This is a genomic window from Pseudomonas extremaustralis (assembly GCF_900102035.1).
Classification (GTDB): Bacteria; Pseudomonadota; Gammaproteobacteria; order Pseudomonadales; family Pseudomonadaceae; genus Aquipseudomonas; species Aquipseudomonas extremaustralis.
Window position 1 is genome coordinate 5,286,145 of the sequence record NZ_LT629689.1, and the last position, 53,761, is coordinate 5,339,905.

The following is a 53,761-nucleotide window of genomic DNA, read 5'->3' on the forward strand; positions in this document are numbered from 1 at the left end:
TGAAACTGTCGATCGCCGCTTAAAACTGTGGGAGGGGGCTTGCTCCCGATAGCTGAGTATCAGTCGACATCAAGGTGACTGAACTACCGCCATCGGGAGCAAGCCCCCTCCCACATTTGTTTGTGTTGTGTCAGTCGGCCCAAGGCGCCTTGCGCGAATTGTTCAACTCCACCAGATAGCCATTCCCACCCAACTGGCTCATCTGCTGGCGAATCCACGCCGCCCGCCGCGCCACATACGCCGTCGGATGGCTGGCGCTCCACACCCGAGGGTTGGGCAACACCGCTGCCAGGTAGCTGGCCTGCTGCAGGGACAGGCCCTTGGCACTCACGCCAAAGTGATGCTGCGCCGCCGCTTGGGCCCCAAACACACCTTCGTCCCATTCCACGCTGTTGAGGTACACCTCAAGAATCCGTTGTTTGGGCCACAGCACTTCGATCAGCCCGGTGAACCAGGCTTCCAGGCCCTTGCGCAGATAGCTGCGACCGGACCACAGGAACAGGTTTTTCGATACCTGCTGGCTCAGCGTACTGGCACCGCGGATCGAACCACCGCGCTCGTTGTGCGCCAGCGCCGCCTGGATCGCGCCGAAATCGAAGCCCCAATGCTGCGGGAAGCGCTGGTCTTCGCCGGCCATCACCGCCACTTTGAGGTCATCGGAGATCTGATCCCACGGCACCCAGGTGCGCTGCAGGTCAATGGGCTCGCCGTCGAACCAGGATTCGATCTTGCGCTCCACCATCAGCGCGGTGAACGGTGGCGGGACGACACGCAACAGCAGCACCAGCAGCACACTGCCGATGGCAAACCATTTCACGACATTGAGAAAGCGTTTGAAGAGGACACGCAGCATAGAGATGGCTTGGCCGAACCCGTTGAGCGGGCCATTATACAGACCCTGCCCAATGAGTCTGACTGGAGTTCCTCATGCTGCGTAGCTTTCTGATGCTGGCTGCCTTTTTCGGCTTCACCGGTGTCGCCCTCGGTGCGTTCGCCGCCCATGGCCTGAAAAGCCGCCTGAGCGCCGAGTACCTGACGATCTTCCACACCGGCGTGACCTACCAGTTGGTGCACACCCTCGCGCTGTTCGGCGTGGCGTTGCTGGCCGCCCATATCCCTGGCCGACTGGTCACGTGGGCCGGCATCTCCTTCAGCATCGGTATCCTGTTGTTCTCCGGCAGCCTGTATGTGCTGACCATGACCGGCATCAGCAAGCTGGGCATCATCACGCCGTTTGGCGGGCTGGCGTTCCTGTCGGGCTGGTTTTTCCTTGGTCTGGCGGCGTGGCGCCTGCAGGCTGCCTGACCGGAGGACTTGGGTCATCCCCGTTGATCGGGCTAGAATGCTGGCCCCTAAAAACGATGGCGGCCCGTGGCATGCGCATTCAGTTGAACGGCGAATCCTTTGAACTGCCCGACGGTGAAACCGTTGCGGCCCTGCTGACCCGCCTGGACCTGACCGGGCGTCGCGTCGCAGTGGAACTCAACCAGGATATCGTCCCGCGTAGCCAGCACGCCGAGACCGCGCTCGCCGAGGGCGACCAGGTCGAAGTGGTCCACGCCATCGGCGGCGGCTAGTCGTCCGGCGTCCAGGCGCGCCAATCCGGATTCTGCAGAACCTCACCCCATTCCGAGGATTTCCCATGAGCATCGTTCGTAGCGACAAGCCCTTCGTCCTGGCCGGCCGTACCTACCAGTCCCGTCTGCTGGTCGGTACCGGCAAGTACCGCGACATGGAAGAAACCCGCCTGGCCATCGAAGCCTCGGGCGCCGAGATCGTCACGTTCGCCGTGCGCCGCACCAACCTGGGCCAGATCGAAGGCGAGCCGAACCTGCTCGAAGTCCTGTCGCCTGATCGCTACACCTTCCTGCCGAACACCGCCGGTTGCTATGACGCCATCGAAGCCGTGCGCACCTGCCGCCTGGCCCGCGAGCTGCTCGACGGCCACAAGCTGGTGAAGCTGGAAGTGCTGGCCGACCAGAAAACCCTGTTCCCCAACGTGATCGAAACCCTCAAGGCCGCCGAGACGCTGGTCAAGGAAGGCTTCGACGTGATGGTCTACACCAGCGACGACCCGATCATCGCCCGCCAATTGGCTGAAATCGGCTGCATCGCCGTGATGCCGCTGGCCGGTCTGATCGGCTCCGGCCTGGGCATCTGCAATCCGTACAACCTGCAGATCATCCTCGAAGAAGCCAAGATCCCGGTGCTGGTGGATGCCGGCGTGGGCACGGCGTCCGACGCCACCATCGCGATGGAACTGGGCTGCGAAGCGGTGCTGATGAACTCCGCCATCGCCCATGCCCAGCAACCGATCCTGATGGCTGAAGCCATGAAACACGCAATCGTCGCGGGCCGCCTGGCCTACCTCGCCGGTCGCATGCCGAAAAAACTCTACGCCAGCGCCTCTTCGCCGCTGGATGGTCTGATCAAGTAAGAGCCATTGATGACTGAATCAAACGAAACGCCGAACACCGTGGAACAGGGCGACGAGTCCAAGCACCGCCGCATCAAGAGTTTTGTGATGCGCGCCGGTCGCATGACCGAAGGCCAGCAAAAGGGCCTGGAACAAGGCACGCCACTGTTCGTCCTGCCCCTGGCCGATGCGCCGGTGGACTACGACCAGGTGTTCGGCCGTTCGGCCCCGCGCTCCCTGGAAATCGGCTTCGGCATGGGGCACTCCCTGCTGGAAATGGCCGCCGCCGCGCCGGAACAGGATTTCATCGGTGTGGAAGTGCACCGCCCGGGTGTCGGTGCGCTGCTCAACGGCGTGCTGACCCAAGGCCTGACCAACCTGCGGGTCTATGACTGCGACGCGATCGAAGTGCTCAACCGCTGCATCGCCGACAACAGCCTCGACCGTCTGATGCTGTTTTTCCCCGACCCGTGGCACAAAAGCCGTCACCACAAGCGCCGCATCGTCCAGGCTTCCTTCGCGGAACTGGTGCGCAGCAAGCTCAAGGTCGGCGGCGTCCTGCACATGGCTACCGACTGGGAACCCTATGCGGAATACATGCTGGAAGTGATGAACGTCGCCCCCGGCTACCGCAACCTGGCCGAAGATGGCAAATGCGTGCCACGTCCGGCCGAGCGCCCGGTCACCAAGTTCGAGCGTCGTGGCGAGCGGTTGGGGCATGGGGTGTGGGATCTGAAGTTCGAGAAAGTCGACTAACAAGTCATTGGCTTGGAATGCGGTAAGAAATGTGGGAGGGGGTCAGCCCCCTCCCACATTTTTTTTGTGTTGGGTTTGAGATCAGCGGCGGTCGGCGACGACGCCAATCAACACCAGCACCACCACCAGCACCGGCGCCAGGCTGTAGTTATTGAACTGGCTCAGCCCCCGCACAATCCACGGCGTGGCGTAGATCAACGCCGCGCCGCTGCCGATCATGCACAGCAATGCCATCAACGGGACGCGCAACGCGCCGGCGATGCTGCCCAGGCGTGCTTCCACCCAGCCCTTGATGTCGGCGCCGAACAGCACCAGCAAACAGCCGACGAGAGCCAGGGAGATTTCCGACAGGTTGCTGCGGCTCCAGCGGGATACGGTGGCGAGCAGGTCGAGTACCAGATCCATTCGATTTCCTTAAGAGCGATCAGCTCAAAAACTTCTGCAACAGGTCATTGAGAAAGAGTTGCCCGCGGTCGGTGGCCGCCAGACGTGACGGTTCGACCTGCATTAAGCCACTTTGTTCTGCCTCGCGGCGTGCCGCGTCCAGGCTCGCCAGGTCGAGGCCGGTACGTTCGCTGTAGAGTCTGGCTTCGACCCCTTCGGTCAGGCGCAGGGCGTTCATCAGGAACTCGAACGGCAGTTCTTCGTTGCTCAGCTCGTTCGCGCCGGCCAGGAAGCTTTTGGCCGGGTTGAGGTAGTCCTTGGGCGCGCGGGTCTTCCAGGTGCGCACGATGCGCCCGTCCGGATGGCTGAGCTTGCCGTGGGCGCCGGCGCCAATGCCGATAAAGTCGCCAAAGCTCCAGTAGTTGAGGTTATGCCGCGCCGCACGGCCCGGTTGGGCGTAGGCCGAGACTTCATATTGTGCGTAACCGTGTTCGGCAAGCAGCGCCTGGCCGGCTTCCTGGATGTCCCACAGGGTGTCGTCTTCCGGCAGCGTCGGCGGCTGGTTCCAGAACACGGTGTTGGGTTCCAGGGTCAGTTGGTACCAGGACAAATGCGTGGGCTTTAGCGCGATCGCCTGGCGCAGGTCGCTCAGGGCGTCGTCCAGGGACTGATCGGGCAGCCCGTGCATCAGGTCCAGGTTGAAGTTGTCGAACCCGGCCTGGCGCGCCATGCCGGCGGCGCGCACGGCTTCGTCTCCGTTGTGGATGCGGCCCAGGGCCTCGAGCTTTGCCTGCTGGAAGCTCTGGATGCCGATGGACAGCCGGTTGATCCCCAGCTTGCGGTACGCCACGAACTTCTCTTGCTCGAAGGTGCCGGGGTTGGCTTCCAGGGTGATCTCAATGTCGTCGGCAAACGGGATGCGCGCTTCCACGCCTTTGAGCAAACGGCCCAACGCCACCGCGCTGAACAGGCTGGGCGTGCCGCCGCCAAAGAAGATCGAACTCAGCGTTCTGCCATGAACAGCGTGCAGGTCCTGGTCGAGGTCGGCCAGCAGCGCGTCGACGTATTCTTCTTCCGGCAATACGGGGCTGGCGGTATGGGAGTTGAAGTCGCAATACGGGCATTTGCGCACGCACCACGGGATATGGATATACAGCGCCAGGGGCGGCAGATGGGGCAGGGGCGCCCGGGGTGTTTGCGCACCGCCGTGGATCAGCGGCTGCGCAGAGGTGTTCCGGGTCATTTCAAACCCAGGCGCTGGCGCAGCAACGCCATGGCGCGGGCGCGGTGGCTGATCTGGTTCTTGTCGGCCGGGCTCAGTTCGGCGCTGGAGACATTGCGCTCCGGTACCCAGAACAGCGGGTCGTAGCCAAACCCATGCTCACCGCTGGCCGCCTGCAGGATGCGCCCGTGCCACAACCCTTCGCACAGGATCGGCAGCGGGTCATCGGCATGCCGCACCAGGGCCAGCACGCAGACGAACTGCGCGCCGCGCTCGGCGTCCGGTACACCCTTGAGTGCGTCCAGCAGTTTGGCGTTGTTGGCCGCGTCGCCCTTGCCATCGGCATAACGCGCCGAGTAGATGCCAGGGGCGCCGCCAAGGAAGTCCACGGCCAGGCCCGAATCGTCCGCCAGCGCCGGCAGGCCGGAGATGCGTGCGGCGTTGCGGGCCTTGAGGATGGCGTTCTCGACGAACGACAGGCCGGTCTCTTCCGGCTCGACCTGGCTGAATTCGCCGATCGAGCGCAGTTGCACGGATTCGCCGAGCATGGCCTGCAGTTCTTTGAGTTTGCCGGCGTTATGGCTGGCCAGTACCAGTTGAGTAAGCTTCATCATTCCGCCGGAAACAGTTCCTGGTTGAAACTGAAACCGTGGGCCTTGCCGCCGGTTTCAACGTTGATGGTGAAAATTCGCACTTCCTGTTGAGGCACGGAGTAGGGGGCGAGGTAATAGATCGCACCTTTCTCGGTAATTTGCTTGAACGTCAGTATTTCGCTCTTGCCGCTCAAATCCTTGACCGTACCGGTCACCTGCGCCGACACGGGCGTGACGCCCTTGATCACGGTCACGTTGATCAAGCCTTTGTTCTTGCTGCGCACCACACCCACCGCCTGGGCCGTTTCCGGTTGCAGGAAGCTGGAGGTGAAGGTGTTGTAGTGCACGGTGATATCGCCAAATTCCTTTTGACGCTTGCTGTCGATGATGTCGGCGGCCATGGCGCTGGCGCCCAGGCACGCGGTAAGTAGAAAAACAGCCAGGCGATTCATGTTCGTCCTCCTCGAAAATAGTTAGACGGCAATCTTGTGGTCCGTCAGGCCAGGGCTGCTGACCCGATAAATACCGATTTCACCCAACAGGTTAGGCCATAGTTTGCTCGCCCAGCCATGGCGATGCTGTTGATCGACGGCCAGGCGGTTGATCACCTTGGCTTCACGCTCGCTGCACAGGGCTTCGAAGTCTTCGAAGGTGCAGAAGTGGATGTTCGGCGTGTTGTACCAGGTATAGGGCAGGAAGTCCGAGACCGGCATGCGGCCCTTGGTGGCCAGGTACCAGCGGCAGCGCCAGTGGCCGAAGTTGGGGAAGGTGATGATGCACTGGCGGCCCACGCGCAGCATTTCGTCGAGGATGCGGTCCGGGTAGTGCACCGCTTGCAGGGCCTGGGTCATCACCACGACGTCGAAGCTGTTGCTGGCAAAGTTGCCCAGGCCCTTGTCCAGGTCCTGCTCGATCACGTTGATGCCCTTGGCCACGCACTGGGCGATGTTGTCCGGGTCGTTTTCCAGGCCGTAGCCGGTGACTTGCTTGTTGTCGCGCAGCCAGCTCAGCAGTTCGCCATCGCCGCAGCCAAGGTCGAGCACGCGGCTGCCGGCGGGTATCCAGTCTTGGATGATGTCCAGGTCGGCTCTCATGGCGTTCTCACAGTGCGATTCGGTTCATGTAGTTGCTGAAGGCCTGCAGATAGCGCGGGATCGGAATCAGGAAGGCGTCGTGGCCTTGCGGTGCATCGATCTCCAGGTAGCACACGTCTTTGCGGGCCGCCATCAGCGCATCCACCAGCTCACGGGAGCGGGCCGGCGAGAAGCGCCAGTCGGTGGTGAACGACATCACGCAGAACTTGGCCTTGGCGCCCTCGAAGGTTTTCGCCAGGTCGTCGTTATAACTCGCTGCCGGGTCGAAGTAGTCCAGTGCCTTGGTCATCAGCAGGTAGGTGTTGGCGTCGAAACGCCCGGAGAACTCCTCGCCCTGATAGCGCAGGTAGCTTTCCACCTGGAACTCGACGCTGTGGAAGTCGTAGTTGAGTTTCTCGCTCTTGAGGCCACGGCCGAATTTCTCGCCCATGGAGTCATCGGACAGATAAGTGATGTGCCCGACCATCCGCGCCAGCATCAGGCCGCGCTTGGGGATCACGCCTGCTTCCAGGAACGAACCGCCGTGGAAGTCCGGATCGGTCAGGATTGCCTGGCGCGCCACTTCGTTGAAGGCGATGTTCTGCGCCGACAGCTTGGGTGCCGAGGCGATGGCCAGGCAGTGACGCACGCGATCGGGATAGGTGATGGTCCACTGCAACGCCTGCATGCCGCCCAGGCTGCCGCCGATCACGGCGGCCCATTGCGCGATGCCCAGGCGGTCGGCCAGGCGCGCCTGGCTGTGCACCCAGTCTTCCACGGTCAGCACCGGGAAGTCGGCACCGAAGGGCTTGCCGGTTTCCGGATTGAGGCTGCTGGGGCCGGTGGAGCCATTGCAACCGCCGAGGTTGTTCAGGCTGACCACGAAGAACTTGTTGGTATCGATGGGTTTGCCGGGGCCGATGCAACTGTCCCACCAGCCGGGCTTGCGCTCGTCAACGCTGTGAAAGCCCGCCGCGTGATGATGGCCGGACAGGGCGTGGCAGATCAGCACGGCATTGCTCGCCGTGGCGTTCAGTTGACCGTAGGTTTCATAGATCAGGTCGTAGGCGGGCAGCGAACGGCCGCAGGCCAGGGCCAGCGGTTCGCTGAAGTGCGCCACTTGGGGCACGACCAGTCCGACAGAATCGGGGGGAAAGGCAGATGGCATCGACCCTGCTCTCGTTTAAATGAGGCGTAAGTCTAAAGAGCGGGGACCCCAGCGGCAAGCGAAGGCCTACCCGCGCACAGATACAAAATGTGGGAGCAAGCCCCCTCCCACATTTTTTTAGCGTATTTCAGATCAGGCCAAACAGTTCCTTGGGCATGAAGGCATAGAACGCCAGGCGCGGGATCACCCAGCTTTGCACCAGTTGGATCGCGATGAACGCGAAGATCGGCGAGATATCCAGGCCGCCCAGGTTGGGGATCAGACGACGGAACGGCGCCAGCACCGGCTCGGTGATCTGGTAGACCAGTTCTGCGCCGGGGCTGCGGCTGCCGGGTGCGACCCAGGAGAGGATCACGCTGATGATCATCGACCAGAAGATGATCTTCAAAAACAGCGAGAAGATGCCGATCAGCGCCCAAGGCAACAGCAGCAAGGTGAAGGCCTGGTAGCCGTTGAGCATCAGGATCACCACGAATAGCAGGATCTGCAGCAGCAGCGCCAGCACCAGCGACGACATGTCCAGGCCGAACAGGCTCGGGATCACCCGGCGCAGCGGCTTGAGCAGCGGTTGGGTGGCCTTGACCACGAACTGGCACAGCGGGTTATAGAAGTTCGCCCGCACCAGTTGCAGGATAAAACGCATCAGCACGATCAGCAGGTACAGGCTGCCCAGGGTCTGGATGATGAAGATGGCGGCGTCATTGATTCCGAGCATGTTTGGTTCCTATCTAGTCCAGTGCGTCTAGTCCAGTTGCGTCGAGTCCCGTTGCAGTCGGGAACGACTATTTGCCCAGCTGTTCGGCCATCTCGGCAGAACGATGGGCTGCGGCCCCCAGTGCTTTTTCCACCAGGGCTTCGAAGCCCCCGGCCTGGAACGATTCGATAGCCGCCTGGGTGGTGCCGCCAGGGGAAGTCACACGGCGGCGCAATTCGGCGGCGTCCACGTCGCTTGCGACGGCCATTTTCGCCGCGCCCAGTGCGGTCTGCTCGGCCAGTTGCTCGGCGATATCGCGGCTCAGGCCCAGTTTCACGCCGGCGGCGGTCATGGCTTCGATCAGCAGGAAGAAATACGCCGGGCCGCTGCCGGATACGGCGGTGACCGCGTCCAGCTGCTGCTCCTGCTCCAGCCACAGGGCAATGCCCACGGCGGATAGCAGTTGCTGGGCCTGGTCACGCTGTTCGGCGCTCACTTCGGCGGTGGCATACAGGCCACTCACGCCCTGACGCAGCAGCGCCGGGGTGTTGGGCATGCAACGCACGATCGGTTGCGCGCCGAGCCAGTTCTTCATGCTGGCGCAGGTGATGCCGGCGGCGATGGACACCACCAGTTGGTGCGGTTGCAGGCTCGGGCACAGGCTTTCGCACACGGCCTTCATGGCTTGGGGCTTCACCGCCAGCACGATCACGTCGACGCCCTGGATGGCCTCGGCGTTATCGGCGAAGGTTTCGATGCCGTGTTCGGCACTGACGCGGGCACGGGTGTCGGCGCCCGGGTCGCTGGCGCGGATCTGCGTGGCGTCCAGGCCCTTGGCCCGCAGGCCGCCGATCAGGCTGGCCGCCATGTTACCGGCGCCGATAAAGGCAATACGCGTGTTGCTCATGACAGGTCCTTATTCAGTGGGAAGTCAGCCATTTCACGGCTGGCCGTAGTCGCGGGCGCCAAACAACGCGGTACCGATCCGCACCCAGGTGGCACCCTGGGCGATGGCGGATTCGAGGTCGTGGCTCATGCCCATGGAAAGTGTGTCGAGCGGCAGGTTCAAGCTGGCTTGCAGGTCGCGCACGGCGGCGAACGCTGCGTCTTGTTCGGTCCGATCTTCGGTCGGCTCGGGAATCGCCATCAGGCCGCGCAGCTTCAGGCGCGGCAGGGCGCTGATGGCACGGGCCAGGGCCGGCAGGTCGGCGGGTGTGCAACCGGACTTGCTGGCTTCGCCACTGACATTGACCTGGATGCAGATGTTCAGCGGCGGCAGGTCGGCCGGGCGTTGTTCGGACAGGCGTTGTGCAATTTTCAGACGATCCACGGAATGCACCCAAGCGAAGTTCTCGGCGATCGCGCGAGTCTTGTTCGATTGAATGGGGCCGATGAAGTGCCAACTCAAGGGCAGGTCGGCTAATTCGGCCTGTTTGCCCAGGGCTTCTTGCAGGTAGTTCTCGCCAAAGTCACGCAGACCGGCGGCATAGGCTTCGCGCAGGGCTTGTGCGGGTTTGGTCTTGCTCACGGCCAGCAGGTGGATGCTGTTTGCGTCACGTTGCACGGCGTCGGCTGCGGCGCGGATGCGCTGGCTAACCTGACCGATGTTGTCTGCTATCGTCGACATTCAAGATGCGCCCGTGGATATGGAGTCCGCGGCATTCTACTGGAAATGGAAAGCCCTATGGATATCACTGAATTGCTCATGGCCAGCGTGCGCCGTGGCGCCTCCGACCTGCACGTGTCAGCCGGTGTGGCGCCGATGCTGCGGGTGGATGGCGAGGTCTGGCCGCTGGATGGGCCGGTACTTTCACCCCCGCAAGTGGCGGATTTATTGAGCCCTTTGCTCAACAGGCACCAACAAAAGGATTTCGAAACATCTCTCGAAACGGATTTTTCCTTCGAGCTGCCCGGCGTGGCGCGCTTCCGGGCGAATGTGTTTCAGCAGGATCGCGGCATGGGAGCGGTGTTTCGCACCATACCGACGCAGATACAGAGCCTGGAAGACCTCGGTCTGGGCGACGTGTTCCAGCGTATCGCCCGTTTACCCCGTGGCCTGGTGCTGGTGACCGGGCCGACCGGCTCCGGCAAGTCCACGACCCTGGCGGCGATGATCGACGACCTCAACCGGCACCGACGCCAGCACATCCTCACGCTGGAAGACCCCATCGAATTTATCCACACGCCGAAAACCGCGCTGATCAACCAGCGCCAGGTGCACCGCGACACCCATAGTTTTTCCACCGCCCTGCGCTCGGCGCTGCGGGAAGACCCGGATGTGATCCTGGTGGGCGAGTTGCGCGACCTGGAGACCATCCGCCTGGCGCTGACGGCCGCTGAGACCGGTCATCTGGTATTTGGCACTCTGCACACCACATCGGCGGCAAAGACCGTAGACCGGCTGGTAGACGTGTTCCCGGCTGCGGAAAAGGCCATGGTCCGCACGATGCTGTCGGAGTCGCTGCAGGCGGTGGTGTCACAGGTGCTGGTCAAGAAGGTCGGCGGCGGGCGGGTGGCGGCTCACGAAATCATGCTGGGCACGCCGGCCATTCGCAATCTGATCCGCGAAGACAAGGTGGCGCAGATCGTTTCGGCAATCCAGACCGGTGGGGCGCTGGGGATGAAGACGTTGGATATGAGCTTGAAGGCGTTGGTCGGCGCGGGGCTGATCAGCCGGGAGGATGCAATGGAGAAGGCGAGGGTGCCTGGGGATATATGAGGTCTGGCGGGGGATGAACATCAAATGTGGGAGGGGGGAGCCCCCTGCCCACATTTTGTAGCGTGCGTCAGCGCTGGATCAGCGCTGAACGATCCGCAGGTTGTTGTGGTCTTTGGGCAGGACCCGCTTGGCGATCACGTAGTTCTTGTCCCAGAACGGCTTTTTCAGCGTATCAATGCTGACGGCCTTGCCACGACGCGGTGCGTGGATAAAGCGGTCGTTGCCCAGGTAGATGGCTACGTGGTTGACCTGGTGGCTCTTGAGCTTGAAGAACAGCAGGTCGCCCGGTTTCAGGTCCTTGCGCGCAACCTTCTGCCCGTGGCCGGCGGCCATGGCATTGGATGTACGCGGCAAATCCACGGCCGATACGTTGTTAAACGCGTATTTCACCAAGCCGCTGCAATCGAACCCTTTACTTGGGCTGCTGCCGCCCCAACGATAAGGAGTGCCGAGCACGTTGACGGCGCGGCTAAGGACGGTGCTGCTTTGTTTGGTGTTGGCTGCCATCAAGCCTGGGGTGGCTTTACCGTGGGCCTTGCTCAGGTGAGTCGGGCGGCTGACGGTCGGCTTTGCCGTTTTGGCGGTGCTTGGCGTGCTGTGGACTTTAGGGGTGAAACCGTTGACGCTCGGAAGTCGTTGCTCACGATTGGTGGCGTGGGCGGCCAGTGGCATTAGTAGGCAAATGGTTAGCCATGTCTTGAAAAATGGTCGCATTAGGCGTGGCTCTTATGGGTTTGCGCGCAACTTTATAACAGCTTTTTGTGTCGTTCTCAGGCCGTTTGTCGACTGAACCTTGGGGTCAAACTCAGGAAATACGCGACGAATCGCCGCAATTGTCCTGCACAAGTCAGGTGGCATAAGGCTTTCAGGGGAGGGAAGATACCATTTGCCGTACGTCGGGCGCTCGTAAAAAAGTCACAAAGAAAATGAAAAAATTTATCTATCGAGGCAAAAGAGGTACGCGATGAACACCTATCAGCAGACTGGTTCGCAGCAAGACACCCACAGCAAGGTGATCGGTTACCTGCTGTGGATTTTCGGTTTTACCGGCGCCCATCGCTTCTATTACGGCAAACCCGTGACCGGCACGATCTGGTTTTTCACCTTCGGCCTGCTGGGTATCGGCTGGCTGATCGACCTGTTCCTCATCCCGGTCATGGACCGTGAAGCGGACCTGCGTTTTACCGCCGGCCCCATCGAATACAACGTGGCGTGGATCCTGCTGGCGTTCCTGGGGGTGTTCGGCGTGCACCGCATGTACCAGGGCAAATGGATCACCGGCCTGATCTACCTGCTGACCGGCGGTTTGTTCCTGGTGGGGGTGCTGTATGACTTCTGGACGTTGAATACGCAGATTTCGATCCGCAATGCCGAGCTAAGAGGCGGGCGCTGAATCTCTCAGCCATACAGACAAGCAAATGTGGGAGGGGGCTTGCCCCCGATGGCGGTGGACCAGTCGGCTTATCTGTAGCTGACCCACTGCTATCGGGGGCAAGCCCCCTCCCACATTGACTGTGCTCACTCCCGACTTGTATCAGGCCTGGTAGCTGATGCGTCCGTCCACCAGGGTGTAGCGCACGCTCGCCGGCAGGCTATGGCCGATGAACGGGCAGTTTTCGCCCTTGGACAGCCAGGTTTCACCGGCAACGGTGGTGCCGGCCGGGTCGAACAGCACCAGGTCCGCTGCCGCCCCCACCGCCAACTTACCCGCCGGCAAGCGCAAGGCTTCGGCCGGGCCGGCGCTCAGGCGCGCCAGCAGTGTCGGCAGGTCCAGCAAGCCATCCTCCACCAAGGTCATCGCCAGCGGCAGCAACAGCTCGACGCTGCTGATGCCCGGCTCGGTCGCGCCAAACGGGGCCAGCTTGGCATCACGCTCGTGGGGTTGGTGGTGGCTGGAAATCGCCGCGACCACGCCGGATTTCACCGCTGCACGCAAACCGTCGCGGTCGGCACGGGTCCGCAGCGGCGGTTGGACGTGATACAGGCTGGAGAAGTCGATCAGCGCCTCGTCGGTCAGCAGCAACTGATACAACGCCACGTCGGCCGTCACCGGCAAACCCCGGGCCTGGGCCTGGGCGATCAGGGCAACGCCACGGGCGCTGGTCAGTTGGCTGAAGTGCGCGCGCACGCCGCTTTGTTCCACCAGCAGCAGGTCGCGGGCCAGGGCCACGGTTTCGGCGGTCTCCGGGATGCCCGGCAGGCCGAGGAAGCTGGCAACGGCGCCTTCATGGGCCAGGCCGCCGTCGGCCAGGTCGCGGTCCTGGGAGTGGAAGATCACCGTCAAATCGAAGGTGGCGGCGTATTCCAGCGCGCGGCACAGGGTGCGGGTGCTGCGGAAACCCTCCAGGCCGTTGCCGAAGGCCACGCAGCCGGCATCGCGCAGGGCGATCAGCTCGGCCAGTTGTTCGCCGTCCAGGCCTTTGCTCAGGGCGCCGATAGGGAACACTTTGCAATTGCCGGCTTCGCGGGCGCGGTCGAGGATCAGCTCGGCCACGGCCGAGGTGTCCAGCACCGGCTTGGTATGGGGCGGGCAGCACAGGCTGGTGACGCCACCGGCGGCGGCGGCGCGGGTTTCGCTGGTGATGTTGCCTTTGCGGCTGTAACCCGGCTCGCGCAGGGCGACGTTCAGGTCCACCAGGCCAGGCGCGGCCACCAGGCCTTTGGCGTCGATGGTTTCGCTGGCGTTGAAGCCTGCGGGGGCGGCGCCGATGGCGATGATCTTGCCGGCTTCCAGATGCAGATCGGTGACTTGATCCAGGCCACTGGCCGGATCGATGACGCGGGCGCCGAGAATGCTGAGCTTCACTGGGCCTTCTCCTGCTCGAATTGACGTTGCGCGGTTTGCCCGCTCATGGCCATGGACAATACGGCCATGCGCACGGCGATGCCGTAGGTCACCTGGTTGAGAATCACCGATTGGCTGCCGTCGGCCACCGCCGACTCGATCTCCACCCCTCGGTTGATCGGCCCTGGGTGCATCACGATGGCATCCGGCTTGGCGCCGGCCAGGCGCGTGGTGGTCAGGCCGAACAGGCGATAGAACTCGCCTTCGCTCGGCAACAGGCCGCCGGACATCCGTTCGCGTTGCAGGCGCAGCATGATCACCACGTCCACATCCTTGAGGCCTTCGGTCATGTCGGTGTAGACCTTCACGCCGTACTGCTCGATGCCGATGGGCAGCAGGGTTTTCGGCGCGATCACGCGAATGTCCGGGCAACCCAGGGTTTTCAGGGCCAGCATGTTCGAGCGCGCCACCCGCGAATGCAGGATGTCGCCGACGATGGCCACCGAGAGTTTTTCAAAGCTGCCCTTGTGCCGACGGATGGTGAGCATGTCGAGCATGCCCTGGGTCGGGTGGGCGTGACGGCCGTCGCCACCGTTGATGATCGCCACTTGCGGGCACACGTGCTCGGCGATGAAGTGCGCGGCGCCGGAGTCGCCGTGGCGCACCACGAACATGTCGGCGGCCATCGCTTCAAGGTTGCGCAGGGTGTCGAGCAGGGTTTCGCCCTTGCTCGCCGACGAAGTGGACACGTTCAGCGTGATCACGTCGGCTGACAACCGCTGGGCCGCCAGTTCGAAGGTGGTGCGGGTGCGCGTGGAGTTCTCGAAGAATACATTGCAGATGGTCTTGCCGCGCAGCAGCGGGACTTTCTTCACGGCGCGGCCACCGACTTCGAGGAACGAGTCGGCAGTGTCGAGGATTTCGGTGAGCAGTTCGCGGGGCAAACCGTCGAGGGACAAGAAGTGTTGCAGTTGGCCCTGAGCATTGAGCTGCAGCGGGCGCTTGGCATCTAGAGGCGTCATCGCGGGGACTCTTCTTTACAAGGCGGTTTAAAGGGCAAGGTCTTGCAGTTCGAGTACGAGCGGCGTGGGACCGGACAATTTTACCCGCTGGTGGGCTGAAAGCGACAGGGTCGCGCCGACCACATCCGGGCTGATCGGCAGCTCGCCGGCGTCCAGGTCCAGCAGGCAGACCAGGGTCACGCTGGCGGGGCGGCCATAGTCGAACAGCTCGTTGAGGGCCGCGCGGATGGTGCGGCCGCTCATCAGCACGTCGTCAATCAGCACCAGGTGCTGGCCTTCGATCTCGAACGGCAGGGCCGAGGGGCGCACTTGCGGATGCAGACCGTTCTGGCTGAAGTCGTCGCGGTAGAAGGACACATCCAGCGTACCCAGGGGCGAGTCGCTGCCCAGCTCCTGCAGCAGCGCCTGGGCCACCCACACGCCACCGGTACGAATGCCGATGAAGCGCGGTTCGCTGATGGCGCGGTGTTTCAGATGGGCCTTGAGGCGAATCGCCATCTGGCTGATCAGTTCGGCGGGATTGGGCAGGCTCATGGTGGCTCCTTCAAGGCCTTGCGCAGCAGGGGTTGCGGGCAAGGTTCGGGCTCAAACGTAAAAAGACGCGGCAAGCCGCGTCAGTCAGGATTCAAATAAAGCGGTGTTTTCATCCAGCCAACCCTGCAACAGCAAGGCGGCGGCGATGGCGTCCACGGGATTGTCGCGGTAGCTGCCTTTCTGCCCGCCACGGTCGCGGCGCTCGCCCTTGGCTTCGAAGGTGGTCAGGCGCTCGTCGTGGGTATAGAAGGGCAGGTTGTAGCGGCCGTTGAGGCGGCGCGCGAACTTTTCGGCGCGCAGGCACATGTCGCTGGGGGTGCCGTCCATGTTCAGGGGCAGGCCGACCACCACTGCATCGGGCTTCCACTCTTTGATCAGGGCTTCGACCTGGTTCCAGTCCGGTATGCCGTTCTGGGCTTTCAAGGTGCACAGTTCGCGGGCCTGGCCGGTGATGACCTGGCCGACAGCGACGCCGATCTGTTTGGTGCCGTAGTCAAAACCGAGGATCAGACGCAAGGCCATCAGGCGTGCCCCGCCTGGCTGGTCAGCAGGCTGAGGTTGACCCGCAGCTTGGCCGCGGCCGCTTCCAGGCGCAGTTCGCTGGCGGTGTTGAACAAAATATCGGCATCGTAGGGGCAGGTCAGCCAGGCGTTATTGGCCAGTTCGGCCTCCAACTGCCCGGCTTCCCAACCGGCGTAGCCAAGGGTGATCACGCTGTGTTCGGGGCCGACACCGTCGGCGATGGCGAACAGCACATCCTGGGATGTGGACAGCGACACGCCGTCGAGGTCCACCGTGGCCTGGAATTTCGGCCCGGTCGGGTGCAGTACGAAACCGCGATCGGTCTGCACCGGCCCGCCGATGTAGATCGGCACGCCCTGGCACCGGGCCGGCGGGGCGATTTCCGGGCGCAATTGCTCAAGGATATCGGCCAGGTTCAGCTCCTGCGGACGGTTCACCACCAGCCCCATGGCACCATTGGCCGTGTGCTCGACGATGTAGGTCAAGGTCTGCGCAAAGTTCGGGTCGGCCATGTGGGGCATGGCGATCAGGAATTGGTGCTTGAGGTAGGTCGGGCTGACATTTTTCATGTCCGCTAGTGTGGCGTTGGAGGGGCGAACTGACAAGCTGGGAGTGACCCGAATACAGCGCTGTCGGCTTTTCTGTAGGAGCGAGCTTGCTCGCGAAAAACCTGAGAGTGACGCGGGTCTACCTGGAGCGCTTCATTATCCTTGACGATTTTCGCGAGCAAGCTCGCTGCTACAGGGGGGGCGCTTTCAGTTGCTGGACAGGCGATCGCCCTTGGCAAACCGCCAGGTGCGGATGATTTCCAGGCGGTCCACGTCGTTCAGGTCGCCGCTGAACGGCGCAAAGGGCGCGGCCAGGCGCACGATGCGCTGGGCGGCCTGGTCCAGCAGTGGTTGGCCGGAAGACTCCAGCACCTGCACTTCATAGAGCGTTCCGTCACGGTTGATCGACACCAACAAGCGCAAATTGCCATAAATCTGTTGGCGGCGGGCTTCGTCCGGGTAGTTGAGGTTGCCGATGCGCTCGACCTTCTTGCGCCACTCGTCCTTATACCAGGCGCCTTTGTCGCGCATGGTGGAGGCAGCATTCAGGCGATAGATGCGTGGCCGCTTGGCGTACAGCTGTTGTTCGTTGGCCAGTTCCGCTTCAAGGCTGGATATCTGGTCGGAGAGCTGCGAGCTGTCGAAGGTCGGCGCCGGCTTGACCGGCTCGGGTTGTGGCTCGGTCTTGGTTTTCTCGCGCTGGGCCGGGGCTTTCTGCGGTTTGGGCGCGACCGTGGTCACGGCAGCCTTGGGCGTGGCCTGCTTGACCTCGGGCTTGGGCGTCGGCGGCGGGGAGACCTTATTGACCTTGTTGTCCTGGAACGGCGCCACTTCGGTGGTCTTGGGCACGGCTTTCTTGTCGAGAGTGCCGCTGCCCTGCTGGTTTTCCTGGGCGAGAAAGTCGGCCTTCTCGGGCTTCTTTTCGCTCTTGAACGTGGCGAGGGTGATTTCCAGGGTCTTGGTGATCTGCTTGGGCTCCACCATGGTGAAACCCACGCCGAGCAGCAGTGCCAGGTGGATCAGCGCCGCGAGAAACAGGGTAAATCCGAGTCGATCAGCCGGGCGCACGCCGCTTGGGGACAATTCGGGAGGCAGATCGGACGGGAGCGTCATGACAAGAAAACCAACATCGCGCGTTTCACAGGTGGCGCATGATAACGCAATGTTGGTGCGTGTCCGGCTGTTCTATATCACTTGGCTTGCAGCTTGCGCTCAATCGCCGCCATCAGCATTTCGCCAATGTTGGTGCCAAAGGCATTGTCGATCTCACGAATGCAGGTCGGGCTGGTGACGTTGATTTCGGTGAGGTGCTCACCAATCACGTCCAATCCTACAAACAGCAGGCCTTTTTCGCGCAGGGTCGGGCCGACTTGCGAGGCGATCCAGCGATCCTTGTCCGACAACGGCCGTGCCTCGCCACGACCACCGGCCGCCAGGTTGCCACGGGTCTCGCCGGCCGCCGGGATACGCGCCAGGCAGTAATCCACCGGCTCGCCGTCGATCATCAGGATGCGCTTGTCGCCGTCCTTGATTGCCGGCAGATAGGCCTGGCCCATGATCTGCTGGGTGCCCAGGTCGGTCAGGGTCTCTAGGATCACCGACAGGTTCGGGTGACCGGCGCTGTGGCGGAAGATCGACGTGCCGCCCATGCCATCCAGCGGTTTGAAGATCACATCGCCGTGCTTGGCGGCGAATTCACGCAGCACATCGGCGCGACGACTGACCACGGTGGGCGGGGTGCACTGCGGGAACAGCGTGGCGAAGAGTTTTTCGTTGCAGTCGCGCAGGCTCTGCGGCTTGTTGACGATCAACACGCCAGCGCGCTCGGCCTGCTCCAACAGGTAGGTGGAGTAGACGAATTCCATGTTGAACGGCGGGTCCTTGCGCATCAGGATCACGTCCAGATCGCTCAGGGGGCTGTCGATTTCGTCATGCAATTCGAACCACTTCTCAGGGTTGGCAAACACCTGCAGCGGACGCATGCGTGCGCGGGCTTCGCCGTCGCCCTGATACAGATCGCTCTGCTCCATGTAGAACAGGCTCCAGCCGCGGGCCTGGGCGGCCAGGAGCATGGCCAGCGAACTGTCCTTTTTATAGGAAATGCTGGCAATAGGGTCCATGACAATGCCGACGCGAACGCTCATGGGGGATTTCCTCTAGCAAATTAGGGCGCATAAAAGTGGCGTCAGAGTGGCGCTGCGGTTGTTGTGGGTCAAGGAAAAACCACCTGGCAGGCTGCTCGATAGATTGCGCCCGGAGACTGTGCTAAAAAGACTGCCACGGCGCAGCAGCCCTTGAATTCCGAGGCTTGCGGCGCCCATCCTGGGCAGCATCAGGCAGTACACACCGAAAACCGATTCGCTGTGGCGATGGTAGAGCAGATATGGAACAGCATTCCAACGCCTTGAGAGTGATGGTGATCGATGATTCGAAAACGATCCGCCGCACCGCCGAGACCTTGTTGAAGAACGTGGGCTGCGATGTCATCACGGCCATCGACGGTTTCGATGCCCTGGCCAGGATTGTGGATCATCACCCGCACATTATTTTTGTCGACATCATGATGCCGCGCCTGGATGGCTATCAGACTTGCGCCCTGGTGAAGAACAACCCGGCGTTCAAGTCGATCCCGGTGATCATGCTGTCCTCCAAGGACGGGCTGTTCGACAAGGCCAAGGGACGTATCGTTGGTGTCGATCAGTTTTTGACCAAGCCTTTCAGCAAGGAAGAGCTGCTGGGCGCGATCAAGGCCTACGTGCCTGGGTTCGCGGCAGTAGAACAAGCACACTGACGCCGCCTCACAAGGGCTGGCGCCGACCAATGTACTGGGGAAAACCATGGCACGCGTTCTGATCGTCGACGATTCGCCGACCGAAATGTACAAATTGACCGGCATGCTGGAAAAGCACGGTCATCAGGTTCTCAAGGCCGAAAACGGTGCCGACGGTGTGGCCCTGGCTCGTCAGGAAAAGCCCGATGCGGTGCTGATGGACATCGTGATGCCGGGCCTCAATGGCTTCCAGGCCACGCGCCAGTTGTCCAAGGAGCCGGAAACCAATCGGATTCCGATCATCATCATCACCACCAAGGATCAGGAGACCGACAAGATCTGGGGCGCGCGCCAGGGAGCCAAGGATTACCTGACCAAGCCGGTGGACGAAGAGACCCTGATCGCCACCCTGAACAAGGTGCTGGCCGGCTGACGACACGCCATCATGACCGAGTCGCAAACCGCTTTCGAGCTGCTGCTGGACATCGACCATCGCTGCCGTCTGCTGGCGGCCGACCTGCCGTCCCAGGAAACCCGCCTGCAGCGTTGGAGCGGGATTGGTTTTCGCCTGGGGCAGCATTGGTACGTGGCGCCCATGGGCGAAGTCGCCGAAGTCCTGCATGAACCGCGCTGCACCCTGATGCCGGGGGTCAAGCCGTGGGTCAAGGGCGTGGCCAATCTGCGCGGGCGTTTGCTGCCGGTGATGGACCTTGGCGGGTTTCTCGGCCTTGAACTGTCCAGGCCGCGCCCGCAACGGCGGGTGCTGGTGGTGGAATACAACGATCTGTTCGTGGGACTGCTGGTGGACGAGGTGGTGGGAATGCAGCATTTCGCACAAGACGCGCTGCTGGCGAGCGCCAGCCCCGGCGCGCCGTTCATCCATGGCCAGTTCGACGGCGACCCGCTGTGGCAGGTCTTCAGCCCCTTCGCCCTGGCCCAGTCCCCGGGCTTCATGGATGTTGCCGCATGACTACCGCCACCACGCCCAAACTCCAGGCCGGTTCGCGCAGCCGTTCGCAGATCATCGTGCTGTTTATCGCGTTGATCGTGTTCATCATGCTGCTGTTCGCCAACTTTGCGTACCTCAACACCCAATCCACCTACGACAAGCAGTACATCGGCCACGCCGGTGAATTGCGCGTGCTGTCCCAGCGCATCGCCAAGAACGCCACCGAGGCCGCCGCCGGCAAGGCCGCCGCGTTCAAGCTGCTGGCCGAGGCGCGCAACGATTTTGCCCAGCGCTGGGGCTACCTGAAAAAAGGCGACCCGGACACCGGCCTGCCCGCGGCACCTAACGCGGTTCGCGCGGAAATGCGTGCGGTACAGACCGACTGGGAAGCGCTGCTGAAAAACACCGACGCGATCCTCGCCAGCGAGCAGACGGTATTGTCCCTGCACCAAGTGGCCGCGACCCTGGCCGAAACCGTGCCGCAGTTGCAGATTGAATCGGAAAAGGTCGTCGACATCCTGTTGCAACGCGGTGCTCCGGCCAGCCAGGTGGCCGTGGCCCAGCGCCAGTCGCTGCTGGCCGAACGTATTCTGGGAGCGGTCAACACCGTACTCGCCGGCGACGAAACCGCCGTGCAGGCCGCCGATGCCTTTGGCCGCGATGCCAACCGTTTCGGCCAGGTACTCAACGGCATGCTTCGAGGCAACCCAGGCCTGCGCATCACCGAGGTCGAAGACCCTGACGCCCGCGCGCGGCTGGCGGAAATCTCGGAGCTGTTCGAGTTTGTCTCCGGTTCCGTGGATGAAATCCTCGAAACCTCGCCGCAGCTGTTCCAGGTGCGGGCCTCGGCGAACAATATTTTCAACCTGTCGCAAACCCTGCTCGATGAAGCCTCGCACTTGGCCACCGGCTTTGAAAACCTCGCCGGCGGGCGCAGCTTCGATACCATCGGCGGCTATGTACTGGGCCTGTTGGCACTGGCCTCGATCATCCTGATCGGCCTCGTGATGGTGCGCGCCACCAACCAGCAACTGCGGGAAACCGCCGAGAAGAACGAACGCAACCAGAACGCAATCATGCGCCTGCTCGATGAAATCGAAGACCTGGCCGACGGCGACCTCACGGTGACGGCCTCGGTGACCGAAGACTTCACCGGTACCATCGCCGATTCCATCAACTATTCCGTGGACCAACTGCGCGACCTGGTCGCCACCATCAACCTCACCGCCGGCCAGGTAGCCGGCGCCGTGCAGGACACCCAGGCCACCGCCATGCACCTGGCCCAAGCCTCGGAGCACCAGGCCCAGCAGATCGCCGAAGCCTCCACCGCGATCAAGCAGATGGCCCAATCCATCGACCAGGTCTCGGCCAACGCAGCCGAATCCTCGGCGGTGGCCGAGCGCTCGGTAGAGATCGCCAACAAAGGCAACGAGGTGGTGCACAACACCATCCACGGCATGGACAACATCCGCGAACAGATCCAGGACACCGCCAAGCGTATCAAGCGCCTGGGCGAGTCTTCCCAGGAGATTGGCGACATTGTCAGCCTGATCGACGACATCGCTGACCAGACCAATATCCTGGCCCTCAACGCGGCGATCCAGGCGAGCATGGCCGGGGATGCCGGGCGCGGCTTCGCGGTGGTGGCCGATGAAGTCCAGCGTCTGGCCGAGCGCTCGTCGGCGGCCACGCGGCAGATCGAAACCCTGGTGCGGGCGATCCAGGCCGACACCAACGAAGCGGTGATCTCCATGGAGCAGACCACCACCGAAGTGGTGCGCGGCGCGCGACTGGCCCAGGACGCCGGGGTGGCACTGGAAGAGATCGAAGGCGTGTCGAAAACCCTGGCGGCGCTGATCCAGAGCATCTCCAACGCGGCGCAGCAACAGACTTCGTCGGCGGGGCAGATCTCCCTGACCATGAACGTGATCCAGCAGATCACTACGCAGACCTCCTCGGGCTCCACCGCTACCGCCGAAAGCATCGGCAACCTGGCGAAGATGGCCAGCCAGTTGCGGCGCTCGGTGTCGGGGTTCACCCTGCCGCCGCCCAAACAGGCGAATGATTAAAGTGCGCTCCCACCGTTGAGCAGCATTGGTTTCACGAACACCGGCAACTCATGAATTCTAAGCGGAGCAGTTATGGTTGATCGGCACGACTACGTGGCCCTCGAATGGGTCAAGGGCGACATTGCCGAAACCCTGAAACAGGCCCGTTCGGCGCTCGACACCTATGTCGACACCCACGACGGCGATGCGATCGGCGCGTGCCTGGCCGGTATCCACCAGGTGCATGGCGCGTTGCAGATGGTCGAATTCTACGGCGCGGCACTGCTGGCCGAAGAGATCGAAGAGCTGGCCCTGGCCCTGCAAGCCGGCAATGTCGCCCAGCGCGATGAAAGCCTGCGCCTGCTGCAACAGGCCCTCGGCCAATTGCCGCTGTACCTGGACCGTGTCCACAGTGCCCGCCGCGACCTGCCGCTGTTGGTGCTGCCGCTGCTCAACGACCTGCGCAGTGCCCACGGCGAAAGCCTGTTGTCGGAGACCAGCCTGTTCAGCCCGCAACTGCTGTCGATTGCCCCCTTGCCCGATGACGCCCTGGCCCAACGCGCGCTGCCGGACCTGGCGACGCAACTGCGCCAGTGGCACCAACTGCTGCAACAGGCCCTGTCCGGGCTGCTGCGTGAAGACCACGGCCCGAGCAACCTGGAAGACATGGCGCGGGTGTTCGCGCGTCTCGAAGCGCTGTGTCAGGGCGCGCCGTTGTTGCCGTTGTGGCAAGTCACCTCGGCGCTGGTCGAAGGCATGCTCACCGGCGTGATCGCCAACAGCCCGGCGCTGCGCAGCCTGCTCAAGGCCTGCGACAAGGAGCTCAAGCGCCTGCTGGCCCAGGGCATCGGCGGGATCAACCGCGCCGCGCCGGACGAATTGCTCAAGAGCCTGCTGTTTTACGTCGCCAAAGTCACCCGGCCGACGCCGCGCATGCAAAGCCTCAAGGAACGCTACGGCCTCGACGAAGCCTTGCCCGACAGCGCCGTGGTCGATGCCGAACGCGCCCGCATGGCCGGGCCGGATCGCAATGCCATGGGCTCGGTGCTGGGCGCGCTGTGCGAGGAGTTGGTACGGGTCAAGGAACGCCTGGACCTGTTCGTGCGCAGCGACCGCCAACACACCGCCGACCTCGACGCGCTGCTCGCGCCCTTGCGCCAGATCGCCGACACCCTGGCCGTATTGGGTTTCGGCCAGCCGCGCAAAGTGATCATCGACCAACTGGCCGTGGTGCTGAGCCTGGCCCAGGGGCAGCGCGAGCCGAATGACGCCGTGTTGATGGACGTCGCCGGGGCTTTGCTTTACGTCGAAGCGACGTTGGCGGGCATGGCCGGCACCGTCGAGCCGGAGAACCGCGAAGAGAGCCGCCTGCCCACCACCGACCTGACCCAGATCCACCAACTGGTGATCCGCGAATCCTGCCAATGCCTGCGGCAAGCCAAGGAACTGGTGATCGACTGCCTCGAAGCCGATTGGGATCGTCAGCGCCTGGACTCCCTGCCCGAGCTGCTGAGCCAGGTGCGCGGCGCCCTGGCGATGATCCCGCTGCCACGGGCGGCGAGCCTGATGCGCGGGTGCACCGATTTCGTCGACGAACAGTTGATGACCCACGACTCGCCGCCTTCCGAGACGCAGCTGGCGCATTTCGCCGATGTCATCAGCGGTTTGGAGTATTACCTGGAACGCATGCTGCAGGACCCCGACGCCGCCGGCGAACGGGTGCTGGAATTGGCCACCCAGGGCCTGGCCGCGCTGGGTTACCTGCCGGCGGAAAAACCCTGGCGCCAGGCGCTGGTCGCCCCGGACGGCGCGCTCTCCACCGAGACCGCCTCCAGCCAATCCCAGTTCGACGCCCTGGCCAGCCCCACCTCGCGCCTCAACCCGCCCGCGCTGCAACGCCCCGGCAGCCTGCTGCCGCCGCCGGCCGATGAAGCCCCCATCGACGACGAACTGCGCGAAGTCTTCCTGGAAGAAACCGACGAAGTCCTCGAGGTGCTGCACCGCGACCTGCCCAACAGTGCCGATAAAGTCGCCCAGGGCGAAATGCGCCGCGCCTTCCACACCCTCAAAGGCAGCGGCCGCATGGTGCGCGCCCTGGTCCTGGCCGAGCTGGCCTGGGCCGTGGAGAACCTGTTGAACCGCGTGCTGGAGCACAGCGTGGCCCTCAGCCCGGCGGTGCAACAGGTGCTGGACGACGCAGTGACCCTGCTGCCGGAATTGATCGCCGACTTTGCCACCGACGACCAGCATCAACGCGATGAAGTCGACGCCCTGGCCGCCCGCGCCCACGCCCTGGCCAGCGGCGCGCAAGCACCCGAGGCCGAACCCCACGACCCGATGCTGCTGGAGATCTTCCGCAACGAAGCCCAAAGCCATCTGGACAGCCTCAACCACTTCCTGCAACTGGCCGCCGAGCACGTGCCGCTGCAAGTCAGCGATGAACTGCAACGCGCCCTGCATACCCTCAAGGGCAGCGCCCACATGGCCGGCGTGTTGCCCATCGCCGAGCTGGCGCGCCCCCTCGATCACCTGACCCGCGAGTACAAGGCCCATCGCTTGCCGCTGGACCTGGACGAAGTGGAGTTGCTGCTGGAGGCCGAGGGCCTGTTCCAGCGCGGGCTGCGCCAACTGGACCGCAATCCCCTGGCGCCGATCCGCGGGGCCGAGGACCTGATCCAGCGCACCCAGAAGCTGCTCGACCAGCAGCTCGCCGCCCTGCTCGATGCGCCCAACACCGGCCTGCGCATCAAGCGCGATCCGCAACTGATCGCCAACTTCCTGGCCCAGGGCATGGACATCCTGCTCGACGCCGAAAGCCTGCTGCGGCGCTGGCAACAACACCCCGGCGAACGCCAGGAACTCACCGCGCTGCTGGACGAGTTGACCACCCTCGGGGAAGGCGCCCACGACGCCGACCTGCACGCCATCGACGCACTGTGCGAGGCCTTGCTCGACCTGTATGGCGCCGTGGAAGAAAGCAGCCTGGCGGTCAGCGAACGGTTTTTCCATGAGGCCGAACAGGCCCATGAAGCGCTGATCAGCATGCTCGACCAACTGGCGGCCGGGCAGGAAATCAGCCCGGCGCCGGCCCGGGTGCACGCCCTGCGCGAACTGTTGGACGAGGCCCTCGACCCGTCCGCCACCGGCCTGATCAAAAGCGACGGCAACCGCGCCCAGACCATCGCCGAATTGGGCGCCGCCACGCAGCAACTGAGCCACGCCAGCACGATGGACGATGAGATCGTCGAGATTTTTCTGGAGGAGGCCGTCGACATCCTCGACAGCGCCGGGCAAGCCCTCAAACGTTGGTTGCTGGAGCCCGATAACGCGGCACCGCTGTCGTCCCTGCAGCGCGACCTGCACACCCTCAAGGGCGGCGCACGCATGGCGGAGGTCGCCCCGGTGGGCGAGCTGGCCCACGAACTCGAAGGCCTTTACGAAGGCTTGGTGGATCGACGCTACAGCTACTCCCCAGAGCTGTCGGTGCTATTGATGGCCTGTCATGAACGGCTGGCCCAGCACCTGGAAGAACTGCAACACCAGCAACCCCTGAGCGACGCCAGCGAGTTGATCGCCCAGTTGCACGCGTTACGCCACAGCAGCCCGCCGACGACGCCGCCCGCCGCTGCGCCAGCCTCCAGCGCCGACCCGGAATTGCTGGATATCTTCCTCGAAGAAGCTGGCGACATTCTCGACAGCTCCGGCAGCGCCTTGCTGCGCTGGCAAGCCGAGCCGAACAACCGCCAGGAAGTCGAAACCCTGCTGCGCGACCTGCACACCCTCAAGGGCGGCGCGCGCATGGTCGAGATCGGGCCGATCGGCGACCTGGCCCATGAGCTGGAATTTCTCTACGAAGGCTTATCGGCAGGCTTGCTCGCGCCGTCCGACGAACTGTTCATGTTGCTGCAAGGCTGTCATGACCGTTTGGCGCAGATGATCGATGCGGTGGCCGAAGGTGTGCCGGTGGGCTCGGTGGACAAGCTGATCGAGCGCATCAAAAGCCTGGTGCATCCGGGCATAGAGCCGGTGCTGCCGGTGGCGTTGCCGGCGGGCAAGGGCGAAGCGGCGGCGGACCCGGCGGCGGACATGGTGAAGATCTCCGCCGAGTTGCTCGACGACCTGGTCAACCTGGCCGGCGAAACCTCGATCTTCCGCGGCCGTATCGAGCAGCAAGTCAACGACGCGCGCATCGCCCTCACGGAAGTGGAAACCACCATCGAGCGCATGCGCGACCAACTGCGCCGCCTCGACAGCGAAACCCAGAGCCGCCTGCTCAGCCGCCAGCAGGCCGAGGCCGAGCGCCTGGGGTATGAAGAATTCGACCCGCTGGAAATGGACCGCCATTCGCAGTTGCAGCAACTGTCCCGCGCACTCTCCGAATCGGCCTCCGACCTGCTGGACCTCAAGGACACCCTCGAGCGTCGCAACCAGGACGCCCACGACCTGTTGCAGCAACAGGCGCGGATCAACACCGAGTTGCAGGAAGGCCTGATGCGCACGCGCATGGTGCCGTTCGAACGCATGCTGCCGCGGCTCAAACGCATCGTGCGCCAGGTGGCGGGCGAGCTGGGCAAGGACGTGGAATTCATCGTCGGCAACGCCGAAGGCGAGATGGACCGCAACGTGCTGGAACGCATGGCGGCGCCGCTGGAACATATGCTGCGCAATGCCGTCGACCACGGCCTGGAGTCCCGCGATGCGCGGCTGCTGGCCGGCAAGCCGGAGAAGGGCCGCATCACCCTGGACCTGACCCACGAAGGCGGCGACATCGTCTTCGACATGCGCGACGACGGCGCCGGCGTGCCCCTGGACGCGGTGCGGCGCAAGGCAATCAAGCGCGGCCTGCTCGCCCCCCATCAAGAGATGAGCGACCGCGAGGTGTTGCAGTTCATCCTGCAGCCGGGGTTCTCCACCGCAGAAAAAATCACCCAGATTTCCGGGCGTGGCGTGGGCATGGACGTGGTGCACGAAGAAGTGCGCCAGCTTGGCGGCTCGATGGTCATCGACTCGACGCCGGGCCAGGGTGTGCACTTTCGCATTCGCCTGCCGTTCACCGTGTCGGTCAACCGCGCGTTGATGGTGCAGTGCGCGGACGACCAGTACGCGATCCCGCTCAACACCATCGAAGGCCTGGTGCGTGTGCTGCCCCATGAGCTGGCCGGGCACTATCAGCAAGACCCGCCGCACTATGAGTACGCCGGCCAGCGCTACGAACTGTTCTACCTCGGCGACCTGCTGCACACCGTGGCGCGCCCGAAACTGCTCGGCCAGTACCAACCGGTGCCGTTGCTGCTGGTGCACTGCAATGACCGGAATGTGGCGGTGCATGTGGACGCCATGGGCGGTAGCCGGGAGATCGTGGTCAAGGGCCTGGGGCCGCAGTTCGCCGGGGTGCAGGGCTTGTCCGGGGCGACCATTCTGGGGGACGGTCGCGTGGTGCTGATCATCGACCTGCTGGCGCATATCCGCGCACGGCAACCGGCCTTGCCGGCCCAGGTGGTCGATGCGCCGCTGATCCTCAACGAACCGGTGAAAAAACGCCCGCTGCTGGTGCTGGTGGTGGACGATTCGGTCACCGTGCGCAAAGTCACCACCCGCCTGCTGGAGCGCAACGGCATGAACGTACTCACCGCCAAAGACGGGATCGACGCCCTCTCCGTGCTCGAAGAACACACCCCGGACCTGATGCTGCTCGACATCGAAATGCCGCGCATGGACGGCTTCGAAGTGGCGATGCATGTGCGCGACGACCCACGGCTGATGCGCCTGCCGATCATCATGATCACCTCCCGCACCGGCCAGAAACACCGCGACCGCGCCATGGCCATCGGCGTCAACGAGTACCTGGGCAAGCCGTACCAGGAGTCGGTGCTGCTGGACAGCATCGCCTATTGGAGCAAGTCCCATGCTTGACCACCGCACCAGCCAACTCACCGGCCTGCTCCTGCCCCTGGCCGACCGCCACCTGGTGCTGCCCAACGTCGCCATCGCCGAGCTGATCGACTACCAGCGCGGCGAACCGGCCAGCGACGCGCCGCCGTGGTATCTGCGGCAAGTCACCTGGCGCGACCGGCAACTGCCGTTGATCAGCTTTGAAGCGGCCTGCGGCGAGGCCAGCGTGACCGGCGAACGCTCGCGGATCGTGGTGCTGAACACCCTGGGCGGGCGGCCGACCTTGAAGTTCATCGCGATGGTGATCCAGGGGATTCCCCGCTCGTACAAACTCGACAGCCAGTTGAGCTACGTGGACGTACCGCTGTGCTCGCTGGAACTGGCGGCGGTGCAGGTGGGAGAGCATGTGGCGAAGGTGCCGGATTTGATGGGGCTGGAGGCACTGCTGGTTGAGTCCGGTCTGGCCTGATCCTGAGCCTTATGAAAATCCAATGTGGGAGGGGGCTTGCCCCCGATCGCGGTCTATCAGCCACCGCATCTGGTGGCTGACCCACTGCTATCGGGAGCAAGCCCCCTCCCACAGGCTGTAGACCTCAATCAATCCGCGCAAACCGCTCAATCAGCGGTTGCTCCCGATGCTCGGCTTGCCACAAATCGTAGGCACTTTGCATCGACAACCAAAGCTGCGCGGTACTCACGCCGGCCCGTTCCAACCTGACAGCCAGATCCGGGCTGACGGGCTTGTCGGTGGCTAGCAAGCCCGGTCTTCGGATTTTTCCCGCACGATTTTGGGCCGGGCATGAACTTGTCGTGTGCACCCCGTAGGCCTAGTCTTCGTCCCGTCACCGCAAAAAACGGTGACACGGACGTGCAAGTCCGGTTACATGTCGGCGCACCAACGCCCATAGCCATTCAACGGGCGTTTTTTATGTCTGCTGTACTCGTTATGGCGGCTGTGCGTGGGAGATCTTTCGGGATCTGCCGGGGTCCGATATGCCCGGTCTTGCACACCTGCGCACAGCTGCCACCTTATTCGCGTGCAAGCGGAAGAGGGCAGTCTCCATCACATATCGGAGCTGTAAATCATGGTCAAACCCACCCCCAATCCGCCCCTCTTCACCGTAAACCCCCACCAGAACACCGAAGCCCTGCTGGTCAACGCCAGCGAAACCCTGTCTTCCCTCAATGCCCTCACCTGCAACCTGGCCTTCGACCTGGACACATCCCAGCGCGCAATCATGCTCGGGATCCAGCAAATGGCAGAACTCGGGCAGTTACTGGTGGATCGAGCCCTGGAGCAAGTTTCGCCTTCTCCAATGGCTTAAAACTTGATCGTTCCCAAAAAGGGACCTATCGTTCCCTTTTTGGGACTCCTTGGTCGCCACCATGCACACCCTGCCGCTCAGCACCGCACTCTTCACCCTCACTCAGCAAAAAGTGCTGGGCCTGCTGTTCGGCAAGCCGGACCAAAGCTTCTTCACCAATGAAATCGCGCGCTGGGCCCAGGTCGGTAAGGGCAGCCTCACCCGCGAGCTGGAGCGGCTGCAGTTGGCGGGCATCTTGAGCATGACGCGCCAAGGCAATCAGACCCACTACCAAGCCAACCCCCAATGCCCGATCTACTCGGAGCTGTTGGCCATCGTGCGCAAAACCCTCAGCCTGGACGAGCCCTTGCGCAATGCACTGGCTCCGTTTGCCGAGCAGATAACCTGGGCTTTTATCTACGGCTCCATCGCCAAGGGCGAGGCGCACTCATCCAGTGACATAGATCTCATGTTGATCGGCGAAAGCCTTGACTACAGTGAAGTCATGGAACAGCTCATGCCGCTGGAAGGGCAACTGGGCCGCACCATCAACCCGACGCTTTACACCCCTGAAGACTGGATCGGCAAATGGAAGGCCGGGAACAGTTTCGTGCAGCGGGTCGTGCAGCAAGACAAGATCAATCTGATGGGGGGCAACCCCCTGGGGTTCATGGATGGCAACACTGCTGAGTAAAGTGGAAGACTTTCTGGCTAACCATCAGTGGCGATGACGCGATTCATTCCCACAGCGCTGAACCACTGTGGGAGGGGGCTTGCGCCCGATAAGGGACGTTCAGCAACGCTTACAGGTTTTGATGCCCAGCAGTGCATACAGCGGGCAGAAGCGGAAAATGCCCGTGGCGAGTGGCACGATACCGATCCAGCCCCATAGGCCGATCACGCCCGACAGACTCAGGCCAATCAAGATCAGGCCGACGACGATACGCAGGCTGCGATCAATGGTTCCAATGTTTGCGTTCATGGCGATCTCCCGATCAGTTGCCAACGGCCTATCAAGCGACTTGCCATCGCGAGCAATTCCCGCGTCCTGCCTGAACAGCAGGCTGACAATGCATGCAGTCAGTCTGTCCCTGTTCACCCCCCGAAAAGATGACATAAGGCAAACCCACCGAAGAAATCGCTGAACATGACGCCTGCCGCGCGTAACCCGAACCCTGACTGCCAACCACTGCCGTCATAACCCATTGGCAGAACAACTGACTGCCAACGCCTCTGCCATGGTCGTGCTCGAATAACTAACTGTTTGTTATCCCTCAATAAAAAACACATGCCCGTGCTTGGCATGGCGCGTGCTAACTGCCTGGTAATGGTCCGTTCCGATGAGCGACGGCGGTGTGATCTGCCACTGGCAGTGCGGTGTGACGCGTGCACTGGTCGGCCGGATAAAGTTCCAACATTGAGTGCTGATGAAATGACTGAACGAGTGAGTACCGAGCCTAAGAGCAACACCAGTATTTATCTGCAGTTAGGCGGCGAGGCTGCGGTGCATAGGCTGGTCGACCGCTTTTACGAATTGATGGAGGGGCTGTCCGAGGCGCGGACAGTGCGTCAGATGCACCCGCCGAGTCTCGTCGGCAGTGCCGACAGCCTATTCAAGTTCCTCAGTGGCTGGTTTGGCGGCCCGCCGCTGTTTCATCAGGAGCGTGGTCACCCGCGTTTGCGCATGCGGCATGCGCCGTTTGCCGTCAGTGTGGTCGAGCGCGACGAATGGATGCTGTGCATGCATCAGGCAATCAATGAGCAGGTGGATGACCCAAGCCTGAATGCGAAGCTGCAACGTATGTTTTCCGAAATGGCCGACCACATGATCAATACCGATGGGTGCCGCGCAAGTGCGGCGACGACCGCTTGAATTCGCCATATTGACCTCGCGGCCAGTAGCACCGTGGGCGGCTTTGGGGGGCAGGGCGCTCCCCATTCGGCTTATCCCCATGTCGCCGCCGATTCATTACTCCAGCCGTAACGATCCGGCGCCCAGCTTGATTGATGCCCCCCCGATTCACTCCTAAGGTACAGCCCACGACAGCAAACCCGTGGAGCGACCATGACAACAATAATTACCCCCGACTCGCGCTGGACGCGGCGGCGCGACGAGAAGCAGCGGCGGCTCGGGCTGGTCAAGCAGTATGCCGACGGCGCCGTGTTGCCCAGCGATAGAATCGTCGAGGCCCTTGAAGCCCTGATCCTCCCCGGCGACCGCGTGGTGCTGGAGGGCAACAACCAGAAGCAGGCGGATTTCCTCTCGCGTTCCCTGGCCAAAGCCGACCCAGCCAAGCTCCACGATTTGCACATGATCATGCCCAGCGTCGGGCGTTCCGAGCACCTGGACCTGTTTGAAAAGGGCATCGCCCGCAAGCTGGATTTCTCCTTCGCCGGCACCCAATCCCTGCGCATCAGCCAGTTGCTCGAAGACGGCCTGCTGGAAATCGGCGCGATCCACACCTACATCGAACTCTACGCACGGCTGGTGGTGGACCTGATCCCCAACGTCGTCCTCTCCGCCGGTTTCATGGCCGACCGCGCCGGCAATATCTACACCGGCGCCAGCACCGAAGACACCCCGGCGCTGATCGAGCCCGCCGCCTTCAGCGATGGCATCGTCATCGTGCAGGTCAACCAGTTGGTGGACGACGTCAGCGACTTGCCCCGCGTCGACATCCCCGCCAGTTGGGTGGATTTTGTGGTGGTGGCCGACAAGCCGTTCTACATCGAGCCGCTGTTCACCCGCGACCCGCGCCATATCAAGCCGGTGCATGTGCTGATGGCGATGATGGCGATCCGTGGCATCTACGAAAAACACAACGTGCAGTCGCTCAACCACGGCATCGGCTTCAACACCGCCGCCATCGAATTGATCCTGCCCACCTACGGTGAATCCCTGGGCCTGAAGGGCAAGATTTGCCGCAACTGGACCCTCAACCCCCACCCCACGCTGATCCCCGCCATCGAAAGCGGCTGGGTGCAAAGCGTGCATTGCTTCGGCACCGAACTGGGCATGGAAAACTACATCGCCGCCCGCCCGGATGTGTTCTTCACCGGCCGCGATGGCTCGCTGCGTTCCAACCGGATGTTCTGCCAACTGGCTGGCCAGTACGCGGTGGACCTGTTCATCGGCGCCACCCTGCAAGTCGACGGCGACGGCCATTCCAGCACCGTGACCCGTGGCCGCCTCGCCGGTTTCGGTGGCGCGCCGAACATGGGTCACGACCCGCGCGGCCGCCGTCACGGCACCCCGGCGTGGCTGGATATGCGCCACGACGATGCGCCGGAAGCGCTGCTCGAACGCGGCAAAAAACTCGTGGTGCAAATGGTCGAGACCTTCCAGGAGGGCGGCAAACCGACGTTCGTCGACACCCTTGACGCGGTGGAGGTGGCGCGCAAAAGCGGCATGCCCCTGGCGCCGATCATGATCTACGGCGACGACGTGACCCACCTGCTCACCGAAGAAGGCATCGCCTATCTGTACAAGGCGCGTTCCCTGCAAGAGCGCCAGGCGATGATCGCCGCCGTCGCCGGGGTGACTGCCATCGGCATGCGCCACAACCCCAAGGACACCGCGCGCATGCGCCGCGAAGGCTTGATTGCCTTGCCCGAAGACCTCGGCATCCGCCGCACCGACGCCACCCGCGAGCTGCTGGCCGCCAAGAGCGTGGCCGACCTGGTGGACTGGTCCGGTGGCCTGTACAACCCGCCCGCCAAATTCAGGAGCTGGTAAATGCGCGCACTCAAACTGCATGAACTCAGCCTCGCCGATCGCCTGGCGGATATGGCCGTGGAGGCGCTGATCGATGAAGCGGACCTGTCGCCCAAACCAGCGTTGGTGGACCGGCGCGGCAATGGCGCCCACAGTGATTTGCACCTCGGGCTGATGCACGCGTCGGCGTTGTCGCTGTGGCCGATGTTCAAGGAAATGGCTGAAGCTGCGATTGAATTCGGTGAGGTCGGCTTGCCCCTGCGCGAAGCCCTCGGGCGCATCGGCCGTGAAGGTGAGCAAGCGATGCTGATCACCACCCACGGCGTAAATACCCATCGCGGGGCGATCTGGGCCCTTGGCTTGCTGACCGCTGCCGCTGCGCTGGCGCCACGCGACATCCCGCTGAATGCGGCCAGACTGGCCCTGCTCAACGACCGCTACGTGCCGCAACCGATGAGCCATGGCGCCCAAGTTGCGCAACGCTACGGCGCACGCGGTGCCCGCGAAGAGGCCCAGTTGGGATTCCCTTCGGTGCTGCAACGCGGCCTGCCGCAACTGCACAAAAGTCGTCGGCAAAACGTGGGCGAACAGAACGCGCGCCTCGACGCATTGCTGGCGATCATGACCGACCTGGCCGATACCTGCGTGCTCTACCGCGCCGGGCTTGAGGGCCAACACGCGATGCAACGCGGCGCCCAGGCCGTGCTCGATGCCGGCGGCAGCGCCACCCTCGCCGGTCGCCGCCACCTGCACGAACTCGACCAGCAACTGCTGGCCCTGAATGCCTCCCCCGGCGGCGCCGCCGACCTGTTGGCCGCCTGCCTGTTTATCGACCGCCTCGACGGAGCGTTGTGATGGAAACCTTATCCTTTGAATTCCCCGCCGGGCAGCCGCCCAAAGGTCGTGCGCTGGTGGGATGTGTCGGCTCCGGCGACCTGGAAGTGCTGCTGGAACCGGGCACGGCCGGCACGCTGACGATCCAGGTGCAGACCTCGGTGAATGGCGCCGAGCAACGCTGGCAGCACCTGTTCGAGCGGATCTTCCAGGAACACACGCCACCGGCGTTGAACATTGATATCCATGACTTCGGCGCCACCCCCGGCGTGGTGCGTTTGCGCCTGGAGCAAGGTTTCGAGGAACTCGGCCATGACTGACTTGCTTGCCAAACACAGCTTCGTCGAACTGGGCGCTCGGCAACGGGCCAAGGCCCTGTTGGACGCCGGTTCCTTTCGCGAATTGCTCGACCCGTTCCAGCGCGTCGTGTCGCCGTGGCTCAGCCGCCAGGGCGTGGTGCCCCAGGCCGACGACGGCGTGGTGATCGCCAAGGGCAGCCTCGGCGGTTTGCCGCTGGTAATCGCCGCGATCGAAGGCAATTTCCAGGGCGGCAGCTTGGGTGAAGTGGGCGGTGCGAAGATCGCCGGCGCCCTGGAGCTGGCGGCCGAAGACAACCGCAAGGGCATCCCGACCCGCGCCGTGCTGCTGCTGGAAACCGGCGGCGTGCGCTTGCAGGAAGCCAACCTGGGCCTGGCCGCGATTGCCGATATCCACGCGGCGATTGTCGACCTGCGCCAGTATCAGCCGGTGATCGGCGTGGTGGCGGGCAGCGTTGGCTGCTTTGGCGGCATGTCCATCGCCGCTGGGCTGTGCAGCTATCTGGTGGTGACCCGCGAAGCGCGCCTCGGCCTGAACGGACCGCAAGTGATCGAGCAGGAAGCCGGCCTGGACGAATACGATTCCCGCGACCGCCCATTCATCTGGAGCCTGACCGGCGGCGAACAGCGCTTCAACAGTGGCCTGGCCGACCGTTACGTGGCGGACGATGTGGCGCAACTGCAACAGACGGTCAGCGCGCTGCTGCAACAAGGCTTGCCTGCACAGCAACGCAGCCGCCAGGCCGTGCATTACCTGGCGCGCCTGGCCGAACTGGACGCCGTGCCGCAAATCGACCCGGCGACGGTTCGTGATCTGTATCAGGGAGAACGCTCATGAGAGGTGTGCAGTGGTTCAACGCATTGAGTGCCGGCGCCACGCAGGTGACCGGGTTGCCGGACTCGCTGAAAGTCGCCGATGGCGTATTGGGTGAGCAAGCGGTGCGTTTTATCGCCGTGGTCCCCGACGCGCACAACCGCTTTCCCCGCGCACGCAACGGCGAAGTCGGCCTGCTGGAAGGTTGGGGCTTGGCCAAGGCGGTCGATGAGGCCATCGCCCGTGGTGACCAGCGCCCGATCATCGCCATCGTCGATGTGCCGAGCCAGGCCTACGGCCGTCGCGAAGAAGCCCTGGGTATCCACCAGGCCCTGGCCGGCGCCGTCGACAGCTACGCACGCGCTCGATTGGCCGGGCACCCGGTGATTGCGCTGTTGGTGGGCAAGGCCATGTCCGGCGCGTTTCTCGCCCATGGCTACCAGGCCAACCGCCTGATCGCCCTGCGCGACCCCGGCGTGATGGTGCACGCCATGGGCAAGGTTTCGGCGGCGCGGGTGACCCTGCGCAGTGTCGAAGAACTGGAAGCCCTGGCCGCCAGCGTGCCGCCCATGGCCTATGACATCGACAGCTTTGCCAGCCTCGGTCTGCTCTGGGAGAACTTGTCGGTCAGCCAGATCGAACAACCGACGCAAGACGATGTGGCGCGGGTCGGCGATTGCCTCATCAATGCGATCAAGGACATTCATGGCGCGGACTTGAACGGCCGCCTGGGCGCGACCAATCGCGCCGCCTCCAGCCACGTCCGCCAACTGCTGCGGGAGCAATGGTGAACGCCCACGATCTGCTCTGGGGCATGACCCCGGCGCACCTGCCCGCCGACGCCCCGGACTGGGTGGTGGACGCGATCCGCGCCGGCCACCCGGTGGTGGTGCGTCGCGCCATTGCCGAGCCGGATACGGTGGCGGTGGGGGTGCGCGGGCCTGCGCGGGAGCAGCGTTATGCTGCGCAGATGCCGTTGGACGCGGTGCATCGGCGCGTGACGCCGCAAGCACTGCGCACGCTGACATCGCCCCGGGACGTGCCGGCGTTGCGCGCCCTCGATCAACTGCGGCCAGTGTTGGCGGCGCACGATTGGGGCGTCAGTGGCAGTGCCGGGTTTGAATTGGCCACGGGCATCGAAGCGCTGCATGCCTTGAGTGATCTGGATCTGATTCTTCACACCCCCGAGCCGCTTGAGCGCTGTGCGGCGCGGGATCTGCTGGCGGCGTTGGACAGCACGGCCTGCGCCGTGGACCTGCAACTGCAAACCCCATTCGGTGCCGTGGCCTTGCGCGAATGGGCCGGATCGTCACGCCGCGTCTTGCTCAAGACCGCCAGCGGCGCACACCTGGTCATCGATCCCTGGCAGGCCATGCCATGAGCAGCCTGCTGGTGTTTCCGGGGCAGGGCGCCCAACGCACGGGCATGCTCCAGGCGCTGCCGGGCGACGTGCTGGCAGAAGCCAGCGATGCCCTGGGTGAAGACGTGCGCCGGCTCGATTCGGCGCAAGCCCTGGCGTCGACCCGTGCCGTGCAACTGTGCCTGTTGATCACCGGCGTGGCCCATGCCCGCCAGCTGCAACGCACGCCGGATTTCGTCGCCGGTCTGTCCATCGGCGCGTACCCGGCGGCGGTAATGGCCGGGGCCCTGGACTTTGCCGACGCAGTCAGACTGGTCAGCCTGCGCGGCGAACTGATGCAGCAGGCTTATCCACAGGGCTACGGCATGACCGCGCTGATCGGGCCGCAGTTATCCAGCGTCGAAGCGCTGCTGGCCGAGATCCATAGCCCGCAAACCCCGGTGTACCTGGCCAATATCAACGCCGATAACCAAACCGTGATCGCCGGCAGCGATGCAGCGATGCAACGTGTCGCCGCACGCATCAAAGGCAACGGCGTGGCCAAGCGCCTGGCCGTCAGCGTGCCGTCCCATTGCGCGCTGCTGGATGAACCTGCCCAGGTATTGGCGCGCGCCTTCGTGCCGCTGCGGGCGCCGCGCATCACCTACCTGAGCAGCACCCGCGCGCGGCCGATCCACAACCCCGACCAGTTGCGCGACGACCTGGCCTTCAACATGTGCCGCATCGTCGACTGGCGCGGCACCGTGCAAAGTGCCTACGAACGCGGCGTGCGCCTGCAGATCGAGTTGCCGCCGGGCAGCGTGCTGACTGGCCTGTCTCGCCGGGTCTTCGAACACGGCACAGTGATCGCCTGCGAAGGCGCACGCCTGGATACCTTGCAGGCCCTGCTGGAAGAGGAGGAGCGCCGCCACCGATAAAGCACCACCCAAGGCTTTCGAAGCACAACAACAACAATTTCGATCGAGCACTTTGAGGACAACAACAATGATTATTTACGGTGTGGCGTTTCTGGCGCTTTGCACATTGACCGGCTTGTTTATCGGTGAACTGCTGGGCAAATGGATGGGTATCCCGGCCAACGTCGGCGGGGTCGGTATCGCGATGTTGCTGCTGATCGGCCTGGGCAGTTACCTGGGCAAGCGTGGTTTGTTTACCGGCAAGTCGGAGCAGGGCGTGAGCTTTTGGGCGGCGATCTATATCCCGATCGTGGTGGCCATGGCCGCCCAGCAGAATGTCTACGGCGCCATCAGCGGCGGGCCGATGGCGATTCTGGCTGGAACCTTTGCCGTGGTGCTGGCCTTTGCCCTGGTGCCGGTGCTGGTGCGCATCGGTAACCGTGAGCCGAGCGCGGTCGTTCCCACTAAAGAAGCCGGGTGATTGCCATGTACGAATCGATGATGAAAGTGATTACCGGCTACGGCCTGATCAGTGGGTTCGCGGTGATCGGCCTGACCATGTGGGTGTCCTACTGGATCTCCGATACCTTCACCAAGGGCCGCCTGCACGGCTCGGCCATCGCTATTCTGCTTGGCTTGCTGCTTTCGTATGTGGGCGGCGCCTTCACCGGTGGCACCAAGGGCGTGGTGGATATTCCGTTGTTGTCGGGCATCGGCTTGCTGGGTGGGGCGATGCTGCGAGACTTCGCCATTGTGGCCACCGCCTTTGGCGTGAGTGTGGATGAGCTCAAACGCGCCGGGTACGTGGGGGTGCTGGCGTTGTTCGTCGGTGTGGGTTCCTCGTTTATCGCCGGGGTGAGCGTGGCCCTGGCATTCGGGTACACCGACGCGGTGAGCCTCACCACCATCGGCGCCGGCGCCGTGACCTACATCGTCGGCCCGGTGACCGGTGCGGCGATTGGCGCCAGTTCCGAGGTCATGGCGCTGTCGATCGCAGCGGGGCTGATCAAGGCGATTCTGGTGATGGTCATGACCCCGTTCGTAGCGCCTCTGATCGGCCTCAATAGCCCCCGCAGCGCGGTGATTTTCGGCGGACTGATGGGCACCTCCAGCGGAGTGGCCGGCGGTTTGGCGGCAACCGATCCGAAACTGGTGCCGTATGGCTGCCTGACGGCGGCGTTTTATACGGCGCTGGGGTGCCTGTTGGGGCCTTCGTTGCTCTACGTGATGGTGCGCGGGCTGGTGGGCTGACTCCGGCATTTGGGCTGATAGGTCTGGCGCCATCGGGGGCAATCCCCCCTCCCACAGTTGGAATGCATTCCACGTGTGGGAGGGGGCTTGCTCCCGATAGCGGTGTCTCAGACCTGCGCCTGGCGGTTGGCATACATCCGACATTCGGCCAGCAACGCCAGCAAATTCGGGTCGCGCTCCTTGGCCTTCAGGAACACCACGCCGATATGCTGCTGCAACCGGTACCTGGGTTGCAGCGGTATCAGCTTCACGCGGTTCTCATACACCGCCGCAATCCGCCCCGGCAGCAGCGCATAGCCCACCCCCGAGCTGACCATGCTCAGCAGGGTGAAAATGTCATTGACCTGCATCGCCACCTTTGGCTCGAACCCCGCCTGCTTGAACACACGGTTGCCGTCCTGGTGGGTGGCGAAGCCTTGGGTGAGGGTGATGAAGGTGGCATCGCGCACGTCGGCCAGGTCGATCTGCTGCTCGCGGTCGAAGGGCGAGTCGGCGGGGGTGGCGAGGAAGATGTCGTCGGAAAACAGCGCGATCTGTGCGCAATCGGGATCGTTGGCGCGTTCGTCGAGGGAGATGAGGATCGCGTCGACTTCCATGTTCTTGAGCTTGTAGAGCAGGTCGAAATTGGAACCGAGGATCAGGTCGATGTTGAGTTCGCTGCGGCGCAGTTTCAGGCCCATGATCAACTGCGGCACGGTTTTCACCGTCAGCGAATACAGCGAGCCGAGCTTGAAACGCTCGGCGGAGAAGCCGGCGGCTTCGCGGGTCAGGCGGATGCTGTCGACCGCGTCCTGCACCAGCTTTTGTGCGCGTTCTTCGAGGGCGTAGGCGCTTTCCAGCGGGGTGAGGTTGCGCCCTTCATGCTTGAACAGCGGGCAGCGCAGGGCGTTTTCCAGGGAGTGGATGGCGCGGTGCACGCTGACATTGCTGGTGTGCAGCTCGGCGGCGGCGCGGGCCAGGTTGCCGGTGCGCATGAACGCCAGGAAGATTTCCAGCTTTTTGAGGGTGAATTCTTCGTCGATCAGCATGGCCGTGGGCTCTTGTTCGAATGCTGCCGATTGTGCCCGCAAAACCGTGCGGCGTCGTCGGAACGTCATAAGGTGCTTGCACTCTGATGCGCAAGGCGGGAGGCTTGCCAGCCAGCGGTCAACGGTTACGGGAGGTTGGTGACAGATGTACCACGGGGAACGATTCAACGCCTGGAGCCATTTGCTCGGGGCAGTCGCGGCGTGTGTGGGCGCGGTGTGGATGTTGGTGGTGGCGAGCCTGGACGGCAGCCCCTGGAAGATCGTCAGCGTGGCGATCTATGGTTTTACCCTGATGGTGCTGTACAGCGCGTCCACTGTGTATCACAGCGTGCGCGGGCGGCGTAAAGCGATCATGCAGAAGGTCGATCACTTTTCGATCTACCTGTTGATCGCCGGCAGCTACACGCCGTTTTGCCTGGTGAGTCTGAGAGGGCCCTGGGGCTGGACGTTGTTCGGCATCGTCTGGGGGCTGGCGGTGATCGGCATTCTGCAGGAGATCAAGCCGCGTTCCGAGGCGCGGATCTTGTCCATCGTGATCTATGCGGTGATGGGCTGGATCGTGCTGGTGGCGGTCAAGCCGCTGCTCGCCGCGCTGGGCACGGCGGGGTTCACCTGGCTGGCGGCGGGCGGGGTGTTGTACACCGTCGGCATCATCTTCTTTGCCCTGGAGGATCGCCTGCGCCATTCCCATGGGATCTGGCACTTGTTCGTGATCGCCGGCAGCCTGCTGCATTTCGTGGCGATCATGCATTACGTGCTCTGAGGGTGGATGGCGGTGTGTCAGTCTCTGCATAGGCAGGCTGATCCACCGTTATCGGGAGCAAGCCCCCTCCCACATTGTGCTTAAAGGCGGTCGAGCAACGCGCTGGCGTGGGTGCCGAGGATCTGCAGCAGGTTGGCCAGCATGTGCGGCGGCGGTTCGTCGGCGCGGGTCAGGGCGTAGAGGGTGATCGGCAGGGGCGGTGTCAGCGTGCGGATGCAGGTGCTCGCCGGTGAGGCGCCGAGGGCGGTGAAGGGGTCGATGACCGTCAGGCCGGCGCCGGACTCCACCATGGCGCGGGCCAGGGAATAGGTCTGTACGGAAATGCTCACCCTCGGTGGCGGGTCGACGTTTTCCAGGTAGCTGTCGAGCCTGGCCGCCAACGGGTCGGCGCTGGACAGGCCAATCAACGGCGCACCGGCCAGCTCGGCCAGGGGCAAAGGCCTGCTCAACTGCGCCTCTGGCCAATACCCCTTGGACGCCAGGGCCACCAGCACGCCATTGGCCAGCACTTGGGTGGTCAAGCCCGGATGGCCAGAGAAGTTGAGGGTCAACGCGAGGTCGATCTCGCGCATCAACAGTTTTTGCACCAGCTCGCGGCTATGGTCGCTGGACAGCTCGCAGGCGATGTCCGGGTAATCGTGCTGCCACGCCAGAATCGCCGGCGGCAGCAGCGACAGCGCCAACGCCGGGATCGCGCCGATGCGCACACTTTGCCCCGGCGCGCGGCGCAAGCTCTTGGCCAGGCGCCGCACACCTTGCAGGCTTTCGCTGACTTTCTCGACTTCGCGTTCCAGCGCCAGGGCTTCCGGGGTGGGTTGCAGTTTGCCGCGCACGCGTAGAAACAGCGGGAAACCCAGCTGCAACTCGGCGTGCTGCAACACTTTGGTCACCGCCGGCTGCGAGACATGCAGCAACTGCGCGGCGGCGCTGACGGAGCCGGTCTGGCGGATGGCCTGGAAGATCTCGATATGCCGCAAGCGCATGGCGGGCCCATAACCTTTGTTTATAGGGGAGCCATCTTTATTCATTGTCGCCGGCCTGTCACCTGCCCCTAGGCTTGAGGCCTCTTAATTCAACGGCGGGTGGCGGGGATGAGCAGGCGGGTATGCATCATTGGTGGTGGCGTGATTGGCTTGGCGAGCGCCTATGCGCTGGTGCGCGCCGGCCATGAAGTGACAGTGATCGAGGCGCGCGACAGCCTGGGCAGCGAAACCAGTTTCGCCAACGGCGGGCAGTTGTCCTACCGCTACGTCGCCCCGCTGGCCGATGCCGGCGTGCCGTTGCAAGCCATGGGCTGGTTGCTGCGCGGTGACTCGCCGCTCAAGCTGCGCCCACGTCTGGACCCCCAGCAATGGCGCTGGATGGCGGCGTTCATTGGCGCCTGCCGTGGCTCGGTGAACAAGCGTAACGCCGCGCACCTGCTGCGCCTGGCGACCCTGAGCCAGAACACCTTGCAGCAATGGCGCGTGGATGATCGTCTGGACGGTTTCGACTGGCGGCGCAACGGCAAGCTGGTGACCTTTCGCAACGCCGAAACGTTCGAGCGCGCGCGCGGCAAGGTCACCGATATCCTCCAGCAACAGGTGCTGTCGGCGCTGGATTGCGCACGCCTGGAACCGGCTCTGGCACAGGCGGCGGAAGGCTTCGTCGGCGGTATCTACACGCCCAATGAGGAAGTCGCCGACTGTCATGCCTTCTGCCAACGCTTGGCGGCCCGGCTTGAAGCGTCGGGGCGCTGTACCTTTTTGCTGGGGCGCAAAGTTACCGGGCTGCTTCACGCCGACGGCGCGGTACAGGCCATCGAAATGGGCGCCGATGTGATGCCGGTTGACCAACTGGTGCTGGCTGCCGGTCATCGCAGCGCCGAGTTGGGCTTGCCTGGCTTGTCGCTGCCGCTATACCCGCTCAAGGGCTACAGCCTCAGTGTGCCGATCGGCGCGGAGCACAAGGCACCGAACGTGAGCATCACCGACTACGACCGCAAGATCGTCTATGCACGCATCGGCGAGCAACTGCGGGTGGCGGCCATGGTGGATATCGTCGGCTTTGACGCCAGCCTTGAGCCCAAGCGCCTGGCGCTGGTGAAACGCCAGGCGCTGGAGACTTTTCCTCTGGCCGGCGACTACGCCCATGCGGTGGAATGGGCCGGCATGCGTCCCGCCACCCCGACGGGCGTGCCGCTGATAGGCGCCAGCGTCTATCGCAACCTGTGGCTGAACCTGGGCCACGGCGCCCTCGGTTTTACCCTGGCCTGTGGCAGCGGCCAACTGTTGGCCGAATTGATCGACCAGCACACCCCTTCCATTGATATGCAGGGCCTGGCGCCCCGCGCTGCGTGAGAGTGCACCCATGACCATCCACCGAATCAGTAGCAATGAGCGGCTGTCCGGCGCCGTGACCTACAAAGAGCTGGTATTCCTCTCGGGCCAGGTGCCGGGCGAAGGCCTGGACGTGGCGACCCAGACCCGCGAGGTGCTGGCCCGGATCGACGCGCTGCTGGCCGAAGCGGGCAGCGACAAGGATCATCTGCTCAATGCGACCATTTACCTGAAAGACATCGGCAGCGGTTTCGCGCCGATGAATGACGTGTGGTCCGCGTGGCTGTCGCCGGGCATGGCGCCGACGCGCACCACCCTGCAGGCGGAACTGGCGCGGCCGAATGTGCTGGTGGAAATCAGCGTGATTGCGGTACGCAAATAATTCGAAGACCAACGGAGCATAACAATGAAAAAAATCCTGTTGACCGGCTGCACCCTGGGGCTCTTGCTGGGCGCCCAGGCCCACGCCAACCAGGCGCCGCTGGACGGTACGCTGAGCAAGATCGCCAACGCCAAGTCCATCACCCTGGGCTATCGCGATGCGTCGGTGCCGTTTTCTTATGTGGGGGATAACAGCGGCAAGCCCATGGGCTATTCGGTGGACCTGGCGAGCAAGATCGTCGAGCGCATCCAGCAGAAAACCGGTGTGGCCGACCTCAAGGTGAAGTACAACCTGGTGACTTCCCAAACCCGTATCCCGCTGGTGCAGAACGGCACCGTCGACCTCGAGTGCGGCTCCACCGGGGTGACCGCCGAGCGGCAGAAACAGGTGGCGTTTTCCTACGGGTTCATCTACGTCAAAGGGCAACTGCTGACCGCCAAGGACAGCGGGATCCAAGGCTTTGCCGACCTCAAGGGCAAGAACGTGGTGACCACTGCCGGGACCACCAACGAGCGCTTTCTCAAAAGCTACAACGCCGAACACAAGACCAACATGTCCGTTATCAGCGCCAAGGACCACGGCGAGGCGTTCAAGATGCTCGAGACCGGCCGCGCGGCAGCGTTCTATATGGACGACGCGCTGCTCTACGGCGAACGCGCCAAGGCCAGGGACCCGCACAACTGGGTGGTGGTGGGCGAGGAGCAGTCGCGGGAAATCTACAGCTGCATGGTGCGCAAGGATGACCCGCAGTTTCTCGCGGTGGTCAACGAGACCCTCGGCGAGCTGTACCGCTCGGGGGAGATCAACGGGATTTACCAGCGCTGGTTCGAGCAGCCGATTCCGCCCAAGGGCTTGAACCTGGAGTTCCCGATGACCAGCGAGTTGAAGGCGATCATTGCCAGGCCGGTCAGTGATCCTGTGGAGTAACCCGGCCTGACCCCATCCAACTGTGGGGGTTAGAAGTCGCCCCACAGCTGCTGGGCGACCGCCAGCGCCACCACCGGCGCGGTCTCGGTGCGCAACACGCGCGGGCCGAGGCGCGCAGCGTGGAAGCCGGCGTCTTGGGCGGTGTCGACTTCGCTGTCGGTCAACCCGCCTTCCGGCCCGATCAGGAAGGCCAGGCTGGACGGCTTGGCATGGCTGACCAGCGGTTCGGCCACCGGGTGCAGCACCAGCTTCAAATCCGCCTCGGTCTGCTTGAGCCAGTCCGCCAGCAGCAGCGGCGGATGAATCACCGGTACCGTCGAACGCCCGCATTGTTCGCAGGCACTGATCGCCACCTGGCGCCAGTGCAGCAGGCGCTTGTCGGCGCGCTCGTCCTTGAGGCGCACTTCGCAGCGTTCGCTGAAGATCGGTGTGATCGCGTTGACGCCCAGTTCGGTGGCTTTCTGGATCGCCCAATCCATGCGCTCGCCGCGGGACAAGCCCTGGCCGAGGTGGATGTGCAGCGGCGATTCAGCCTGGCCGGCGAATTGCTCGGTCAGTTGCACGCTGACGCGTTTTTTACCGACCTCCAGCAACGTGCCGCGAAACTCCTGGCCGGAACCGTCGAACAATTGCACGGCGTCACCTTCGCCCATGCGCAATACGCGGCTGATGTAGTGCGCCTGGGCTTCGGGCAATTCGTGATCGCCGAGGCTCAGCGGGGTGTCGGTGAAAAAACGGGACAGTCTCATTTCTGTTCTCTGGACAGTTTTGTGTAGGAGCGAGATTACTGTGGCGCCTGCAAGTGTGTCGGGGATCAGCCGGGGTCGCGGAAGCCGGGGTGGAAGTCTTTCGGCACCGCCACGCTGACTTTGCTGTTGGTGGCGATATCGATGCCTTCGCTGGCCACTTCCGCCAAGAAGTCGATCTGCTCCGGGGTGATCACATAGGGCGGCAGGAAATACACCACGCTGCCCAATGGCCGCAACAGCGCGCCACGTTCCAGGGCGTGCTCGAACACCTTCAGGCCACGGCGCTCCTGCCACGGGTAGGCGGTCTTGGTGGCTTTGTCCTGGACCATCTCGATGGCCAGCACCATGCCGGTCTGGCGCACTTCCGAGACGTGGGGGTGGTCCACCAGGTGCGCGGTGGCCGTGGCCATGCGCTGGGCCAGGGCCTTGTTGTTTTCGATGACGTTGTCTTCTTCGAAGATATCCAGGGTCGCCAGCGCCGCCGCGCATGCCAGCGGGTTGCCGGTGTAGCTGTGGGAATGCAGGAAGGCGCGCAGGGTCGGGTAGTCGTCGTAGAAGGCGCTGTACACGTCTTCGGTGGTGACCACGGCGGCCAATGGCAGGTAACCGCCGGTAAGGGCTTTGGACAGGCACAGGAAGTCCGGGCGGATGCCGGCCTGCTCACAGGCGAACATCGTGCCGGTGCGGCCGAAGCCCACGGCGATTTCATCGTGGATCAGGTGCACGCCGTAGCGGTCGCAGGCTTCGCGCAGCAGCTTGAGGTACACCGGGTGGTACATACGCATGCCGCCGGCGCCCTGGATCAGCGGCTCGACGATCACGGCGGCGACCGTGTCGTGGTTGTCCGCCAGGGTCTGTTCCATGGCCAGGAACATATTGCGCGAGTGTTCTTCCCAGCTCATGCCCTCGGGGCGCAGATAGCAATCCGGGCTTGGCACCTTGATGGTGTCGAGCAGCAGCGCCTTGTAGGTCTCGGTGAACAGCGGCACGTCGCCCACCGACATCGCGGCGATGGTTTCGCCGTGGTAGCTGTTGGTCAGGGTCACGAAGCGCTTTTTGTTCGGCAGGCCACGGTTGAGCCAGTAGTGGAAGCTCATTTTCAGCGCGACTTCGATGCACGACGAACCGTTGTCGGCATAGAAGCAACGGGTCAGGCCTTCGGGGGTCATCGCCACCAGGCGCTCGGACAGTTCGATCACCGGCTGGTGGCTGAAACCGGCGAGGATCACGTGCTCGAGCTGGTCGACCTGGTCCTTGATGCGCTGGTTGATGCGCGGGTTGGCGTGGCCGAAGACATTGACCCACCAGGAGCTGACGGCGTCGAGGTAGCGCTTGCCTTCGAAGTCTTCCAGCCACACGCCTTCACCGCGCTTGATCGGGATCAGCGGCAGTTGCTGGTGGTCTTTCATCTGGGTGCAGGGATGCCACAGCACCGCGAGGTCGCGTTGCATCCACTGGTTGTTCAAGCCCATCGGTGATCTCCTCGAAGCGGTCCTGCGGGCGGCGCAGGTAAAACAATCGCGCAAGCCTATGCAATGGGCGCCTGTGTCACAACCCATTACGGATGAATTGGCGGTAAACGTGGGACGGACTGTCACGTTTCTTCTGGATAGTCGTTAATCCCTGGTTAATTTACGCTTCATACCCTCAAGATCGTATTTCTCGATATTTCAAAGCAAAATTTTCCGCTTTAATTCGATAGGTAAATCGCTAGTCTTGGCTGCAGCTCTTACGGGATTAAGTACATGCAACTACGCAACTCACCGGCCCGCTATGGCTGGGTCAGTATGGTTTTGCACTGGGGCGTGGCCCTGGTGGTGTTCGGGCTGTTCGCCCTGGGCTTGTGGATGGTCGGTCTGGACTACTACAGCGCGTGGCGCAAAGACGCGCCCGACCTGCACAAGAGCATTGGTATCACGCTGTTCGCCGTCATGCTGGTGCGCATCGTCTGGCGCCTGATCAGCCCCGCGCCGCCGCCGCTGGCCAGTTACAGCCGGCTGACGCGCATCGGCGCTGCGTTTGGCCACGCGTTTCTGTATGTCGGCTTGTTTGCCGTGATGATCGCCGGTTACCTGATTTCCACCGCAGACGGTGTCGGTATCCCGGTGTTTGGCCTGTTTGAAATTCCTGCGTTGGTTTCCGGGCTACCGGACCAGGCAGACACCGCCGGCGTGGTGCACCTGTACCTCGCCTGGGTGTTGGTGGTCTTCGCCGGCTTGCACGGCGTGGCTGCGTTGAAACACCACTTTATCGATCGTGATGCGACCCTCCTGCGAATGCTGGGACGCAAAGCCTGATGTTCAACCTCGACTCACAAGGAATAGAAAACATGTTGAAAAAGACCCTCGCTGCTCTGGCAATCGGTACGGCACTGCTGTCTGCAGGTCAGGTGATGGCCGCTGACTACGTCGTCGACAAAGAAGGCCAGCACGCCTTCGTCGACTTCAAGATCAGCCACTTGGGCTACAGCTTCATCACCGGTACCTTCAAGGACCTGGACGGCAAGTTCAGCTTTGATGCCGCCAAGCCTGAAGACAGCAAGATTGAGTTCAACGTCCGTACCGCCAGCGTGTTCACCAACCACGCCGAACGTGACAAGCACATCTCCAGCAAGGACTTCCTGGACGTTGGCAAGTTTGCCGATGCCAAGTTCGTCTCCACCAGTGTCAAAACCACCGGTAAAAATGCCGCTGGCCAAGTCACTGCCGACGTAACCGGCAACCTGACCCTGCACGGTGTGACCAAGCCGATCGTGGTCAAGGCCACTTTCCTGGGCGAAGGCAAAGATCCATGGGGCGGCTACCGTGCTGGCTTTGAAGGCACCACCAGCTTCAATCGCCAGGACTTCGGCAAGCAGATGGACCTGGGTCCAGCGTCCAACAATGTTGAGCTGTACGTGACATTCGAAGGTATTAAAGCGAAGTAATGCCTCACCCGTAGGAGCGAGCTTGCTCGCGAAAAACGTAGAGACACCGCGTTTTTTCAGGCTGCCAGCGTTACCGTTGACGACCTTCGCGAGCAAGCTCGTTCCTACAGGCAAAAAAACCCGTATCTCGCGATACGGGTTTTTTTTATGCTTCGCGGTTGCGGGTCAGCAGCGCTGGTTTTTCACCACGAGGACGGCCTGGCAACTGATCCAGCTGCTCCGGTGTCGGGAAGCGGTCGGCTTTCGACTCCTTGTGGATAATCTTCGGCGCCGGACCGCCGCGCGGGTTCTGCACGGCCGGTTCGGACAAGCGTGGCTGGTCGTCACGGGACGGACGGCGGTTGTTGCTGCGCGAGTCTTCGCGACGGGCCTGGCCATCACGCGGTGCGCCATTACGCGGGCCGCTGCGCTTGGCCGGTGGCGTACCGGTGGTGCCGCCGCTGCTGTTGCGCGGGCCGTTCTGACGACCGCCCTGTGGCTGGCCGCCACGGGGTGCGCCAGTGCCGGTGCCAGCGCCCGGTGCCGGAGCGCCTGGACGACGGCCGCGACCCTGGGCCGGTTTGGCCTGGGGCACGTAGTCGACGCGGTTACCGAAGTTATCCACATCGTCGTCGAGGAACTCGTCCGGGGCGCGGTCGGCTGCGGCGCGTGGCGGCTGGCTTGGTTGGCTCGGCTGACGCTGTTCGCGGGCCGGAGTACCTTCGCGGGGCTTCTGCTCGCGGGCCGGGCGTTCGCCACGACCGTTGGTGGGCGCTTTTTCCTTGCCGCCCTTGTCCTTGCCCTTGTCGCGACGACCACCGCCGCCACCGCCGCCGTTCGGGCCATCGCCCTTCGGACCGCGTGGGTTGCGTGGGTTACGCACGTCCGGACGCTCACGCACTTCAGGCTTCTCGGCCTCAACGGCGCTGGAGTCGAAGCCCATCAGGTCGCCATCGGCGATTTTCTGCTTGGTCATGCGCTCGATGCTTTTCAGCAGTTTTTCTTCGTCCGGCGCAACCAGGGAGATGGCTTCACCCGAACGACCGGCGCGGCCGGTACGGCCGATACGGTGCACGTAGTCTTCGTCGACGTTGGGCAGCTCGAAGTTGACCACGTGGGGCAGTTGGTCGATATCCAGGCCGCGGGCGGCGATATCGGTGGCCACCAGGATGCGCACTTCACCGGCCTTGAAGTCGGCCAGGGCTTTGGTGCGCGCGTTCTGGCTCTTGTTGCCGTGGATGGCGACGGCGGTGAGGCCGTGCTTGTCCAGGTACTCGGCCAGGCGGTTGGCGCCATGCTTGGTGCGGGTGAACACCAGCACCTGTTCCCACGCGCCGTGGGTGATCAGGTGCGCCAGCAACGAACGCTTGTGGCTGGCGGCCAGGCGGAACACGCGTTGCTCGATACGCTCGACCGTGGTGTTCGGCGGCGTGACTTCGATGCGTTCCGGGTTGTGCAGCAGCTTGCCGGCCAGGGCGGTGATGTCGTTGGAGAACGTTGCCGAGAACAGCAGGTTCTGACGTTTGGCCGGCAGGCGGGCGAGGACTTTTTTCACGTCATGGACAAAGCCCATGTCGAGCATGCGGTCGGCTTCGTCCAGCACGAGGATTTCCACGTGGGACAGATCGACGCTGCCCTGGCCGCACAGGTCGAGCAAGCGACCCGGGCAGGCGACCAATACGTCAACGCCACGGGACATGGCCTGAACCTGTGGGTTCATGCCGACGCCGCCGAAGATGCAGGCGCTGACGAACTTCAGGTCGCGGGCATACAGCTTGAAGCTGTCGTGCACCTGGGCGGCGAGTTCGCGGGTTGGGGTCAGGACCAGTACGCGCGGTTGGCGCGGGCCGTGACGCTGGGATTTGTCCGGGTGACCGTTGGGAAACAACCGCTCCAGGATCGGGAGGGCGAAGCCGCCGGTTTTACCAGTACCTGTCTGAGCCGCGACCATCAGGTCGCGACCTTGCAACACGGCGGGAATGGCCCGCTGTTGCACCGGAGTAGGCTCGGTATAGCCCGCTGCCTCGATGGCGCGGACTAAAGCCTCGGAGAGACCGAGGGAAGCAAAGGACATGAGTAATCCTGTTTTAGTTAGGGCTTGGCCCAGAGGGATAATCTTGCCGGGCGCGAATGGCGCTTAGGGGAGCGCAATCCCGTCCGGTCCTGCTGCGTCTGGCGAGCACTCCACCGGCTCGCGCGGGCTGAAAGCTGCGCTGTAGCGGGTTTGGGTGCCTTTTTCAGGACCTCAGCGGCCGGGCGTAAGCCTGGCGGAAAGGCCGGAGTATAACAGAGCAATCACGGCGCGCCGCTTTCCTGCTGCTCAACGGTGGGTCCGGGCGGCGTATTTGCGTCGATTCCACCATATTTGGCGCTCAAGGCGGCATATTCCGGCTCTTGCTTGAAGCGCTTGAGCTCGGCGGCAAAGCGTTGAACCAGCAGGTCCATGCCCGCGCCGCGCCGCACAGCGAGAAATTGCTGCTGGCGGGAAACCACGAGCGGGGCCTGGGTGACCTTGTCTTCCAGGCCCATTTGTCTTAACACGTGCAGCCCGACCCGGCGGTCGGTGATCAGTAGATCGATACGCCCCAGCATCAATTTGCCGAAGTTCGCCTCATGGCTGGGGGCGGGTTCGCGTTTGAACTGGCTGGCGTCACTGAAGGGCGCACCGTACAGATAGCCCGGCGAGGTGCCGACCGTCAGGCCGCGCAGGTCGTGGAGGGTTCTGGCGGGGTGGGGGCGCCCGTTGGCATAAAACAGCACGAACTCCACCTCCGACAGCGGTTCGCTGGGGTACAGCAGCAGTGCGTCGCGGTCGTGGCTGTGGAAAATATCCAGCGCGCCATCGGCATTGCCCTGTTCGAGCATGGCCAGGCAACGCTTCCAGGGCAGGAACTGCCACTGCACATCGACCCCCAGGCGCTGGAACACGATCACCGTCGTTTCGTAGTCCAGCCCCTGCATGGCGCCGTGGTGCTCATACACATACGGCGCCCAGGGCTCAGTGACAATACGCAATTTCTCGCCATAAGCGGCCAGGCTCAGGCAAGTCAAAAGGGCAGCGGTCGCAAGTTTCAGGATCACGGACATGCCCTGAGATTACGACGCTCGAGTGTTAAAGAGAAGCTCTGGCTCAAGCGTCTGCAGGCGAGGTCAGTGTGTCTGCGAAGTCATCAGGTGTTCGTAGAAACCGTGGGAAATCGTCACGGATGAACTGCTGGCGTTCATTTCCGTAATCACCGAACAAAAAAAGCCCCCGTATAAACGAGGGCCTGGGTACTGCTTGAACAGACCTCAGCGCGGCAGCTTGAGGTTGTTCCAGATGGCAAGGCTTGGTTCGGACTGGTTCAGGGTATAGAAGTGCAACCCCGGCGCACCGCCTTGCAACAGGCGGTCACACATTTCGCTGATGACCTGTTCGCCGAACGCCTGGATGCTCTTGACGTCATCGCCATAGGCTTCCAGTTGCTTACGCACCCAGCGTGGGATCTCGGCCCCGCAGGCGTCGGAAAAGCGCGCCAGCTTGCTGTAGTTGGTGATTGGCATGATGCCCGGCACGATCGGGATGTTCACTCCCATGGCCCGTACCCGCTCGACGAAGTAGAAGTAGCTATCGGCGTTGAAGAAGTATTGGGTGATCGCGCTGTCGGCGCCGGAGTTGGCCTTGCGCACGAAGTTCTGCAGATCGTCTTCGAAGTTGTGGGCCTGGGGGTGCATCTCCGGGTAAGCCGCCACTTCGATATGGAAGTGATCGCCGCTTTCTTCACGGATGAAATTCACCAGGTCGTTGGCGTGGCGCAGCTCGCCGCTGGCCATACCCATGCCGGACGGCAGGTCGCCACGCAGGGCGACGATACGCTTGATGCCGGCACCTTTGTATTGGGTCAGCAGGCCGCGCAGGTCGGCCTTGCTGTCGCCCACGCAGGACAAATGCGGAGCGGCGGGAATTTTGACTTCGCTTTCCAGCTGCAACACGGTGTTGATCGTGCGATCACGGGTCGAGCCGCCCGCGCCGTAGGTGCAGGAGAAGAAGTCGGGGTTGTAGCTGGCCAACTGCTTGGCAGTCGCCATCAGTTTTTCATGCCCAGCATCGGTCTTGGTCGGGAAGAACTCGAAGCTGTAGCGACGGTCTTGGGACATGGTAATACCCTTTGAAACTCAAACTGGAAGGCTTGCACCGTCAATGTGGGAGGGGGCTTGCTCCCGATAGCAGTCGTTCAGTCAACAGAGCTGTTGAATGTGCTAGCGCCATCGGGGGCAAGCCCCCTCCCACATAAAGCCCGCTCTCCTGTGGGTAGAGAGCGGGCGACAGGCAAGTCAGTAGCGGTAAGCGTGCGGCTTGAACGGACCTTCGACGGTCACGCCGATGTAGTCGGCCTGGGTCTTGGTCAGTCGAGTTACCACGCCGCCGAAGCCGCGGACCATTTCCAGGGCCACTTCTTCGTCGAGTTTCTTCGGCAGCACTTCCACGGTCAGGCGCTCGGCTTTCTGGGCCGGCGACAGGTCGGCGTATTTCTGGCCGAACAGGAAGATCTGGGCCAATACCTGGTTGGCGAACGAGCCATCCATGATGCGGCTTGGGTGGCCGGTGGCGTTACCCAGGTTTACCAGACGGCCTTCGGCCAGCAGGATCAGGTAGTCGTCGTTCTGCGGGTCGAAACTGCCCGAACCGGTACGGTGAACCTTGTGTACCTGTGGCTTCACTTCTTCCCATGCCCAGTTCTTGCGCATGAAAGCGGTGTCGATTTCGTTGTCGAAGTGACCGATGTTGCACACCACGGCGCGCTTTTTCAGGGCCTTGAGCATGTTGGCATCGCAGACGTTGACGTTACCGGTGGTGGTCACGATCAGGTCGATCTTGCCCAGCAGGGCCTTGTCGATGCTCGCTTCGCTGCCGTCGTTGACGCCATCGATGAACGGCGAAACCACTTCGAAACCGTCCATGCAGGCTTGCATGGCGCAGATCGGGTCGACTTCGGAGACTTTGACGATCATGCCTTCCTGACGCAGGGACTGGGCCGAACCCTTGCCCACGTCACCGTAGCCGATCACCAGGGCTTGCTTGCCCGACAGCAGGTGGTCGGTGCCGCGCTTGATCGCATCGTTCAGGCTATGACGGCAGCCGTACTTGTTGTCGTTCTTGCTCTTGGTCACCGAGTCGTTGACGTTGATGGCCGGGATTTTCAGCTCGCCCTTGGCCAGCATGTCCAGCAGGCGGTGTACGCCGGTGGTGGTCTCTTCGGTCACGCCGTGGACGCGGTCGAGGATCTGTGGGTACTTCTTGTGCAGCAGCTCGGTCAGGTCGCCGCCGTCGTCGAGGATCATGTTGGCATCCCATGGCGCGCCATCCTTGAGGATGGTTTGCTCCAGGCACCACTCGTACTCTTCTTCGGTCTCGCCTTTCCAGGCGAACACCGGGATACCGGCGGCGGCGATGGCGGCAGCGGCCTGGTCCTGGGTCGAGAAGATGTTGCAGGACGACCAACGCACTTCGGCACCCAGGGCAACCAGGGTTTCGATCAGCACGGCGGTCTGGATGGTCATGTGGATGCAGCCGAGGATCTTCGCGCCCTTGAGCGGTTGCTCGGCGGCGTACTTGCGACGCAGGCCCATCAGGGCGGGCATTTCGGATTCGGCGATAAAGGTTTCGCGACGGCCCCAGGCAGCGAGGGACATGTCGGCGACTTTGTAGTCGGTGAAATCTGCAGGCGTGATGACAGCGCTCATAGAGAGCCTCCATTCGTAATGTGCGAATGGGCGCCGTTGTGCGTTTAGTATCAGGCCTGGTGGACCGGGCCGGACAACGCCCCATCCGAGCCTGACAGGTTGAACCTGCTGCAGCGCCCCTCGGACAGGTGGCGGGAGAACGGTATCAACCGAAGATGACCGTTTTGAAGCGGGGGCGATTATAGCCGTGTACGCCACACTTCCCAAGCGTTTCTGTCGGCGACATGCAGATCGCCCATGGCGTTCATAGACGATGGTTCATAGAGCTTGGGCGCGGGCTCTGCCATGATATCGCCCATCATTCGGCAAGACGTTTTGGAGTGACCATGAACTTTCACACCCGCAAATGGGTAAAACCTGAAGACCTCAACCCCAACGG

At 63.1% G+C, this 53,761-nt stretch carries 59 protein-coding genes, 1 pseudogene and 1 riboswitch (2 of these 61 running past the window's edge); of the genes and pseudogenes, 32 read left to right on the forward strand and 28 right to left on the reverse strand.

Features of this window, described 5'->3' with window-relative positions; translation table 11 throughout:
* Positions 1-23, forward strand: the final stretch of a protein-coding gene (rpoH, locus tag BLR63_RS24305; RefSeq protein ID WP_003176698.1) for an RNA polymerase sigma factor RpoH. 832 nt of this gene lie to the left of the window's left edge; only the last 23 of its 855 coding nucleotides appear in the window; its start codon lies beyond the left edge, outside the window; it ends in the stop codon at positions 21-23.
* Between the two features lie 107 nt (positions 24-130).
* Here rpoH and mtgA read toward each other — a convergent pair whose 3' ends face one another.
* Positions 131-853, reverse strand: coding sequence for a monofunctional biosynthetic peptidoglycan transglycosylase (gene mtgA / locus BLR63_RS24310; protein ID WP_010564401.1), 723 nt, complete (start codon positions 851-853; stop codon positions 131-133).
* 74 nt (positions 854-927) lie between these two features.
* On the opposite strand from mtgA, the gene BLR63_RS24315 reads away from it, so the two are divergent.
* The 4 genes from BLR63_RS24315 to trmB all read left to right on the forward strand — a co-directional run bounded on the left by BLR63_RS24315 (position 928) and on the right by trmB (position 3,172).
* Entirely contained in the window at positions 928-1,305 is a 378-nt protein-coding gene (locus BLR63_RS24315) for a DUF423 domain-containing protein (protein ID WP_010564400.1), read from the forward strand.
* A 71-nt stretch (positions 1,306-1,376) separates the two neighbouring features.
* Entirely contained in the window at positions 1,377-1,577 is a 201-nt protein-coding gene (thiS, locus tag BLR63_RS24320; protein WP_010564399.1) for a sulfur carrier protein ThiS, read from the forward strand.
* A 65-nt stretch (positions 1,578-1,642) separates the two neighbouring features.
* Positions 1,643-2,437, forward strand: coding sequence for a thiazole synthase (locus BLR63_RS24325; protein WP_010564398.1), 795 nt, complete (start codon positions 1,643-1,645; stop codon positions 2,435-2,437).
* A gap of 9 nt (positions 2,438-2,446) precedes the next feature.
* On the forward strand, positions 2,447-3,172 hold the full coding sequence (gene trmB, locus BLR63_RS24330) for a tRNA (guanosine(46)-N7)-methyltransferase TrmB (RefSeq protein WP_010564397.1): 726 nt from the start codon (positions 2,447-2,449) through the stop codon (positions 3,170-3,172).
* 81 nt (positions 3,173-3,253) lie between these two features.
* On the opposite strand, the gene BLR63_RS24335 is transcribed toward trmB, so the two are convergent.
* From BLR63_RS24335 to BLR63_RS24375, 9 genes are all read right to left on the reverse strand, one after another.
* Positions 3,254-3,577 (reverse strand): DUF3392 domain-containing protein, encoded by a 324-nt coding sequence (locus BLR63_RS24335; RefSeq protein ID WP_003176691.1) that lies wholly within the window; start codon positions 3,575-3,577, stop codon positions 3,254-3,256.
* A gap of 19 nt (positions 3,578-3,596) precedes the next feature.
* Positions 3,597-4,799: a radical SAM family heme chaperone HemW gene (gene hemW, locus BLR63_RS24340; RefSeq protein ID WP_010564396.1), complete on the reverse strand. Its 1,203-nt coding sequence runs from the start codon at positions 4,797-4,799 to the stop codon at positions 3,597-3,599.
* A complete protein-coding gene (gene rdgB, locus BLR63_RS24345; RefSeq protein ID WP_010564395.1) occupies positions 4,796-5,392 on the reverse strand; it encodes an RdgB/HAM1 family non-canonical purine NTP pyrophosphatase in 597 nt (198 codons plus the stop codon). Before rdgB ends, hemW begins: the two co-directional genes overlap by 4 nt.
* Positions 5,389-5,823 carry a DUF4426 domain-containing protein gene (locus tag BLR63_RS24350; RefSeq protein WP_010564394.1) on the reverse strand — a complete coding sequence of 145 codons (435 nt, stop codon included), beginning with the start codon at positions 5,821-5,823 and terminating at the stop codon, positions 5,389-5,391. The genes rdgB and BLR63_RS24350 overlap by 4 nt, the downstream gene beginning before the upstream one ends.
* 21 nt (positions 5,824-5,844) lie before the next feature.
* The gene (metW, locus tag BLR63_RS24355) at positions 5,845-6,465 is read right to left on the reverse strand and encodes a methionine biosynthesis protein MetW (protein ID WP_010564393.1); all 621 of its coding nucleotides are present in this window, start codon (positions 6,463-6,465) and stop codon (positions 5,845-5,847) included.
* 7 nt (positions 6,466-6,472) lie between these two features.
* Entirely contained in the window at positions 6,473-7,612 is a 1,140-nt protein-coding gene (metX, locus tag BLR63_RS24360) for a homoserine O-succinyltransferase MetX (protein WP_010564392.1), read from the reverse strand.
* A 127-nt stretch (positions 7,613-7,739) separates the two neighbouring features.
* Complete coding sequence (locus BLR63_RS24365) at positions 7,740-8,327, reverse strand: YggT family protein (RefSeq protein ID WP_010564391.1); 588 nt, start codon at positions 8,325-8,327, stop codon at positions 7,740-7,742.
* 67 nt (positions 8,328-8,394) lie between these two features.
* Positions 8,395-9,213, reverse strand: a complete 819-nt coding sequence (gene proC, locus BLR63_RS24370) for a pyrroline-5-carboxylate reductase (RefSeq protein ID WP_010564390.1) — start codon at positions 9,211-9,213, stop codon at positions 8,395-8,397.
* Positions 9,214-9,246: 33 nt separating this feature from the next.
* A complete protein-coding gene (locus BLR63_RS24375; RefSeq protein ID WP_010564389.1) occupies positions 9,247-9,933 on the reverse strand; it encodes a YggS family pyridoxal phosphate-dependent enzyme in 687 nt (228 codons plus the stop codon).
* Between the two features lie 57 nt (positions 9,934-9,990).
* Here BLR63_RS24375 and BLR63_RS24380 point away from each other — a divergent pair, with 57 nt between their 5' ends.
* Positions 9,991-11,025: a type IV pilus twitching motility protein PilT gene (locus tag BLR63_RS24380; protein ID WP_010564388.1), complete on the forward strand. Its 1,035-nt coding sequence runs from the start codon at positions 9,991-9,993 to the stop codon at positions 11,023-11,025.
* 78 nt (positions 11,026-11,103) lie between these two features.
* Here BLR63_RS24380 and BLR63_RS24385 read toward each other — a convergent pair whose 3' ends face one another.
* Positions 11,104-11,739 (reverse strand): C40 family peptidase, encoded by a 636-nt coding sequence (locus BLR63_RS24385; RefSeq protein ID WP_042946680.1) that lies wholly within the window; start codon positions 11,737-11,739, stop codon positions 11,104-11,106.
* A gap of 250 nt (positions 11,740-11,989) precedes the next feature.
* Between BLR63_RS24385 and BLR63_RS24390 the strand changes: the two genes are divergently transcribed.
* Positions 11,990-12,418, forward strand: a complete 429-nt coding sequence (locus BLR63_RS24390) for an NINE protein (RefSeq protein WP_010564386.1) — start codon at positions 11,990-11,992, stop codon at positions 12,416-12,418.
* 141 nt (positions 12,419-12,559) lie between these two features.
* Here BLR63_RS24390 and BLR63_RS24395 read toward each other — a convergent pair whose 3' ends face one another.
* The 7 genes from BLR63_RS24395 to gshB all read right to left on the reverse strand — a co-directional run bounded on the left by BLR63_RS24395 (position 12,560) and on the right by gshB (position 18,580).
* On the reverse strand, positions 12,560-13,831 hold the full coding sequence (locus BLR63_RS24395; RefSeq protein ID WP_010564385.1) for a dihydroorotase: 1,272 nt from the start codon (positions 13,829-13,831) through the stop codon (positions 12,560-12,562).
* Positions 13,828-14,832, reverse strand: a complete 1,005-nt coding sequence (locus BLR63_RS24400; RefSeq protein WP_010564384.1) for an aspartate carbamoyltransferase catalytic subunit — start codon at positions 14,830-14,832, stop codon at positions 13,828-13,830. The genes BLR63_RS24395 and BLR63_RS24400 overlap by 4 nt, the downstream gene beginning before the upstream one ends.
* A 27-nt stretch (positions 14,833-14,859) precedes the next feature.
* Positions 14,860-15,366, reverse strand: a complete 507-nt coding sequence (pyrR, locus tag BLR63_RS24405) for a bifunctional pyr operon transcriptional regulator/uracil phosphoribosyltransferase PyrR (protein WP_010564383.1) — start codon at positions 15,364-15,366, stop codon at positions 14,860-14,862.
* 84 nt (positions 15,367-15,450) lie between these two features.
* Positions 15,451-15,888 carry a Holliday junction resolvase RuvX gene (gene ruvX, locus BLR63_RS24410; RefSeq protein WP_005792259.1) on the reverse strand — a complete coding sequence of 146 codons (438 nt, stop codon included), beginning with the start codon at positions 15,886-15,888 and terminating at the stop codon, positions 15,451-15,453.
* Entirely contained in the window at positions 15,888-16,457 is a 570-nt protein-coding gene (locus tag BLR63_RS24415) for a YqgE/AlgH family protein (protein WP_010564382.1), read from the reverse strand. The genes ruvX and BLR63_RS24415 overlap by 1 nt, the downstream gene beginning before the upstream one ends.
* A gap of 186 nt (positions 16,458-16,643) precedes the next feature.
* Entirely contained in the window at positions 16,644-17,549 is a 906-nt protein-coding gene (locus tag BLR63_RS24420; protein ID WP_010564381.1) for an energy transducer TonB, read from the reverse strand.
* 77 nt (positions 17,550-17,626) lie between these two features.
* The gene (gene gshB, locus BLR63_RS24425) at positions 17,627-18,580 is read right to left on the reverse strand and encodes a glutathione synthase (RefSeq protein WP_010564380.1); all 954 of its coding nucleotides are present in this window, start codon (positions 18,578-18,580) and stop codon (positions 17,627-17,629) included.
* Positions 18,581-18,819: 239 nt separating this feature from the next.
* Here gshB and pilG point away from each other — a divergent pair, with 239 nt between their 5' ends.
* The 6 genes from pilG to BLR63_RS24455 all read left to right on the forward strand — a co-directional run bounded on the left by pilG (position 18,820) and on the right by BLR63_RS24455 (position 28,564).
* Positions 18,820-19,227: a twitching motility response regulator PilG gene (gene pilG, locus BLR63_RS24430; RefSeq protein ID WP_010564379.1), complete on the forward strand. Its 408-nt coding sequence runs from the start codon at positions 18,820-18,822 to the stop codon at positions 19,225-19,227.
* 46 nt (positions 19,228-19,273) lie between these two features.
* On the forward strand, positions 19,274-19,639 hold the full coding sequence (gene pilH, locus BLR63_RS24435; RefSeq protein ID WP_010564378.1) for a twitching motility response regulator PilH: 366 nt from the start codon (positions 19,274-19,276) through the stop codon (positions 19,637-19,639).
* A gap of 12 nt (positions 19,640-19,651) precedes the next feature.
* The gene (locus BLR63_RS24440) at positions 19,652-20,176 is read left to right on the forward strand and encodes a chemotaxis protein CheW (protein ID WP_010564377.1); all 525 of its coding nucleotides are present in this window, start codon (positions 19,652-19,654) and stop codon (positions 20,174-20,176) included.
* Entirely contained in the window at positions 20,173-22,224 is a 2,052-nt protein-coding gene (locus BLR63_RS24445) for a methyl-accepting chemotaxis protein (protein ID WP_010564376.1), read from the forward strand. Before BLR63_RS24440 ends, BLR63_RS24445 begins: the two co-directional genes overlap by 4 nt.
* Before the next feature lie 72 nt (positions 22,225-22,296).
* Entirely contained in the window at positions 22,297-28,116 is a 5,820-nt protein-coding gene (locus BLR63_RS24450; protein ID WP_010564375.1) for an Hpt domain-containing protein, read from the forward strand.
* Complete coding sequence (locus tag BLR63_RS24455; RefSeq protein WP_010564374.1) at positions 28,109-28,564, forward strand: chemotaxis protein CheW; 456 nt, start codon at positions 28,109-28,111, stop codon at positions 28,562-28,564. The genes BLR63_RS24450 and BLR63_RS24455 overlap by 8 nt, the downstream gene beginning before the upstream one ends.
* A 124-nt stretch (positions 28,565-28,688) precedes the next feature.
* Here BLR63_RS24455 and BLR63_RS24460 read toward each other — a convergent pair.
* A pseudogene (locus tag BLR63_RS24460) lies at positions 28,689-28,835 on the reverse strand (helix-turn-helix transcriptional regulator); the annotation flags it as partial.
* A 345-nt stretch (positions 28,836-29,180) separates the two neighbouring features.
* On the opposite strand from BLR63_RS24460, the gene BLR63_RS24465 reads away from it, so the two are divergent.
* Together BLR63_RS24465 and BLR63_RS24470 are read left to right on the forward strand one after the other, a co-directional pair.
* Entirely contained in the window at positions 29,181-29,420 is a 240-nt protein-coding gene (locus BLR63_RS24465; RefSeq protein WP_010564372.1) for a DUF6124 family protein, read from the forward strand.
* A 61-nt stretch (positions 29,421-29,481) separates the two neighbouring features.
* A complete protein-coding gene (locus tag BLR63_RS24470; protein ID WP_010564371.1) occupies positions 29,482-30,093 on the forward strand; it encodes a nucleotidyltransferase domain-containing protein in 612 nt (203 codons plus the stop codon).
* A 99-nt stretch (positions 30,094-30,192) separates the two neighbouring features.
* Here the strand turns inward: BLR63_RS24470 and BLR63_RS24475 are convergent, their stop codons facing one another.
* On the reverse strand, positions 30,193-30,381 hold the full coding sequence (locus tag BLR63_RS24475; protein ID WP_010564370.1) for a YgaP family membrane protein: 189 nt from the start codon (positions 30,379-30,381) through the stop codon (positions 30,193-30,195).
* Between the two features lie 450 nt (positions 30,382-30,831).
* Between BLR63_RS24475 and BLR63_RS24480 the strand changes: the two genes are divergently transcribed.
* The 10 genes from BLR63_RS24480 (at position 30,832) to madM (ending at position 38,586) form a co-directional block, all read left to right on the forward strand.
* Positions 30,832-31,272, forward strand: coding sequence for a group II truncated hemoglobin (locus BLR63_RS24480; protein ID WP_010564369.1), 441 nt, complete (start codon positions 30,832-30,834; stop codon positions 31,270-31,272).
* 192 nt (positions 31,273-31,464) lie between these two features.
* Positions 31,465-33,135 (forward strand): malonate decarboxylase subunit alpha, encoded by a 1,671-nt coding sequence (gene mdcA, locus BLR63_RS24485; protein WP_010564368.1) that lies wholly within the window; start codon positions 31,465-31,467, stop codon positions 33,133-33,135.
* Complete coding sequence (locus tag BLR63_RS24490; RefSeq protein WP_010564367.1) at positions 33,136-33,969, forward strand: triphosphoribosyl-dephospho-CoA synthase; 834 nt, start codon at positions 33,136-33,138, stop codon at positions 33,967-33,969. It abuts the gene before it with no gap.
* On the forward strand, positions 33,969-34,268 hold the full coding sequence (locus BLR63_RS24495; protein ID WP_010564366.1) for a malonate decarboxylase subunit delta: 300 nt from the start codon (positions 33,969-33,971) through the stop codon (positions 34,266-34,268). The genes BLR63_RS24490 and BLR63_RS24495 overlap by 1 nt, the downstream gene beginning before the upstream one ends.
* Positions 34,261-35,103 carry a biotin-independent malonate decarboxylase subunit beta gene (locus tag BLR63_RS24500; RefSeq protein WP_010564365.1) on the forward strand — a complete coding sequence of 281 codons (843 nt, stop codon included), beginning with the start codon at positions 34,261-34,263 and terminating at the stop codon, positions 35,101-35,103. The genes BLR63_RS24495 and BLR63_RS24500 overlap by 8 nt, the downstream gene beginning before the upstream one ends.
* The gene (mdcE, locus tag BLR63_RS24505) at positions 35,100-35,870 is read left to right on the forward strand and encodes a biotin-independent malonate decarboxylase subunit gamma (RefSeq protein WP_010564364.1); all 771 of its coding nucleotides are present in this window, start codon (positions 35,100-35,102) and stop codon (positions 35,868-35,870) included. The genes BLR63_RS24500 and mdcE overlap by 4 nt, the downstream gene beginning before the upstream one ends.
* Positions 35,864-36,460: a malonate decarboxylase holo-ACP synthase gene (locus BLR63_RS24510; RefSeq protein ID WP_010564363.1), complete on the forward strand. Its 597-nt coding sequence runs from the start codon at positions 35,864-35,866 to the stop codon at positions 36,458-36,460. The genes mdcE and BLR63_RS24510 overlap by 7 nt, the downstream gene beginning before the upstream one ends.
* Positions 36,457-37,356, forward strand: a complete 900-nt coding sequence (gene mdcH / locus BLR63_RS24515) for a malonate decarboxylase subunit epsilon (RefSeq protein WP_010564362.1) — start codon at positions 36,457-36,459, stop codon at positions 37,354-37,356. The genes BLR63_RS24510 and mdcH overlap by 4 nt, the downstream gene beginning before the upstream one ends.
* Positions 37,357-37,423: 67 nt before the next feature.
* Complete coding sequence (gene madL, locus BLR63_RS24520) at positions 37,424-37,816, forward strand: malonate transporter subunit MadL (protein ID WP_010564361.1); 393 nt, start codon at positions 37,424-37,426, stop codon at positions 37,814-37,816.
* 5 nt (positions 37,817-37,821) lie between these two features.
* Entirely contained in the window at positions 37,822-38,586 is a 765-nt protein-coding gene (gene madM, locus BLR63_RS24525; protein ID WP_010564360.1) for a malonate transporter subunit MadM, read from the forward strand.
* 107 nt (positions 38,587-38,693) lie between these two features.
* Here the strand turns inward: madM and BLR63_RS24530 are convergent, their stop codons facing one another.
* Positions 38,694-39,614, reverse strand: a complete 921-nt coding sequence (locus BLR63_RS24530) for a LysR family transcriptional regulator (RefSeq protein ID WP_010564359.1) — start codon at positions 39,612-39,614, stop codon at positions 38,694-38,696.
* A 145-nt stretch (positions 39,615-39,759) separates the two neighbouring features.
* On the opposite strand from BLR63_RS24530, the gene trhA reads away from it, so the two are divergent.
* Positions 39,760-40,377 carry a PAQR family membrane homeostasis protein TrhA gene (trhA, locus tag BLR63_RS24535; RefSeq protein WP_010564358.1) on the forward strand — a complete coding sequence of 206 codons (618 nt, stop codon included), beginning with the start codon at positions 39,760-39,762 and terminating at the stop codon, positions 40,375-40,377.
* A gap of 80 nt (positions 40,378-40,457) precedes the next feature.
* Here trhA and BLR63_RS24540 read toward each other — a convergent pair whose 3' ends face one another.
* Entirely contained in the window at positions 40,458-41,360 is a 903-nt protein-coding gene (locus tag BLR63_RS24540; RefSeq protein ID WP_010564357.1) for a LysR family transcriptional regulator, read from the reverse strand.
* 108 nt (positions 41,361-41,468) lie between these two features.
* Here BLR63_RS24540 and BLR63_RS24545 point away from each other — a divergent pair, with 108 nt between their 5' ends.
* The 3 genes from BLR63_RS24545 to BLR63_RS24555 are packed head-to-tail and all read left to right on the forward strand — an operon-like array spanning position 41,469 to position 44,004.
* Positions 41,469-42,716: a D-amino acid dehydrogenase gene (locus BLR63_RS24545; protein ID WP_010564356.1), complete on the forward strand. Its 1,248-nt coding sequence runs from the start codon at positions 41,469-41,471 to the stop codon at positions 42,714-42,716.
* A gap of 10 nt (positions 42,717-42,726) precedes the next feature.
* Positions 42,727-43,077, forward strand: a complete 351-nt coding sequence (locus BLR63_RS24550; protein WP_010564355.1) for a RidA family protein — start codon at positions 42,727-42,729, stop codon at positions 43,075-43,077.
* Between the two features lie 24 nt (positions 43,078-43,101).
* Complete coding sequence (locus tag BLR63_RS24555; protein ID WP_010564354.1) at positions 43,102-44,004, forward strand: transporter substrate-binding domain-containing protein; 903 nt, start codon at positions 43,102-43,104, stop codon at positions 44,002-44,004.
* Between the two features lie 29 nt (positions 44,005-44,033).
* Here the strand turns inward: BLR63_RS24555 and BLR63_RS24560 are convergent, their stop codons facing one another.
* Positions 44,034-44,753 (reverse strand): 16S rRNA (uracil(1498)-N(3))-methyltransferase, encoded by a 720-nt coding sequence (locus BLR63_RS24560; RefSeq protein WP_010564353.1) that lies wholly within the window; start codon positions 44,751-44,753, stop codon positions 44,034-44,036.
* Between the two features lie 65 nt (positions 44,754-44,818).
* Positions 44,819-46,225: an adenosylmethionine--8-amino-7-oxononanoate transaminase gene (locus tag BLR63_RS24565; RefSeq protein WP_010564352.1), complete on the reverse strand. Its 1,407-nt coding sequence runs from the start codon at positions 46,223-46,225 to the stop codon at positions 44,819-44,821.
* A gap of 273 nt (positions 46,226-46,498) precedes the next feature.
* Between BLR63_RS24565 and BLR63_RS24570 the strand changes: the two genes are divergently transcribed.
* Positions 46,499-47,050, forward strand: a complete 552-nt coding sequence (locus BLR63_RS24570; RefSeq protein WP_010564351.1) for a cytochrome b — start codon at positions 46,499-46,501, stop codon at positions 47,048-47,050.
* 32 nt (positions 47,051-47,082) lie between these two features.
* Entirely contained in the window at positions 47,083-47,679 is a 597-nt protein-coding gene (locus tag BLR63_RS24575) for a YceI family protein (RefSeq protein WP_010564350.1), read from the forward strand.
* A 145-nt stretch (positions 47,680-47,824) separates the two neighbouring features.
* On the opposite strand, the gene BLR63_RS24580 is transcribed toward BLR63_RS24575, so the two are convergent.
* The 4 genes from BLR63_RS24580 to ahcY all read right to left on the reverse strand — a co-directional run bounded on the left by BLR63_RS24580 (position 47,825) and on the right by ahcY (position 53,382).
* Complete coding sequence (locus BLR63_RS24580) at positions 47,825-49,732, reverse strand: DEAD/DEAH box helicase (RefSeq protein ID WP_010565912.1); 1,908 nt, start codon at positions 49,730-49,732, stop codon at positions 47,825-47,827.
* 221 nt (positions 49,733-49,953) lie between these two features.
* Positions 49,954-50,745 (reverse strand): substrate-binding periplasmic protein, encoded by a 792-nt coding sequence (locus BLR63_RS24585; protein WP_010565913.1) that lies wholly within the window; start codon positions 50,743-50,745, stop codon positions 49,954-49,956.
* 204 nt (positions 50,746-50,949) lie between these two features.
* Positions 50,950-51,795, reverse strand: a complete 846-nt coding sequence (gene metF, locus BLR63_RS24590) for a methylenetetrahydrofolate reductase [NAD(P)H] (RefSeq protein ID WP_010565914.1) — start codon at positions 51,793-51,795, stop codon at positions 50,950-50,952.
* Between the two features lie 177 nt (positions 51,796-51,972).
* Positions 51,973-53,382, reverse strand: a complete 1,410-nt coding sequence (ahcY, locus tag BLR63_RS24595) for an adenosylhomocysteinase (protein ID WP_010565915.1) — start codon at positions 53,380-53,382, stop codon at positions 51,973-51,975.
* Between the two features lie 21 nt (positions 53,383-53,403).
* A riboswitch (S-adenosyl-L-homocysteine riboswitch) is annotated at positions 53,404-53,510 on the reverse strand.
* Between the two features lie 198 nt (positions 53,511-53,708).
* Here ahcY and BLR63_RS24600 point away from each other — a divergent pair.
* Positions 53,709-53,761: the start of an acyl-CoA thioesterase gene (locus BLR63_RS24600; RefSeq protein WP_010565916.1), read on the forward strand. 352 nt of this gene lie beyond the right edge of the window; the window shows 53 of its 405 coding nt (coding positions 1-53); the start codon lies at positions 53,709-53,711; the stop codon falls past the right edge of the window.

Bases quoted from the DNA above. Each gene is read 5' to 3' on its own strand.
- BLR63_RS24315 (WP_010564400.1), top strand. From the start codon at position 928: ATGCTGCGTAGCTTTCTGATGCTGGCTGCCTTTTTCGGCTTCACCGGT.
- metW (WP_010564393.1), bottom strand. From the start codon at position 6,465: ATGAGAGCCGACCTGGACATCATCCAAGACTGGATACCCGCCGGCAGC.
- BLR63_RS24500 (WP_010564365.1), top strand. From the start codon at position 34,261: ATGACTGACTTGCTTGCCAAACACAGCTTCGTCGAACTGGGCGCTCGG.
- BLR63_RS24375 (WP_010564389.1), bottom strand. From the start codon at position 9,933: ATGTCGACGATAGCAGACAACATCGGTCAGGTTAGCCAGCGCATCCGC.
- pilH (WP_010564378.1), top strand. From the start codon at position 19,274: ATGGCACGCGTTCTGATCGTCGACGATTCGCCGACCGAAATGTACAAA.
- pilG (WP_010564379.1), top strand. From the start codon at position 18,820: ATGGAACAGCATTCCAACGCCTTGAGAGTGATGGTGATCGATGATTCG.
- BLR63_RS24530 (WP_010564359.1), bottom strand. From the start codon at position 39,614: ATGCTGATCGACGAAGAATTCACCCTCAAAAAGCTGGAAATCTTCCTG.
- BLR63_RS24440 (WP_010564377.1), top strand. From the start codon at position 19,652: ATGACCGAGTCGCAAACCGCTTTCGAGCTGCTGCTGGACATCGACCAT.
- gshB (WP_010564380.1), bottom strand. From the start codon at position 18,580: ATGAGCGTTCGCGTCGGCATTGTCATGGACCCTATTGCCAGCATTTCC.
- BLR63_RS24540 (WP_010564357.1), bottom strand. From the start codon at position 41,360: ATGCGCTTGCGGCATATCGAGATCTTCCAGGCCATCCGCCAGACCGGC.
- metX (WP_010564392.1), bottom strand. From the start codon at position 7,612: ATGCCATCTGCCTTTCCCCCCGATTCTGTCGGACTGGTCGTGCCCCAA.
- BLR63_RS24545 (WP_010564356.1), top strand. From the start codon at position 41,469: ATGAGCAGGCGGGTATGCATCATTGGTGGTGGCGTGATTGGCTTGGCG.
- ahcY (WP_010565915.1), bottom strand. From the start codon at position 53,382: ATGAGCGCTGTCATCACGCCTGCAGATTTCACCGACTACAAAGTCGCC.
- trmB (WP_010564397.1), top strand. From the start codon at position 2,447: ATGACTGAATCAAACGAAACGCCGAACACCGTGGAACAGGGCGACGAG.
- BLR63_RS24470 (WP_010564371.1), top strand. From the start codon at position 29,482: ATGCACACCCTGCCGCTCAGCACCGCACTCTTCACCCTCACTCAGCAA.
- BLR63_RS24385 (WP_042946680.1), bottom strand. From the start codon at position 11,739: ATGCGACCATTTTTCAAGACATGGCTAACCATTTGCCTACTAATGCCA.
- BLR63_RS24510 (WP_010564363.1), top strand. From the start codon at position 35,864: ATGGTGAACGCCCACGATCTGCTCTGGGGCATGACCCCGGCGCACCTG.
- BLR63_RS24350 (WP_010564394.1), bottom strand. From the start codon at position 5,823: ATGAATCGCCTGGCTGTTTTTCTACTTACCGCGTGCCTGGGCGCCAGC.
- BLR63_RS24325 (WP_010564398.1), top strand. From the start codon at position 1,643: ATGAGCATCGTTCGTAGCGACAAGCCCTTCGTCCTGGCCGGCCGTACC.
- BLR63_RS24550 (WP_010564355.1), top strand. From the start codon at position 42,727: ATGACCATCCACCGAATCAGTAGCAATGAGCGGCTGTCCGGCGCCGTG.
- BLR63_RS24580 (WP_010565912.1), bottom strand. From the start codon at position 49,732: ATGTCCTTTGCTTCCCTCGGTCTCTCCGAGGCTTTAGTCCGCGCCATC.
- hemW (WP_010564396.1), bottom strand. From the start codon at position 4,799: ATGACCCGGAACACCTCTGCGCAGCCGCTGATCCACGGCGGTGCGCAA.
- BLR63_RS24450 (WP_010564375.1), top strand. From the start codon at position 22,297: ATGGTTGATCGGCACGACTACGTGGCCCTCGAATGGGTCAAGGGCGAC.
- BLR63_RS24445 (WP_010564376.1), top strand. From the start codon at position 20,173: ATGACTACCGCCACCACGCCCAAACTCCAGGCCGGTTCGCGCAGCCGT.
- BLR63_RS24400 (WP_010564384.1), bottom strand. From the start codon at position 14,832: ATGACGCCTCTAGATGCCAAGCGCCCGCTGCAGCTCAATGCTCAGGGC.
- BLR63_RS24575 (WP_010564350.1), top strand. From the start codon at position 47,083: ATGTTGAAAAAGACCCTCGCTGCTCTGGCAATCGGTACGGCACTGCTG.
- thiS (WP_010564399.1), top strand. From the start codon at position 1,377: ATGCGCATTCAGTTGAACGGCGAATCCTTTGAACTGCCCGACGGTGAA.
- BLR63_RS24365 (WP_010564391.1), bottom strand. From the start codon at position 8,327: ATGCTCGGAATCAATGACGCCGCCATCTTCATCATCCAGACCCTGGGC.
- metF (WP_010565914.1), bottom strand. From the start codon at position 51,795: ATGTCCCAAGACCGTCGCTACAGCTTCGAGTTCTTCCCGACCAAGACC.
- BLR63_RS24495 (WP_010564366.1), top strand. From the start codon at position 33,969: ATGGAAACCTTATCCTTTGAATTCCCCGCCGGGCAGCCGCCCAAAGGT.
- BLR63_RS24335 (WP_003176691.1), bottom strand. From the start codon at position 3,577: ATGGATCTGGTACTCGACCTGCTCGCCACCGTATCCCGCTGGAGCCGC.
- madL (WP_010564361.1), top strand. From the start codon at position 37,424: ATGATTATTTACGGTGTGGCGTTTCTGGCGCTTTGCACATTGACCGGC.
- BLR63_RS24455 (WP_010564374.1), top strand. From the start codon at position 28,109: ATGCTTGACCACCGCACCAGCCAACTCACCGGCCTGCTCCTGCCCCTG.
- BLR63_RS24555 (WP_010564354.1), top strand. From the start codon at position 43,102: ATGAAAAAAATCCTGTTGACCGGCTGCACCCTGGGGCTCTTGCTGGGC.
- BLR63_RS24465 (WP_010564372.1), top strand. From the start codon at position 29,181: ATGGTCAAACCCACCCCCAATCCGCCCCTCTTCACCGTAAACCCCCAC.
- BLR63_RS24490 (WP_010564367.1), top strand. From the start codon at position 33,136: ATGCGCGCACTCAAACTGCATGAACTCAGCCTCGCCGATCGCCTGGCG.
- BLR63_RS24415 (WP_010564382.1), bottom strand. From the start codon at position 16,457: ATGAAAAATGTCAGCCCGACCTACCTCAAGCACCAATTCCTGATCGCC.
- BLR63_RS24390 (WP_010564386.1), top strand. From the start codon at position 11,990: ATGAACACCTATCAGCAGACTGGTTCGCAGCAAGACACCCACAGCAAG.
- rdgB (WP_010564395.1), bottom strand. From the start codon at position 5,392: ATGATGAAGCTTACTCAACTGGTACTGGCCAGCCATAACGCCGGCAAA.
- BLR63_RS24570 (WP_010564351.1), top strand. From the start codon at position 46,499: ATGCAACTACGCAACTCACCGGCCCGCTATGGCTGGGTCAGTATGGTT.
- trhA (WP_010564358.1), top strand. From the start codon at position 39,760: ATGTACCACGGGGAACGATTCAACGCCTGGAGCCATTTGCTCGGGGCA.
- madM (WP_010564360.1), top strand. From the start codon at position 37,822: ATGTACGAATCGATGATGAAAGTGATTACCGGCTACGGCCTGATCAGT.
- BLR63_RS24565 (WP_010564352.1), bottom strand. From the start codon at position 46,225: ATGGGCTTGAACAACCAGTGGATGCAACGCGACCTCGCGGTGCTGTGG.
- proC (WP_010564390.1), bottom strand. From the start codon at position 9,213: ATGAGCAACACGCGTATTGCCTTTATCGGCGCCGGTAACATGGCGGCC.
- mtgA (WP_010564401.1), bottom strand. From the start codon at position 853: ATGCTGCGTGTCCTCTTCAAACGCTTTCTCAATGTCGTGAAATGGTTT.
- BLR63_RS24480 (WP_010564369.1), top strand. From the start codon at position 30,832: ATGACTGAACGAGTGAGTACCGAGCCTAAGAGCAACACCAGTATTTAT.
- mdcA (WP_010564368.1), top strand. From the start codon at position 31,465: ATGACAACAATAATTACCCCCGACTCGCGCTGGACGCGGCGGCGCGAC.
- BLR63_RS24420 (WP_010564381.1), bottom strand. From the start codon at position 17,549: ATGACGCTCCCGTCCGATCTGCCTCCCGAATTGTCCCCAAGCGGCGTG.
- BLR63_RS24475 (WP_010564370.1), bottom strand. From the start codon at position 30,381: ATGAACGCAAACATTGGAACCATTGATCGCAGCCTGCGTATCGTCGTC.
- pyrR (WP_010564383.1), bottom strand. From the start codon at position 15,366: ATGAGCCTGCCCAATCCCGCCGAACTGATCAGCCAGATGGCGATTCGC.
- mdcE (WP_010564364.1), top strand. From the start codon at position 35,100: ATGAGAGGTGTGCAGTGGTTCAACGCATTGAGTGCCGGCGCCACGCAG.
- BLR63_RS24560 (WP_010564353.1), bottom strand. From the start codon at position 44,753: ATGAGACTGTCCCGTTTTTTCACCGACACCCCGCTGAGCCTCGGCGAT.
- ruvX (WP_005792259.1), bottom strand. From the start codon at position 15,888: ATGGCCTTGCGTCTGATCCTCGGTTTTGACTACGGCACCAAACAGATC.
- BLR63_RS24380 (WP_010564388.1), top strand. From the start codon at position 9,991: ATGGATATCACTGAATTGCTCATGGCCAGCGTGCGCCGTGGCGCCTCC.
- mdcH (WP_010564362.1), top strand. From the start codon at position 36,457: ATGAGCAGCCTGCTGGTGTTTCCGGGGCAGGGCGCCCAACGCACGGGC.
- BLR63_RS24585 (WP_010565913.1), bottom strand. From the start codon at position 50,745: ATGTCCGTGATCCTGAAACTTGCGACCGCTGCCCTTTTGACTTGCCTG.